Annotated in this window: 54 protein-coding genes (1 of these 54 running past the window's edge); 26 read left to right on the forward strand and 28 right to left on the reverse strand. The window is 70.0% G+C overall.

From position 1 onward, the window contains the following. A partial coding sequence (locus ASF60_RS13110; protein ID WP_274533556.1) for a DNA translocase FtsK occupies nt 1-2,145 on the reverse strand: 2,145 nt, incomplete at its 3' end. A gap of 350 nt (nt 2,146-2,495) precedes the next feature. On the opposite strand from ASF60_RS13110, the gene ASF60_RS13115 reads away from it, so the two are divergent. From ASF60_RS13115 to ASF60_RS13125, 3 genes are all read left to right on the forward strand, one after another. Continuing rightward, nucleotides 2,496-4,577 carry an NAD(+) synthase gene (locus tag ASF60_RS13115; RefSeq protein WP_056185357.1) on the forward strand — a complete coding sequence of 694 codons (2,082 nt, stop codon included), beginning with the start codon at nt 2,496-2,498 and terminating at the stop codon, nt 4,575-4,577. Between the two features lie 66 nt (nt 4,578-4,643). Beyond that, a complete protein-coding gene (locus tag ASF60_RS13120; RefSeq protein ID WP_056185360.1) occupies nt 4,644-4,871 on the forward strand; it encodes a hypothetical protein in 228 nt (75 codons plus the stop codon). Nucleotides 4,872-5,212: 341 nt separating this feature from the next. Beyond that, nucleotides 5,213-5,647 (forward strand): PilZ domain-containing protein, encoded by a 435-nt coding sequence (locus tag ASF60_RS13125; protein ID WP_056185363.1) that lies wholly within the window; start codon nt 5,213-5,215, stop codon nt 5,645-5,647. Between the two features lie 42 nt (nt 5,648-5,689). On the opposite strand, the gene ASF60_RS13130 is transcribed toward ASF60_RS13125, so the two are convergent. Continuing rightward, nucleotides 5,690-6,133 (reverse strand): HIT family protein, encoded by a 444-nt coding sequence (locus ASF60_RS13130; RefSeq protein WP_056185367.1) that lies wholly within the window; start codon nt 6,131-6,133, stop codon nt 5,690-5,692. 388 nt (nt 6,134-6,521) lie between these two features. Between ASF60_RS13130 and ASF60_RS13135 the strand changes: the two genes are divergently transcribed. Together ASF60_RS13135 and ASF60_RS13140 are read left to right on the forward strand one after the other, a co-directional pair. Then, on the forward strand, nt 6,522-7,268 hold the full coding sequence (locus ASF60_RS13135) for a glutaredoxin family protein (RefSeq protein WP_056185370.1): 747 nt from the start codon (nt 6,522-6,524) through the stop codon (nt 7,266-7,268). Between the two features lie 253 nt (nt 7,269-7,521). Further along, on the forward strand, nt 7,522-8,499 hold the full coding sequence (locus tag ASF60_RS13140; protein WP_056185374.1) for a cation diffusion facilitator family transporter: 978 nt from the start codon (nt 7,522-7,524) through the stop codon (nt 8,497-8,499). 3 nt (nt 8,500-8,502) lie between these two features. On the opposite strand, the gene ASF60_RS13145 is transcribed toward ASF60_RS13140, so the two are convergent. The 5 genes from ASF60_RS13145 to ASF60_RS13165 form a co-directional block, all read right to left on the reverse strand. Next, the gene (locus tag ASF60_RS13145) at nt 8,503-8,997 is read right to left on the reverse strand and encodes a glutathione peroxidase (RefSeq protein WP_056185376.1); all 495 of its coding nucleotides are present in this window, start codon (nt 8,995-8,997) and stop codon (nt 8,503-8,505) included. A gap of 37 nt (nt 8,998-9,034) precedes the next feature. After that, nucleotides 9,035-10,195: a M20 aminoacylase family protein gene (locus tag ASF60_RS13150; protein ID WP_056185378.1), complete on the reverse strand. Its 1,161-nt coding sequence runs from the start codon at nt 10,193-10,195 to the stop codon at nt 9,035-9,037. Then, nucleotides 10,192-11,514 (reverse strand): GNAT family N-acetyltransferase, encoded by a 1,323-nt coding sequence (locus ASF60_RS13155; RefSeq protein ID WP_056185381.1) that lies wholly within the window; start codon nt 11,512-11,514, stop codon nt 10,192-10,194. Before ASF60_RS13155 ends, ASF60_RS13150 begins: the two co-directional genes overlap by 4 nt. Nucleotides 11,515-12,143: 629 nt before the next feature. Next, complete coding sequence (locus ASF60_RS13160; RefSeq protein WP_056185386.1) at nt 12,144-12,908, reverse strand: glycerophosphodiester phosphodiesterase family protein; 765 nt, start codon at nt 12,906-12,908, stop codon at nt 12,144-12,146. Beyond that, nucleotides 12,905-13,378: a RidA family protein gene (locus ASF60_RS13165; RefSeq protein WP_056185389.1), complete on the reverse strand. Its 474-nt coding sequence runs from the start codon at nt 13,376-13,378 to the stop codon at nt 12,905-12,907. The genes ASF60_RS13160 and ASF60_RS13165 overlap by 4 nt, the downstream gene beginning before the upstream one ends. Before the next feature lie 295 nt (nt 13,379-13,673). On the opposite strand from ASF60_RS13165, the gene ASF60_RS13170 reads away from it, so the two are divergent. From ASF60_RS13170 to ASF60_RS13185, 4 genes are all read left to right on the forward strand, one after another. Next, on the forward strand, nt 13,674-14,867 hold the full coding sequence (locus tag ASF60_RS13170) for an aspartate aminotransferase family protein (protein WP_056185392.1): 1,194 nt from the start codon (nt 13,674-13,676) through the stop codon (nt 14,865-14,867). Nucleotides 14,868-15,019: 152 nt separating this feature from the next. Next, a complete protein-coding gene (gene argF / locus ASF60_RS13175; RefSeq protein WP_056185521.1) occupies nt 15,020-15,973 on the forward strand; it encodes an ornithine carbamoyltransferase in 954 nt (317 codons plus the stop codon). 221 nt (nt 15,974-16,194) lie between these two features. Further along, nucleotides 16,195-17,247, forward strand: coding sequence for an Hsp33 family molecular chaperone (locus ASF60_RS13180; protein ID WP_082507943.1), 1,053 nt, complete (start codon nt 16,195-16,197; stop codon nt 17,245-17,247). A gap of 173 nt (nt 17,248-17,420) precedes the next feature. Further along, nucleotides 17,421-18,599, forward strand: a complete 1,179-nt coding sequence (locus ASF60_RS13185; protein WP_056185394.1) for a hypothetical protein — start codon at nt 17,421-17,423, stop codon at nt 18,597-18,599. 224 nt (nt 18,600-18,823) lie between these two features. Here the strand turns inward: ASF60_RS13185 and speG are convergent, their stop codons facing one another. From speG to apaG, 3 genes are read right to left on the reverse strand one after another with little or no spacing between them, the layout of a single operon-like run. Then, nucleotides 18,824-19,408: a spermidine N1-acetyltransferase gene (gene speG, locus ASF60_RS13190; RefSeq protein ID WP_056185397.1), complete on the reverse strand. Its 585-nt coding sequence runs from the start codon at nt 19,406-19,408 to the stop codon at nt 18,824-18,826. A 13-nt stretch (nt 19,409-19,421) separates the two neighbouring features. Next, the gene (argE, locus tag ASF60_RS13195; RefSeq protein ID WP_056185400.1) at nt 19,422-20,594 is read right to left on the reverse strand and encodes an acetylornithine deacetylase; all 1,173 of its coding nucleotides are present in this window, start codon (nt 20,592-20,594) and stop codon (nt 19,422-19,424) included. A gap of 4 nt (nt 20,595-20,598) precedes the next feature. Next, entirely contained in the window at nt 20,599-20,991 is a 393-nt protein-coding gene (gene apaG / locus ASF60_RS13200; RefSeq protein WP_056185404.1) for a Co2+/Mg2+ efflux protein ApaG, read from the reverse strand. Between the two features lie 192 nt (nt 20,992-21,183). Between apaG and ASF60_RS13205 the strand changes: the two genes are divergently transcribed. From ASF60_RS13205 to ASF60_RS24485, 6 genes are all read left to right on the forward strand, one after another. Further along, complete coding sequence (locus tag ASF60_RS13205; RefSeq protein WP_056185408.1) at nt 21,184-21,606, forward strand: hypothetical protein; 423 nt, start codon at nt 21,184-21,186, stop codon at nt 21,604-21,606. 97 nt (nt 21,607-21,703) lie between these two features. Then, a complete protein-coding gene (locus tag ASF60_RS13210; protein ID WP_056185411.1) occupies nt 21,704-22,810 on the forward strand; it encodes a 2'-deoxycytidine 5'-triphosphate deaminase in 1,107 nt (368 codons plus the stop codon). Between the two features lie 45 nt (nt 22,811-22,855). Then, entirely contained in the window at nt 22,856-23,608 is a 753-nt protein-coding gene (gene map, locus ASF60_RS13215) for a type I methionyl aminopeptidase (protein ID WP_056185414.1), read from the forward strand. 493 nt (nt 23,609-24,101) lie between these two features. Continuing rightward, on the forward strand, nt 24,102-25,400 hold the full coding sequence (gene oxlT / locus ASF60_RS13220; RefSeq protein WP_056185417.1) for an oxalate/formate MFS antiporter: 1,299 nt from the start codon (nt 24,102-24,104) through the stop codon (nt 25,398-25,400). Nucleotides 25,401-25,538: 138 nt separating this feature from the next. Continuing rightward, nucleotides 25,539-25,736 (forward strand): hypothetical protein, encoded by a 198-nt coding sequence (locus ASF60_RS13225; RefSeq protein WP_056185421.1) that lies wholly within the window; start codon nt 25,539-25,541, stop codon nt 25,734-25,736. A 157-nt stretch (nt 25,737-25,893) separates the two neighbouring features. After that, nucleotides 25,894-26,061, forward strand: a complete 168-nt coding sequence (locus tag ASF60_RS24485; RefSeq protein ID WP_156376258.1) for a hypothetical protein — start codon at nt 25,894-25,896, stop codon at nt 26,059-26,061. 8 nt (nt 26,062-26,069) lie between these two features. Here ASF60_RS24485 and ASF60_RS13230 read toward each other — a convergent pair whose 3' ends face one another. From ASF60_RS13230 to ASF60_RS13245, 4 genes are all read right to left on the reverse strand, one after another. Then, nucleotides 26,070-26,597 (reverse strand): hypothetical protein, encoded by a 528-nt coding sequence (locus ASF60_RS13230; RefSeq protein WP_156634082.1) that lies wholly within the window; start codon nt 26,595-26,597, stop codon nt 26,070-26,072. A gap of 420 nt (nt 26,598-27,017) precedes the next feature. Next, nucleotides 27,018-27,746 (reverse strand): 6-phosphogluconolactonase, encoded by a 729-nt coding sequence (gene pgl, locus ASF60_RS13235; RefSeq protein ID WP_056185427.1) that lies wholly within the window; start codon nt 27,744-27,746, stop codon nt 27,018-27,020. A 91-nt stretch (nt 27,747-27,837) separates the two neighbouring features. Beyond that, nucleotides 27,838-28,812, reverse strand: a complete 975-nt coding sequence (gene gnd / locus ASF60_RS13240; protein WP_056185430.1) for a phosphogluconate dehydrogenase (NAD(+)-dependent, decarboxylating) — start codon at nt 28,810-28,812, stop codon at nt 27,838-27,840. Nucleotides 28,813-28,958: 146 nt separating this feature from the next. Next, entirely contained in the window at nt 28,959-31,292 is a 2,334-nt protein-coding gene (locus tag ASF60_RS13245) for an NADP-dependent malic enzyme (RefSeq protein WP_056185432.1), read from the reverse strand. Nucleotides 31,293-31,671: 379 nt separating this feature from the next. On the opposite strand from ASF60_RS13245, the gene ASF60_RS13250 reads away from it, so the two are divergent. Continuing rightward, nucleotides 31,672-31,926 (forward strand): DUF3297 family protein, encoded by a 255-nt coding sequence (locus ASF60_RS13250; RefSeq protein ID WP_056185435.1) that lies wholly within the window; start codon nt 31,672-31,674, stop codon nt 31,924-31,926. A 3-nt stretch (nt 31,927-31,929) separates the two neighbouring features. Here ASF60_RS13250 and ASF60_RS13255 read toward each other — a convergent pair whose 3' ends face one another. The 4 genes from ASF60_RS13255 to aspS all read right to left on the reverse strand — a co-directional run bounded on the left by ASF60_RS13255 (nt 31,930) and on the right by aspS (nt 35,923). Continuing rightward, entirely contained in the window at nt 31,930-32,622 is a 693-nt protein-coding gene (locus tag ASF60_RS13255) for a hypothetical protein (RefSeq protein WP_056185438.1), read from the reverse strand. Beyond that, on the reverse strand, nt 32,619-33,644 hold the full coding sequence (locus ASF60_RS13260; protein ID WP_156634084.1) for a hypothetical protein: 1,026 nt from the start codon (nt 33,642-33,644) through the stop codon (nt 32,619-32,621). Before ASF60_RS13260 ends, ASF60_RS13255 begins: the two co-directional genes overlap by 4 nt. Nucleotides 33,645-33,732: 88 nt before the next feature. Next, the gene (locus ASF60_RS13265) at nt 33,733-34,068 is read right to left on the reverse strand and encodes a hypothetical protein (RefSeq protein WP_056185444.1); all 336 of its coding nucleotides are present in this window, start codon (nt 34,066-34,068) and stop codon (nt 33,733-33,735) included. A gap of 40 nt (nt 34,069-34,108) precedes the next feature. After that, a complete protein-coding gene (aspS, locus tag ASF60_RS13270) occupies nt 34,109-35,923 on the reverse strand; it encodes an aspartate--tRNA ligase (protein ID WP_056185448.1) in 1,815 nt (604 codons plus the stop codon). 217 nt (nt 35,924-36,140) lie between these two features. Between aspS and ASF60_RS13275 the strand changes: the two genes are divergently transcribed. Further along, the gene (locus ASF60_RS13275; protein WP_200935908.1) at nt 36,141-36,587 is read left to right on the forward strand and encodes a hypothetical protein; all 447 of its coding nucleotides are present in this window, start codon (nt 36,141-36,143) and stop codon (nt 36,585-36,587) included. Nucleotides 36,588-36,728: 141 nt separating this feature from the next. After that, the gene (gene rnd, locus ASF60_RS13280; protein WP_056185451.1) at nt 36,729-37,880 is read left to right on the forward strand and encodes a ribonuclease D; all 1,152 of its coding nucleotides are present in this window, start codon (nt 36,729-36,731) and stop codon (nt 37,878-37,880) included. A gap of 49 nt (nt 37,881-37,929) precedes the next feature. Here rnd and ASF60_RS13285 read toward each other — a convergent pair whose 3' ends face one another. Then, a complete protein-coding gene (locus tag ASF60_RS13285; protein ID WP_056185453.1) occupies nt 37,930-39,771 on the reverse strand; it encodes a hypothetical protein in 1,842 nt (613 codons plus the stop codon). 150 nt (nt 39,772-39,921) lie between these two features. Then, nucleotides 39,922-40,248 (reverse strand): iron-sulfur cluster insertion protein ErpA, encoded by a 327-nt coding sequence (erpA, locus tag ASF60_RS13290; protein ID WP_056185457.1) that lies wholly within the window; start codon nt 40,246-40,248, stop codon nt 39,922-39,924. Nucleotides 40,249-40,411: 163 nt separating this feature from the next. Here erpA and ASF60_RS13295 point away from each other — a divergent pair, with 163 nt between their 5' ends. Beyond that, complete coding sequence (locus ASF60_RS13295) at nt 40,412-41,713, forward strand: deoxyguanosinetriphosphate triphosphohydrolase (protein WP_056185459.1); 1,302 nt, start codon at nt 40,412-40,414, stop codon at nt 41,711-41,713. Nucleotides 41,714-41,750: 37 nt separating this feature from the next. On the opposite strand, the gene ASF60_RS13300 is transcribed toward ASF60_RS13295, so the two are convergent. Continuing rightward, nucleotides 41,751-42,377, reverse strand: coding sequence for a PilZ domain-containing protein (locus ASF60_RS13300; RefSeq protein ID WP_056185462.1), 627 nt, complete (start codon nt 42,375-42,377; stop codon nt 41,751-41,753). Between the two features lie 106 nt (nt 42,378-42,483). Further along, a complete protein-coding gene (locus ASF60_RS13305; protein WP_056185530.1) occupies nt 42,484-43,092 on the reverse strand; it encodes a PAS domain-containing protein in 609 nt (202 codons plus the stop codon). A gap of 492 nt (nt 43,093-43,584) precedes the next feature. Between ASF60_RS13305 and ASF60_RS13310 the strand changes: the two genes are divergently transcribed. Further along, nucleotides 43,585-44,400 (forward strand): rhomboid family intramembrane serine protease, encoded by an 816-nt coding sequence (locus ASF60_RS13310; RefSeq protein WP_056185465.1) that lies wholly within the window; start codon nt 43,585-43,587, stop codon nt 44,398-44,400. A gap of 200 nt (nt 44,401-44,600) precedes the next feature. After that, nucleotides 44,601-45,032, forward strand: coding sequence for a CBS domain-containing protein (locus tag ASF60_RS13315; RefSeq protein WP_056185470.1), 432 nt, complete (start codon nt 44,601-44,603; stop codon nt 45,030-45,032). 58 nt (nt 45,033-45,090) lie between these two features. Here ASF60_RS13315 and ASF60_RS13320 read toward each other — a convergent pair whose 3' ends face one another. The 3 genes from ASF60_RS13320 to folE form a co-directional block, all read right to left on the reverse strand. After that, a complete protein-coding gene (locus ASF60_RS13320; RefSeq protein ID WP_082507944.1) occupies nt 45,091-46,176 on the reverse strand; it encodes a patatin-like phospholipase family protein in 1,086 nt (361 codons plus the stop codon). A gap of 180 nt (nt 46,177-46,356) precedes the next feature. Next, the gene (gene hisI / locus ASF60_RS13325; RefSeq protein WP_056185473.1) at nt 46,357-46,791 is read right to left on the reverse strand and encodes a phosphoribosyl-AMP cyclohydrolase; all 435 of its coding nucleotides are present in this window, start codon (nt 46,789-46,791) and stop codon (nt 46,357-46,359) included. 10 nt (nt 46,792-46,801) lie between these two features. Continuing rightward, complete coding sequence (gene folE / locus ASF60_RS13330) at nt 46,802-47,632, reverse strand: GTP cyclohydrolase I FolE (RefSeq protein WP_056185477.1); 831 nt, start codon at nt 47,630-47,632, stop codon at nt 46,802-46,804. A gap of 245 nt (nt 47,633-47,877) precedes the next feature. Between folE and ASF60_RS13335 the strand changes: the two genes are divergently transcribed. Both ASF60_RS13335 and yidD read left to right on the forward strand, forming a co-directional pair. Then, nucleotides 47,878-48,321 carry an iron-sulfur cluster assembly scaffold protein gene (locus ASF60_RS13335; RefSeq protein ID WP_056185479.1) on the forward strand — a complete coding sequence of 148 codons (444 nt, stop codon included), beginning with the start codon at nt 47,878-47,880 and terminating at the stop codon, nt 48,319-48,321. A gap of 1 nt (nt 48,322) precedes the next feature. Then, nucleotides 48,323-48,667 carry a membrane protein insertion efficiency factor YidD gene (gene yidD, locus ASF60_RS13340; protein WP_056185482.1) on the forward strand — a complete coding sequence of 115 codons (345 nt, stop codon included), beginning with the start codon at nt 48,323-48,325 and terminating at the stop codon, nt 48,665-48,667. On the opposite strand, the gene ASF60_RS13345 is transcribed toward yidD, so the two are convergent. Continuing rightward, on the reverse strand, nt 48,651-50,039 hold the full coding sequence (locus ASF60_RS13345; RefSeq protein ID WP_082507945.1) for a 2-hydroxycarboxylate transporter family protein: 1,389 nt from the start codon (nt 50,037-50,039) through the stop codon (nt 48,651-48,653). The genes yidD and ASF60_RS13345 overlap by 17 nt on opposite strands. A gap of 484 nt (nt 50,040-50,523) precedes the next feature. Between ASF60_RS13345 and thrS the strand changes: the two genes are divergently transcribed. Further along, nucleotides 50,524-52,551, forward strand: coding sequence for a threonine--tRNA ligase (thrS, locus tag ASF60_RS13350; RefSeq protein WP_056185484.1), 2,028 nt, complete (start codon nt 50,524-50,526; stop codon nt 52,549-52,551). Nucleotides 52,552-52,655: 104 nt separating this feature from the next. On the opposite strand, the gene ASF60_RS13355 is transcribed toward thrS, so the two are convergent. Then, on the reverse strand, nt 52,656-53,039 hold the full coding sequence (locus tag ASF60_RS13355; RefSeq protein ID WP_056185487.1) for a hypothetical protein: 384 nt from the start codon (nt 53,037-53,039) through the stop codon (nt 52,656-52,658). Between the two features lie 29 nt (nt 53,040-53,068). Beyond that, nucleotides 53,069-53,992 (reverse strand): hypothetical protein, encoded by a 924-nt coding sequence (locus ASF60_RS13360; protein ID WP_056185490.1) that lies wholly within the window; start codon nt 53,990-53,992, stop codon nt 53,069-53,071. A gap of 226 nt (nt 53,993-54,218) precedes the next feature. On the opposite strand from ASF60_RS13360, the gene ASF60_RS13365 reads away from it, so the two are divergent. Continuing rightward, nucleotides 54,219-54,782 (forward strand): nitroreductase family protein, encoded by a 564-nt coding sequence (locus ASF60_RS13365; protein ID WP_056185493.1) that lies wholly within the window; start codon nt 54,219-54,221, stop codon nt 54,780-54,782. A gap of 10 nt (nt 54,783-54,792) precedes the next feature. Then, on the forward strand, nt 54,793-55,304 hold the 5' portion of the coding sequence (locus tag ASF60_RS13370; protein ID WP_056185496.1) for a flavin reductase family protein. 100 nt of this gene lie beyond the right edge of the window; only the first 512 of its 612 coding nucleotides appear in the window; its start codon is at nt 54,793-54,795; its stop codon lies beyond the right edge, outside the window.

Raw genomic sequence — 55,304 nt, forward strand, 5'->3', positions numbered from 1 at the left:
GCCCGAGCCCGTGGTGCCCGCCACCAGCAGGTGAGGCATCTTGGCGAGATCGGCGATGATCGGCTCGCCGCCGATGTTCTTGCCCAGGCACAGGGCGAGCTTGTGCTTGCTCATCCCGAAATCGGCCGAGGCGAGAAGTTCGCGCAGGTACACCGTCTCGCGGGTCTCGTTGGGCAATTCGATGCCGATGACGTTGCGACCGGGGACCACGGCGACGCGGGCCGAGACCGCCGACATCGAGCGGGCGATGTCGTCCGAGAGCGAGATCACGCGGCTCGACTTGGTGCCGGGGGCCGGCTCCAGCTCGTAGAGGGTGACGACAGGACCGGGACGCACCGCGAGAATGTCGCCGCGCACGCCGAAATCCTGCACCGTCTGCTGGAGGTTGAGCGCGTTCTGCTCCAGCACGTCGGCATCGACCTCCTCGGTTTCGTTCAGGGGCGGCTCGGCCAGGAGTTCGAGGGCGGGGTGCTCGTAATCCGCGTTCTCCACGAAGGACATCGGCACGTGCCGCCCGGCCGGGATGAGCAGCGGGCGCTCGGGCAGGATGGCGCGCGACAGGGTGACGACGGGCACGGACGCCGCGACGGGCGCCTCGGGCTCCACGGCCGGGACAGCGGACTCGGCGACGGACATTTCGGCGACGGGAATCTCTGAGACGAGAGTCTCGGAAGCGGAAATCTCGGGCGTGGGGATTTCGGGCGCGGAGATCTCGGGCGCGGAGATCTCCGACACAGGGGTGCCCTTGGGGTTGCGCAGCAGCACCGGCCGGGCCGGGATCGGGGTCGGCACGAAGACCGGTTCGGCGGCACGCGGAACCGGGACGAAAGGCGCCACCGGCACGAAGCCGAGCGCGTCCGAGACGGCAGGGGAGGGGGCCTGAGCAGGCGCCGCGACAGCGGCCACGGGCAGGATTGCCGCCGCCGGAGCGGCCGGGCGGCCGGCGCGGATCGCCGCCCGCGCCGCCATGGCGTGAAGCGGCGCCGGGCGGGCCGGCATCGCGGTCCCGACCGGGAGCGCGTTGTCCTGGCCGTCGACGGGGCAGGGCGGGCCGAAGGTCTCGAACCGCACCAGATGCTCGAGGCGATAGGCCGGCGCACCGGTCCGGGCCGGCTCGGTCACCGAAGCGTCCTGCTCCGCCATGACCGCTTCCGAGGCGATCTCTTCCAAGACAATCTCTTCAGCGACGATCTCTTCCGAGCTTGCGATCTCGACGCCCGGCAGTGATGCGGACTCCGCCTGGATCGCCGACCAGGCATCGAGGGCGGCGCCGTCGCGTCCGTCGAACCAGGCGTGGACCTCGGACCAGTCCGGCACATCCGACCAGTCGCGATCGTCGAGGACCTCCGGGCTTTCGGCCGTGCCGGTCTCGACCTCGATCTCGACCTCCGCCGAGGCCGGCACGGCGGCGAGTTCGTTCGCGGGCGCTTCGGGGACAGGCATGTCCGCCAGGGGAACAACGTCCGCCGCAGGAGGGGTCTGGCGGCGATCGGGGCTGCGGAAGAAGCGCACGCCGGGCGGCGCGACGAAGGGCTGGCGCCACAGGGGCTCGGGCACCTGCGCGGCCAGCGCTTCGGCCTGGGCCTGGGCGTCCAGGACGGCGCGCTCCTGGGCCTCGGCGGCGAGGCGCAGGGAATCCTGCTCGGCCTGCAGGCGCAGCGCTTCGGCTTCCGCCGCGGCATGGGCCTGGGCGCGGGCGTTGCGCTCGGCATCGAGGGCGCGCTGGCGCCGCTCGTGCAGCACCGGATCGGGGGTGCGGGTGTAGCGCACGGCCGGACCCGGCTCGGGCATCGGCGCGGAAGCCGGAGCCTCGGAGGCCTCGGGCATGATCGCGGCCGGGCGGCGCGGCGTCCGGATCAGCACGCGGGGGGCGAGGGCGTCGGGGTCCATCAGGCCGTCGTCGAGACGGCTTGTGGGCACCACCCGGGCCGGGATCATGTCGAGGGTGGCGCGGTCGTCGAAGACCTGGGCCGGCCAGGCCTGGATCGCGGGGGCGGGGCGGAAGGCGAGGCCGACCTCGTTGCGGCCGACCAGGGCCTGCGGGCTCGTCATCCAGCTCGGCGTCGGCCGGGTGGCCGCCACCGTGTAGTCCGGCCGCTGCGGCGGACCGGCGAGGCGACGCGAGAGGGTCGCGCGCAGGTTCATCAACCGGTGTGCCAGGGCGCCGATCGACAGGCCGAGGCGATCGCCACCGCGAACGGGGCGCGAAGGATCACGATGGGAGTAGGGAAGCCGTCCCGATGCGCGCATGATTGGCCGGATGTACTCAAAACGGGTCCGCCGCCGGGAGCGGCGCGGTTCACGGATGAGTTAGCGGCATCGTCGTTAACAGACGCTTGACCCGATCCCGCGCGGAGCACGCCATTTCCGTCGGGTGCCCCCTTCCCCGCCCTTGCGCCTTGATCCTTGCCCCTCGGACCTTTCGCCTTAACCCTTGCGCTGGAGACGGATGGCGCCGCGGGGTAAGGTGCCGGCATTCAGCCCGGAGCCCGCCCTTGCCCACCCCCTCGGCGACCCCGCCCGCCCCGGCCGATCCCGGCTTCCGCTCCCTCTACCGGCACGGCTTCGCCCGGGTCGCCGCCTGCACCACCCGCAGCCATCCGGCCGACCCCGCCCGCAACGTCGAGGCGATCCTCGCACTCGCCCGGTCCTGCGATGCGGCCGGCGCCGCCGTGGCGGTGTTCCCGGAACTCTGCGTCTCGGCCTACGCCATCGAGGACCTGCTCCTCCAGGTGACGGTGCTCGATGCGGTGGAGGCGGCGGTGGCGCGCCTCGTGGCGGAGTCGGGCGCGCTCCGGCCGGTCCTGGTGGTCGGCGCGCCCCTGCGCTGGGGCCACCGGCTCTACAATTGCGCCCTGGCCATCCACCGCGGCCGCCTCCTCGGCGTGATCCCGAAGAGCTTCCTGCCGACCTACCGGGAATTCTACGAGAAGCGCCACTTCGCCGCCGGCGCCGGGATCGTGGGCGAGACCATCCGGGTCGCCGGCCTCGAGGCGCCGTTCGGCACAGACCTGATCTTCCCCGCCGAGGACGTGCCGAATCTGGTGCTCGGCATCGAGGTCTGCGAGGACCTGTGGGTCCCCGCCTCCCCCGGCATCGATGCGGCGCTCGCCGGCGCCACCGTCCTCGCCAACCTGTCGGGCAGCCCGATCACCGTGGGGCGGGCGGATTCCCGCGCGATGCTGACGCGGGCGGCCTCGATGCGCTGCCTGTGCGCCTATGTCTACGCCGCCGCCGGCACCGGCGAATCCACCACGGACCTGTCCTGGGACGGGCAGACCAGCATCGACGAGAACGGCGTGCGCCTCGCCGAGGGGCCGCGCTTCTCGCCCGAGCCCGTGATGACCCTGGCCGATGTCGATCTCGGGCTGCTGGCCCAGGAACGGCTCCAGATGGGCAGCTTCGACGATTCGGGCCGGGCCGGGCCGCGCGGGTCAGGCTATCGCCGGGTGCCCTTCCGCCTCGATCCGCCGGCGGGCGATCTCGGGCTGCGACGCACGATCGAGCGCTTTCCCTTCGTGCCCGCCGATCCGGCCCGCCTCGCCCAGGATTGCTACGAGGCCTACAACATCCAGGTGGCGGGCCTGGCCCAGCGCCTGGAGGCGACGGGAACCAGGAAGGTCGTCATCGGCGTCTCGGGCGGGCTCGATTCCACCCATGCGCTGATCGTGGCGGCCCGGGCGCTCGACCGTCTCGGCCTGCCGCGCACGAACATCCTGGCCTACACCCTGCCGGGCTTCGCCACCTCGGAGGGCACCAAGGCCAACGCCCACGCGCTGATGGCGGCGCTCGGCACCAGTGCCCGCGAAATCGACATCCGCGAGGCCGCCAGGGTGATGCTCAACGGGATGGACCACCCGTTCGGGCGCGGCGAGCCGGTCTACGACGTCACCTTCGAGAACGTGCAGGCAGGCCTGCGCACCGATTACCTGTTCCGCCTCGCCAATCAGAACGGCGCCATCGTGATCGGCACCGGCGATCTGTCGGAGTTGGCGCTCGGCTGGTGCACCTACGGCGTCGGCGACCAGATGAGCCATTACGGCGTCAATGCCGGGGTGCCCAAGACCCTGATCCAGCACCTGATCCGCTGGGTCATCGCCTCAGGACAGTTCGCGCCGGAGGTCGGCGTCACCCTGCGGGCGATCCTCGACACCGAGATCTCGCCCGAACTGGTGCCGGTGGCGGCGGGGGAAACGCCCCAGAGCACGCAAGGGGTGATCGGCCCCTATGCGCTGCAGGATTTCACCCTGTTCTATACCCTGCGCTACGGCTTCCCGCCCGCGAAGATCGCCTTCCTGGCCCTGCATGCCTGGAGCGACGCGCAGGCAGGGGCTTGGCCACCGGATTTTCCGGAGGCCGAGCGCCGCGCCTACGACCTGCCCGAGATCCGGCGCTGGCTCGGTGTCTTCCTCAAGCGCTTCTTCGGCTTCAGCCAGTTCAAGCGCTCGGCCCTGCCCAACGGACCGAAGGTTTCGGCCGGCGGCTCCCTGTCTCCGCGCGGCGACTGGCGCGCGCCCTCCGATGGAAGCGCCGCACCCTGGCTCGAAGACCTCGCTCGCAACGTTCCGGAGACATGAACGACACAAAGCTGTCCGATTGGCTCCTTAGGGCGTAGCTTGGGTGGGCGAATCGGAGATTGACCGATGCAGAATTACAACGTTTTCTGCTTCCGGAGCATCGAGGGCCTGTGCTGCGCCGTTCCGGAGAGCCGCGCGGTGCCGCCCTTCCTCGGCAGCGGCCGATGGGCCTTCGGCGGGAAGCTCGGCGCCACCGGCGATGCGCCGCGGGATTTCGACGACCGCGCGGCCGAGACCGCCGTGCGCTTCAACGGCTTCTACCTGTTTCAGACCATGGACAGCCGTTTCCACTGAGGCCGGCCCCCGAGCCCCTGCATCAGGCCGCTGTCGGCACGATCCGAACGCCGCCCCGCATGGGACGAACCGGCCTTCGCGGGAAGCGGGCCGGGGAGACGGGCTGCCGAGATCCCGGCGACGAAATCCTGATCGGAAAAGCCTGACCGGGCAGGCTGGTCCGCGGACGGTTGCGAATTCTGACACCAAAATCCCGGTCGCGAAGTCCTCGCCATAGAAGTCCTCGCCACCGAAGTCCCCAGTTCGATGTCTCGCCCGATCCCAACAACGCGGCGATTATTCCTTAACAGGCCGCGTGTCAGGGTTCCGCTTCGTCTGAAACGGAGCCGGAGGCCGACCCCATGTCGGAGCAGCAGGGTACGGACAACCGCAAGGAGGCCCGACAGAGGACCTTCCTCAAGGGCCGGATCATCTTCAACAAGGGGGCCTCGACGATGGATTGCCTGGTGCGGGATCTGTCCGCGTCGGGCGCGCGCCTGGCCCTGACCGAAACCCCGACCCTGCCCGAGAGCTTCGACCTCTACATCCCGCAGAAGGCAAAGACCTATCGGGCCAGTCTGTGCTGGCGCCGCGCCGACGGCATCGGCGTCACTTTCGCGGACGAGGCCGCGCAGGCATCCGCGCCGCCGAGTTCCCAGACGTCCCCGTCATCGCCGGACGGGGCGGCCCCCGGGGCGGACGACGCCGCCTCGGTGCTGGCCCTGGTGCGCCGGATCGGCGAACTCGAAGCCGAGAACGCCGCCCTGCGCCGCCTCCTCACGACCCTGCCGGCCTGAGGCCGCGATCCCGCCCGGCGGAATCGTTTTCCCGGGGCCCGATCAGGCGGCCAGCGCCGTCCGGATGCGCGCGGCATGCTCTGCCAGGACGGCCTTGTCCGCCATGCCGCCGCTGTGGCGCTGGAGCGGCACGCCCTCGAAACGGGGCACGACGTGGACGTGGAGGTGGAACACCGTCTGTCCGCCCGCCGGCTCGTTGTACTGGAACACCGTGAGGCCGTCGGCCGCGAAGGCCGCCTTCACCGCGCGGGCGACCCGCTGCACCGTCCGGGCCAGGGCCGCGAGGACGTCCGGGTCGGCGTCGAGGAGACCGCGCGACGGGGCCTTCGGGATCACCAGGGTGTGGCCGTCGCCCTGCGGCATGACATCCATGAAGGCGAGGGTATCGGCATCCTCGTAGACCCGCTCGGCCGGGATCTCCCCCCTGAGGATCTTGGCGAAGACGTTGTCGGGATCGTAGGCTGACGCTGCGGGCGTGACGGTCATGCGGCCGGCTCCGGTTGTGGCTCGGGTGATGGGCGCGCACGATGCACAGGCCGACGCACCCCGTCCACCTCGTCCCCACCCTCCTCATCCCTGGCCTGGGCTGTCGCGTTGGGACTCTGCCGTTTCGACGATCCCGGTGCTTCGCCACTCAGTCTTGGGAAGCGAAAGCCGCGTCCGACGCATGCCGGAGAGCCAACCTCTGCAACCCAGGGTCTGTCACCCGACGATCCCACAACGAATCGTCTCCGACCCCTTGACCTTCCCACCGTGGGAAGCACCATCTGCGGGACGTCGCGCACCGGCAGCCGGTGCATCACGACGCAGGGCGAACCGGCGGGGTTTCGAACCGCCCCCGGGGCCGGCCCGCGTCACCCGTCGAGGAGCCCCCATGTCGAGTCCTGCCCGGACGGCCACCCTGTACCGCATGGTGATGCCGAAGCACACCTGTCCCTATGGCCTGAAGGCCAAGGACCTGCTCGAGCGCGAGGGCTTCGCGGTCGAGGACCGTTGGCTGACGACGCGGGACGAGACCGACCGCTTCAAGGCCGAACATGACGTGAAGACCACGCCGCAGACCTTCATCGCCGGCCAGCGCGTCGGCGGCTACGACGACCTGCGCCGACATCTCGGCCGGTCCGTCCCGGACCCCCAGGCCACGACCTACACGCCGGTGATCGCGGTCTTCGCCATGACGGCCCTGATGGCGCTCGCCGCCAGCCACGCCGCCTTCGGCTCCCCCTTCACCCTGCGGGCGGCCGAGTGGTTCATCGCCCTCAGCATGTGCGTGCTCGCGATCCTGAAGCTGCAGGACATCGAGCGTTTCTCGTCGATGTTCCTCGGCTACGACCTGCTGGCCCAGCGCTGGGTGCGCTACGCCTACGCCTATCCGTTCTGCGAGGCGCTGGCCGGGCTCCTGATGCTGTCCGGCGCCCTGTCCTGGATCTCGATCCCGGTGGCGCTGTTCATCGGCACGGTCGGGGCGGTCTCGGTGTTCAAGGCGGTCTATATCGACAAGCGCGAGCTGAAATGCGCCTGCGTCGGCGGATCGAGCAACGTGCCGCTCGGCTTCGTCTCGCTGACCGAAAACCTGATGATGGTCGGCATGGCCCTCTGGATGCTGGTCATGGTGGCCTGATCCGCCGGCCGCCCGATCGATCGGCGGCCGAACCCCGCGGGAGCCCGGCGCACGAAGCCGGGCCGACCTTCATCCGGGGCGGCGACCTTCGGACGCGCAGAACTGTCATGGACGGAGAACCTTTGGGGGCTGCCATGCGTTGCCTGCGCTTCGCCCCCAGCGGCAACGCTTGTCCGGACGCCGCGCCCCGCGGGCGGGCCGGTCGGGCGTCGCCGCAGCCCCGACCGCGTCCCGCAAAGAGCACCGCCCCCGCATGGCCCATGAGAGCACCAGCGCCATCTACACCGCGGCGGGCGCCAACCTGGCCATCGCCGTGGCGAAATTCGTGGGCGCCTTCCTCACCGGCAGTTCGGCCATGCTGGCCGAGGGCGTCCACTCGGTGGTCGACACCACCAACCAGATCCTGCTGCTGATCGGCATGAAGCGGTCGCAGCGCCCGGCGACGGAGAAGCATCCGTTCGGCTACGGACGCGAGCTGTACTTCTACGCCTTCATCGTGGCGCTGTTCATCTTTCTCGGCGGCGGCGCCTTCGCGGTCTACGAGGGCATCCACAAGCTCCAGCATCCGGAACCCTCGGCGGACGCGGTGATCTACGGCTACCACATCTCCGGATTCTGGGTGAACGTGGCGATCCTGGGCTTCTCGGTGATGGCCGAGGGCTATTCCTGCTTCGTGGCCATGAAGGCGTTCTGGGCCGAGAAGGGCCAGCGCCCGCCCCTCGCCGCCATCCGGCGCAGCAAGGACCCGGCCCTGTTCACGGTGCTGGCGGAGGACGTCGCCGCCCTGATGGGCCTCGTGGTGGCGCTCGCCGGCGTGATCCTGGCGCATGTCCTGGACATGCCGTCCCTGGACGGCTGGTCCTCGATCGGCATCGGCCTGATCCTGATCGGGATGGCGGCCTTCCTGATGGTGGAGACGCACGGCCTCCTCATCGGCGAGGCCGCAGACCCGGAACTCGTCGGAGCGATCCGCGCCGTGGTGCGCGACGAGCCCGGCGTGCACCACGTCAACACCGTGCTGACCCAGCACCTCGGTCCCTCCGACGTCCTGGTCAACATCAGCCTCGACATGGACGACACCCTCAGCGCCGGGCAGATCGAGGCCATGGTGGCCCGTGTCGAGGCCAAGCTGAAGGCCCGCAGTCCCGACGTGACCCGCGTCTTCATCGAGGTTCAAGCGCGGGCGAGCCTCGAAGCCATGCCTGAGACCCCGGCCCCTATGCCCGCCTGAAGCTCAGGGGGCAGGCTCGGCCAGGGCCGCCACGATGGCGGCGTCCAGGGCCTCGGGCTTGGTGGCGGGGGCGTAGCGGGCGATCACCCGCCCGTCGCGCCCGACCAGGAACTTGGTGAAGTTCCATTTGATCGCCCGACTGCCGAGGAGACCGGGCTTGGCCCGGGTGAGGTGGGCGTAGACCGGATCGGCGCCGGGCCCGTTGACCACGACCTTGGCCAGGAGCGGGAAGCTCACGTCATAGGTCAGGCTGCAGAAGCGGGCGATCTCGGCGGCGTCCCCCGGCTCCTGGGCGCCGAACTGGTTGCAGGGGAAGCCCAGCACCACGAGGCCCTGGGCGCGGTGCTTCCGCGCCAGGGACTCGAGGCCGGCATATTGCGGCGTGAACCCGCATTTCGAGGCGGTGTTGACGATGAGGAGCACCTGGCCCCGATGCCGGGCCAGGGGGTAGGGCGCTCCATCGGCCGCGCGCGGGGTCAGATCGTGAAGGCTGTCCATGGGCGGGCGACCGTGGGTTCGACGCGCGGGCGCGCGTTCAGGCGGCGGTGCGGCGCTCGACGAGGCGGGCCAGGAAGGCCGAGCCGAGCGGGATGATGCTGTCGTCGAAATCGAAGCTCGCATTGTGCAGGCCGGGACCGGGCGTCGAGCCGATCCACGCATAAGCGCCGGGCACGCGCGCGACCATGTCGGCGAAATCCTCGCTGCCCATCCGGGGCTTCGACTGGTCGTCGATGCCCTCGGGCCCGAACAGCTCGCGGGCGACATCGGCGGCCGCCGCCGCATGCTCGGGGCTGTTCATCAGGACCGAGAACACGTCGCGGATGTCGACCTCGATGGTCGCGCCGTAGGCCGCCGCGATGCCCTGGGCGATTTCGCGGATGCGGGTGGTGACGAGGCTGCGCAGGTCCGCGTCGAAGGTGCGCACCGTGCCGGTGATGTGGGCGCCCTCCGGGATGACGTTGTAGGCGGCCCCGGCGTGGAACTGCGTCACCGAGAGGACGGCGCTCTTCAGCGGGTCGGCGTTGCGCGAGACGATCGACTGCAGCGCCTGGACCAGGGTGGAGCCCACCACGATCGGGTCGATGCCCTGCTGCGGCTGGGCCGCATGGGCGCCGCGCCCGGTGATGCGGATGTCGAAGAAATCCGCCGCCGCCATGGCGGGGCCGGGGCGCAGCTTGATCTTGCCGTGCGGGCCGTTGGGCTGGTTGTGGATCGCGTAGATCTCGTCGCAGGGGAATTTCTCGAACAATCCGTCGGCGATCATCGCGCGGGCGCCACCCTGGCCCTCTTCCGCCGGCTGGAACACGAACACCGCGGTGCCGTCGAAGTCGCGGGTCTCGGCAAGGTAGCGCGCCGCACCCAGCAGCATCGTGGTGTGCCCGTCATGGCCGCAGGCGTGCATCTTGCCCGGCACGGTCGAGCGGTAGGGCAGGTTGGTCTCCTCCTCGATCGGCAGGGCGTCCATGTCGGCGCGCAGGCCGACCCGCCGGCCGGACCCGGTGCGGCCCTCGAGCACGCCCACCACCCCGGTGCCGCCGATGCCGCGATGGACGGTGACGCCGTAGCGGGCCAGCTCCGCGGCGACGATGCCGGAGGTGCGAACCTCCTCGAAGCCGAGCTCGGGATGGGCGTGGAAGTCGCGGCGGATGGCCACGAGGTCGTCGGCGAAGGTCTTGATGCGATCGATGGGACTCACGGGTCTTCCTTGGGCTCTCGCGTCTCGTCGGCGGAGGGTGTCGCCTCCGGCGCGGCCCCAGGCAAGTCGGATGCCGAAGCCGCATCGGTTTCGCGCCGGAACGGCGTCAGCGTGTCCAGGACTTCGGCCGCCTCCAGCACGTGTTCGCGCTCGCGCACCAAGTAATCGGCCACGGCCCGGCGCAGGGCCGGGTCGGCGATGTCGTGGGCCGAGTGCATGAGGACGGGGCGGTAGCCGCGCGCGAGCTTGTGCTCACCTTGTGCCCCCGCCTCGACGCGCTTCAGCCCCTGCGCGATGGCGAAGTCGATGGCCTGATAGTAACACACCTCGAAATGCAGGAACGGATGATCCTCGACGCAGCCCCAGTTGCGGCCGTAGAGGGCGACGTCGCCGATGAGGTTGATGGCCCCGGCGACGTAGCGTCCCTCACGCTTGGCCATCACCAGCAGCACCCGCTCGGGCATGCGCTCGCCGAGCAGCCCGAAGAACGTGCGGTTCAGGTAGGGCCGGCCCCACTTGCGGGCGCCGGTATCGGCGTAGAACGCGTAGAAGGCGTCCCAGTGGGCCGGGGTCAGATCGGCGCCGGTGACGTGCTCGATGGTGATGCCGTTGGCCAGGGCGTCGCGGCGCTCGCGCCGGATCGCCTTGCGCTTGCGGGAGGCGAGCGCGGCGAGGAAATCCTCGAAGGTCCGGTAACCGGCATTGTCCCAGTGGAACTGCTGGTCGACGCGCTGCAGGAAGCCCAGCGCCCCGGCCTGGTCCCACTCGCGCTCCTGCATGAAGGTGACGTGGATCGACGAGGCCTTGGTCTCGGCCCGCAGGGCGCGCAGGCCCGCCACGATGGCGGACGCCGCCTCGTTCACGTCCTGACCCGGCGCGATCAGGAACCGCGGGCCGGTGACGGGGGTGAAGGGCACGCTGACCTGCAGCTTGGGATAGTAGCTGCCGCCGGCCCGCTCGTAGGCGTCGGCCCAGCCATGGTCGAAGACGTACTCGCCCTGGCTGTGGGATTTCAGGTAGCAGGGCGCCACCCCGACGAGGCGGCCCTCGCGCTCCACCGCCACGTGGAGGGGAAGCCAGCCGGTCTTGCGCGAGACGCAGCCGGAATCCTCCAGGGACGACAGGAAGGCGTGCGACAGGAAGGGATTGTGGGTCTCGTCGCCCCCCGACAGGGTCTCGGCGGAGGTGGCGCAGGCATCCCATTCGGCCGCCGCGATCCCGGCCAGGCCCGGCACCGCGCGCACCTGCAGCTCCGTCACGGTCTCGGCCGGGGCGTCGGGGCCTTCGCCGGAACGCTGTGTTTCGCCGGGAATGTCCATCGCGAGGCAATCTAGTCCTCGGCGACCAGCGGGCCAAGGGCGGCGCGGGGCCGCGCGCCGTCGCACGGGAGGCTTGGCACCTGAGATCTTCCTGGCCGAGATGTAGCCGGCCGAGATCTTGCCGCCGGCCGGGTGTTTTCCAGAATCGGGCTTGTCTGGGCGAGACGACACGCCCACCTTGATCCGACGCGTGCTTCCCAGAGAAGCCAAGAGGGGACTGATGACCCTGCATGTCGGGCAGACGCATCCGGTGCGGACGCCGCCCGACGATTTCGCCGACGACGTCCTGATCGAGACGGCCGATCTCGACGAGCCAGGCACCAACGTTCCCGGCACGATCTTCGTCTCGACCATGCTGGGTGCCCATGACCCCCGGGTGAAACGGTACGCCGACCGAGCCGGACGGTCGCTGCCCTGCCTGATCGTCCCGATCGGCCCCGATCCGCAGCCACGCGACGATTGTCCGCCGCCCATCGTCTCGCGGGCGGCGCTTCCGCGGGTCACCGCATGGGTTCGCCTCAATCACGGGGCGCGACTCGGTCTCTGGACCGACGGCGCGACCCGGAACCGCCGCGAGGTCGCTGCCTTCCCGGACACTTCTCGAGCCGGTTACCTGATCAGCGCCTCGTTCAGGGGCAAAACCCCTCGAACACCATCTGGTCGGCGTGGATCTCCGCCTGGCGGCGCTGGTCCGGGTTGCGCACGGTCCAGGTCATCACCGGGCGCTGGCCGAGGAGCCGGCACAGCACGGTGGGGGCGCAGGGCAGGTCGTCGACTCGCCAGGACAGGAAGTCCGGCCGGGTCTCGTCGAAGTGTAGCAGGTCGGAGAGCGCGCGCCGCAGGCTTGGGGCCAGCGCCGCGTAGGCCGGATCGTCCTGGCGCGTCTCGGCGACGATGCCGCGCGGCAGGCCCGGCGCCAGCGCCCGCAGGGCGGCGACGAGGCGCGGGTCGAACGACTTCAGCGCCACGGGGCCGTCATACGCGGCCGCGAGGGCGGCGACGCGCTCCGTCAGCCGCAGATCGCCGGTGTAGCGCGACTTGACCTCGATCACGAGGGGCGTGCGCCCGCCGATCCGCTCGAGGAAGGCCGGCAGGGTCGGGATGCGCTCGGCGCTGCCCGCCACCGTCAGGGCGCCGAGAGCCGCGGCGGAGCGCGCCCCGACCGCCTCCTCGGCCGTGGTCAGGCGGCCCAGGGTCTCGTCGTGGAACACCATCGCCTCGCCATCGGCGCTGAGCTGAACGTCGCACTCGATGGCGTAGCCACCCCGAATCGCCGCCTCGGCGGCCGCGAGGGTGTTCTCCGGCACGCCGCCCGCCCGGTCGTGCAGGCCGCGATGGGCGATCGGCTGCGCGGTGAGCCAGGCGGGCGCGTTGGGACTCGCCTGCGGACTCATTTGACCTCGAACATCGCCTCGACCTCGACGGCCGCGTCGAGGGGCAGTTCGGCGACGCCGACGGTGGAACGGGCGTGGCGGCCGCGATCGCCCAGAATCTCGACCATGAGGTCGGAGGCGCCGTTCATGATGCCGGCCAGCCCCGCGAAGGTCGGAACCGCGTTGATGAAGCCGCCCAGACGGATGCACTGCACGACGCCGCGGTCGAGATCGCCCACCGCCGCCTGCACCTGGGCCAGCACGTTGAGGGCGCAGAGCTTCGCGGCGGCGATGCCGTCCTCCGCCGAAACCTCGGCCCCGAGCTTGCCCGTGTGGGCCTCGGCGATCTTGCCGTCGAGGCCGAAGCAGATCTGGCCGGAGATCACCACGAGGTTGCCGCTGCGCACGAAGGGCACGTAGTTCGCGACTGGGGCCGCCGCCTTGGGCAGGGTGAGGCCGAGGGCCTCCAGGCGTTCCGTGACGGTGCTCATGCTGTGTCGTTCCTGTGCTGGGCGGCGGCGGGTGGTCCGGCCGGGATGACGCGGCTCTGAGCACTTCCGTGCGATGCACGCAAGGCGGGCCGCGCGATGCGCGCAGGGCAGGCCGCACGATCCGCGCGCAACAGCCTAATTGGCAGGCATGTCAGGCCGATGAACCCCGTCCGTCGTTGACAGAATTGGACATTTCTCTAGTAATCGCGCGCGTGCCGCCCCATCCGAGGCGGCACTTTCATTTGGTGCGGTCGCGTCTCTCGCGTGCCCGCGAGACACACGGGAAGACGGGATCGTGACATCCGCCCTTCTGCCGACCTATGCCCGGGCCCCCATCGCCTTCGAGCGCGGCGAGGGCGCATGGCTGGAGGCACGCGGGGGCGCGCGATACCTCGATTTCGGCGCCGGCATCGCGGTGAACGCCCTCGGCCACGCCCATCCGCACCTCGTCACGGCCCTGACCGAGCAGGCGCAGAAGCTCTGGCACACCTCGAACCTGTTCGAGATCCCGGAAGGCGAGCGGCTGGGCCGGCGCCTCGTGGACGCGACCTTCGCGGACGTGGCGTTCTTCGCCAATTCGGGTGCGGAGGCCAACGAGGCCGCCATCAAGATGGCGCGCAAGTACCATGCGGCGGCCGGGCATCCCGAGCGCTTCCGCATCATCACCTTCGAGGGCGCCTTCCACGGCCGGACCCTGGCGACCATCGCGGCCGGTGGGCAAGCCAAGTACATCGAGGGCTTCGGCCCGAAGGTCGACGGCTTCGATCAGGTGCCCACCGGTGATTTCGCGGCCCTCGAGGCGGCCATCACCCCGGAGACGGCGGCCCTGATGATCGAGCCGATCCAGGGGGAGGGCGGCGTGCGGGTGATCCCGCACGAGGATCTGCGGCGCCTGCGCGCGCTCTGCGACGCGCACGGTCTCCTGCTGATCATGGACGAGGTCCAGACCGGGGTCGGGCGCACGGGTCGGCTGTTCGCCCACGAATGGTCGGGCATCACGCCCGACATCATGAGCGCCGCCAAGGGCATCGGCGGCGGATTCCCCCTGGGCGTCTGCCTCGCCACGGCGGAGGCCGCGCGCGGCATGGTCGCGGGCAGCCACGGCACCACCTTCGGCGGCAACCCGCTCGCCATGGCGGTGGGCAACGCCGTCCTCGACGTGGTGCTGGCCGATGGCTTCCTCGACCATGTCCAGCGCATGGGCCTCATCCTGAAGCAGCGGCTCGCCGCCCTGCAGGACCGGCATCCGGGCGTGATCGCGGACATCCGCGGCGAGGGGCTGATGCTCGGCCTCAAGCTCAACGTCCTCAACACCGCGTTCGCGGCCGCCGCGCGGGACGCGCACCTGCTGGTGGTTCCGGCCGGCGACAACGTGGTGCGCCTGCTGCCGCCGCTGATCATCACGGATTCCGACGTGGCGGAGGCGGTCACCCGCCTCGATGCCGCCGCCGGGCGGCTCGGGACGCACCTGCGCGGAGCGGCCGAGTGACCGGCCGCTCCGCCTCCGCGAAACCCGAGACCGCAGACGCCAACACTGCCGACACCAAGACCCCCGACACCAACACCCCCGACACCAACACCGTTGATTCCAGGACCGCCGCGAACGTCCGGAGCCGGACCCCGCACACGAAGAACGGACCGATGACCACGACACTGAACGGGACCGGAGACGGGACCCGCCACTTCCTCGACCTGAAGGACTTCTCGGCCGCGCAGCTGCGGGCGGTGCTGGACACCTCCGCCGCCATCAAGGCGCGCCGCCGCAAGGGTGAATTGGCCGAAGACCGCCCGCTGATCGGCAAGACCCTCGCAATGGTGTTCGACCGGCCCTCGACGCGCACCCGCGTGTCGTTCGACGTCGGCATGCGCGAACTCGGCGGCGAGACCCTGATGCTGACGGGGAGCGAGATGCAGCTCGGCCGGGGCGAGACCGTGGGCGACACCGCCCGGGTGCTCTCGCGCTACGTCGACGCGATCATGATCCGCATCCTCGACCACGACCTGATGCTGGAACTGGCCGAGTACGCCACCGTGCCGGTGATCAACGCCCTGACCAAGGTCTCGCACCCCTGCCAGATCATGGCCGACCTGCTGACCTTCGAGGAGCATCGCGGGCCGATCCAGGGCCGCACGATCGCCTGGTCGGGGGACGCCAACAACGTGCTCGCCTCCTGGGTCCACGCCGCCGCGCGTTTCGACTTCACCCTCAACATCGCGGCCCCCCCGGAACTGTCGACGCCCCAGCCGCTGCTCGACTGGGCGCGAGCCGAGGGCGCCACCGTCAACGTCACCACCGACGCCTACGAGGCGGTGAACGGGGCGGACGCGGTGGTCACCGATTGCTGGGTCTCCATGGGCGACGAGGACGACCAGCATCGGCACAACCTGCTCGTGCCCTACCGGGTCGATGCCCGCCTGATGGCGGCCGCCGCCAAGGACGCGATCTTCATGCATTGCCTGCCCGCTCATCGCGGCGAGGAGGTCACGGCCGAGGTCATCGACGGTCCGCAATCGGTGATCTTCGACGAGGCCGAGAACCGTCTGCACGCCCAGAAGGGCATCCTGGCCTGGTGCCTGCGGGCGCACGGCCTCTGAGGAGGCACAGCGCGACCCGGTCGCCGTGTCGGTCGCGCCGCAGCGTCGGGATGCCTATATAGGATCCGATCCTGAACCGAGGGTCGGGGCGGCCGTTGCGACGAGCGCGGGCGTTCCGACCGGTGCGCCGCCGCCATCCGTGCACTCCCCATACCCCGCCCTGCGGCGGCGGGAGGCCCGTGGCCCAGCCCTCGCGTTCGTCGAGCCCGATCGGAGACGCCATGACTCTTGGAACGACTTCTGGAACCACGTCTGGAACCACCCCCGGGGACGATCGACCCCTCGTCCCGGTCGTCATCGAGGGCGACGACGACGTGGTGCTGCCGTTTGCCGTCGAGGCCCTGGACGTGCGCGGCCGCGTGGTCCGGCTCGGGCCGTCCGTCGACACCATCCTGCGCCGCCACGGCTATCCCGATGCGGTGGCCCGCCTCCTCGGCGAGGCGGCCGCGCTCACCGTGCTCCTCGGCTCGTCCCTGAAGTTCGAGGGCCGGTTCCAGCTCCAGACCAAGACCGACGGTCCGGTCGAGATGGTGGTGGTCGATTTCGAAGCGCCCAACCGCCTGCGTGCCACCGCTCGCTTCGACACCGCGCGGGTGGAGGCCCTCGGCACCGGTCCGTTGCAGGACCAGGACCTGATCGGGCAGGGGCACCTGGCCATGACCATCGACCAGGGCCCGACCAGCAGCCGCTACCAGGGCGTCGTCGCCCTCGAAGGACAGAGCCTGGAGGAGGCGGCGCACCAGTATTTCCGCCAGTCCGAGCAGATCCCGACCCAGGTCCGCCTGGCGGTGGCCGAGCAATATGCCGGCGGCTCCCGGAGCTACCGGGCCGGCGGCCTGCTGGTGCAGTTCCTGCCCCAGTCGATCGATCGGGCGCGGCTCGCCGACCTGCCGCCGGGTGACATCCCGGAGGGGCATGTCCACCTCGACGCGCATGGCGTGCCCGAGGACGACGCCTGGGTCGAGGCCCGCAGCCTGGTGTCGACCATCGAGGACCACGAACTCGTCGATCCCGAGGTCTCGGCCGAGCGCCTGCTCTACCGCCTATTCCACGAGCGCGGCGTGCGGGTGTTCGAGGCGCAGGGCGTGCGCGAGCAGTGCCGCTGCTCGCCCGAGCGCGTGATGGGCATGATCACCTCGTTCTCGCCCCAGGAGCGGCGGGACATGATCGCCGACGACGGCCGCATCGGCATCACCTGCGAGTTCTGCTCGCGTCGCTACGACCTCGATCCGGCGGCGGTGGAAGCCGAAGTCGCGGCCCAATCGGGAAGTTGATGACGCGCTGCCACGACAGGTGTCGCGGCAGCGCCAACAAGCTTGACCAAACCGGAATACAAGACGTCGCAAGTGCTCGCCACTGCACGCGGGGTTTGTATTTGAACCGTTTCTAAGGTGTCGACGTTTGGGGTTTCTCAAGATTGCTCAACAAGAGCTCAGGAGGAACGTCGATGAAGACATTCGTGGTTGGTCTGACGGCACTGCTGATGACGACGTCGGCCTACGCCCAGAACGCAGGCCAGGCCGGCGCCGCCGGCGCCGGCGCCGGCGAGGCCGGTGGTCGCGGCGGTTCGGCCGCGCGCAGCCAGGGCGCCCCCGAGGGAAGCTCGGGCGGTCGTGTTTCCGGCACCGACGGCGCCCGCAGCGAGACGGGCGGACGCGCCGAGGCCGGCGGACGCCGAGAGGGTGGTCGCACGGAAACCGGCGGACGCGGCGACGCGGCGACACGGGATCTTCAGGGCGGAGATGCTCAGACGAAAGCTTCGCAGAACCGGGAATCGCAGTCTCGCGGCGCCGACCGGAGCGATCGCGACGGCGACCGGGCGACCCGCACCTCCTCCCGGGAGGACCGGGCCGGTGGCCGCGCGCAGCGCGACCGCGTCTCGGTCGATACTCGCAGCGAATCCCGCAGCGAGCGCGTCGAGGGCGGGCGCCGGTCTGGCCGCTTCGTCTTCATCGGCGGCCAGCGCGTGGTCTATGGCTCGCCCGAATACCGCCGCCTCGTTACGGTGGAGCGCCGCGGCGGCGACCGCGTGGTCGAGCGCGCGCGCCGGCGCTACGTCACCATCCGGGGCCAGCGCGTCCTGTACGGCTCGCCCCAGTATCGCCGCCTCGTTCGGGTCGAGGAGACGACGACCCGCCGTCCGGGCACCCGCTACGTCGTGGTGCGCGGCCAGCGCGTGGTCTATGGCTCGCCCGAGTATCGTCGCCTGACGGTGACCGAGCGCCGCGGCGGCACTGTCGGGGCCCGCTTCGAGGAGCGCGGGTTTCGCGGCAAGGCCGTCTCGTCCCGCACCGAGGAACGGCGCGACAGCCGGAACGTGCGGTCCACGCAGGGCGAGTCCCGCGAGGGCATCCGGAACGCCGACCCGCGCCAAGGCAACGACCGCAACCGCGCCGCCGCCGACCGTGACATGAACCGGAACCGGGGCGGTGAGGACGCCGGTATCCGCAACGCGGCCGAACGGTCGGGCGGCGCCGAGCGCGGCACCGAGCGCGGCACTATGAACACCGGCAGCCGGAGCGGGGGCGCCGAGCAGGGCGGGTCCGAGCGAGGGATGAGCGGTGGCTCGAATGGCGGCGGCCTCGGTGCCGGCTCTGGCGGCCGGAGCGGCGCGGGCCGCAACTGATCCGACGCAATGGGGTGCCGGGCCTTCCGCGAGGCCCGGCAATTCCGCGCTCTGACATCCGGCTGACCGGTTCGGACCGATGAATCGGATGGAGCGCGCGTCGCCTCTTCTCGAGGCCAGGGCGAGGGCAGAGTCCGGTCTGCGTTTCAGAAACCCACGCGTCCCACCTGGAAGGAGATGAGGCGCTTCGCGGGCCGGACCTGAAGCGATTAGCCCGGATCGGTTCAGGCCTTCAGCACGGATTCGGCGATGTCGCCGCCGCCCCGACGGGCGAGGTAGGCCGGCTGGAACAGACACATCCGCACGGCATCGCGGTACTTGCCGTTGACGAAGAACTCGTCCTTCAGGATGCCCTCCGGCTGGAACCCGCAGCGCTCGTAGATCCGCACCGCGCGGGCGTTGTCCTTGTCCACGTGAAGGTAGAGCTTGTGGATGTTGAGGACGCTGAAGGCGTAGTCCATGGCGATGCGCGTGGCCCGCGGGGCATAGCCCTGGCCCTGGAAGGCCGGGTGGATGGCGATCTGGAACTCGCAGCGGCGGTGCAGGTGGTTGATCTCGACGAGCTCGACGAGGCCGGCCGGCGCGCCCTCCGAATTGGCGATGATGAAGCGCCGTTCGGTCTGGTTGTGGATGTTGCGCTCGTAGAGCTGCGCCAGTTCGGCGAAGGACTCGTAGGCCTCCTCGAACCAGTAGCGCATGATGCTGTCGTTGTTGTTGAGCTGATGCACGAACATCAGGTCCTCGCGCTCCAGGGGGCGGAGCTTCACGGGGCCGTCCGCCGCGATGGTCCGGGCGCTGATGGCAGTCATGGGGTCGATCCGTTCAGGGCGTCGCGCATTCCGCGGCGAGCCGGTCCATGAAGGCCTCGCCGGCCCGGAGTGCCGCCAGGGTGATGTACTCGTCCGGCTGATGCGCCTGGTCGATGGAGCCGGGACCGCAGACCACGGTGGGGATGCCGGCGGCCTGGAAGCGCCCGGCTTCCGTGGCATAGGGCACCGAGATCGTGTGGTTGCGCCCCGCCACCCGGAGCGCCAGCCGCTCGGCCACCGAGCCGGGTTCCGGCGCGAGGCCCGGCACCGCGACCTCCTCCAGGGTCTCGATGCGCCCGTAATCGCCGTAGCGGTTGAGCCGGTCGCGCAGCACGGTGCGGACCTTGGCTTCGAACAGGGCCGGAATCTCGCCCATGTCGAGGTCGGGCAGGCCGCGGAACTCCCAGTGGAAGGTGCAGACCTTGGGCAGGATGTTGCGGGCGGTGCCGCCCGCGATGGTGCCCACATGCACGGTGGTGGCGGGCGGGTCGAAGCGGCCCGAAGCGTCGCCCCGGGCGATCATCGCGTCGGCGATCCGGTTCAGTTCGGAGACGAGATCGGCCGCCGCCATCACCGCATTGGCACCGAGCATCGGCTTGGCCGAGTGAGCCTCGTGCCCGTGCACGGTGGTGAGATAGGTGACGATGCTCTTGTGCGCATCCGCCACCTCGAGGTCGGTCGGTTCGCCGACGATGACCGCGCCGGGACGCGGCAGGTCGGCACCGAAGCGCGCGATGGTGTCGGTCACACCCAGGCAGGTGGTCTCCTCGTCGTAGGACAGGAGGATGTGGATCGGGCGCTTGAGGTCGGCGGCCTGGAAGCGCGGGATCGCCGCGAGCGCCAGGGCGCAGAAGCCCTTCATGTCGACGGCGCCGCGTCCGTAGGCGCGCCCGTCCGCCACCCGCAGGGTGAAGGGGTCGGCGCTCCAGGCCTGGCCCGTCACCGGCACCACGTCGGTATGGCCGGACAGCACGATGCCGCCATCGACCATCGGCCCGATGGTGGCGAACAGGGCCGCCTTGTCGCCGTCGGCGTTCGGGACGCGGACGAAGGGCACGCCGAGAGCGTCGAGGGCGGCCACCACGCTGTCGATCAGCGCGAGGTTCGATTTCGAACTCTCGGTGTCGAAGGCCACGAGCCGCGCCAGCCAGTCGAGGGTCTCCGGGCGCGGGCCGTCGCGCGACATGACCTTAATGGACGCTGCGGCGGACGTGGGGGGAATCCAGGGAGAAGGCCGGAATCTCCGCCTCGAAGCTCTCGCCCGCATCGGTCGCCATGGTGTAGCTGCCGGCCATGAGGCCGTCCGGCGTGGTGAGCGGGCAGCCGCTGGTGTAGCTGAACGACTCGCCCGGCTCGAGCACCGGCTGCTTGCCGACGACGCCGGCGCCGCGCACCTCCTGGGTCTCGCCGCGCCCGTCGATGATGCGCCAGTGACGCGAGCGCAGCTGCACCTGCTCCGAACCGTTGTTCACGATCTCGACCGTGTAGGCGAAGAAGTAGCGGCTCTCGGCCGGCGACGATTCCTCCTCGACGAAGCGAGGCATCACGGTCACGCTGATTCCGCGCGTCTGAGCCTTGTACATCCCCGTCATTGCCTCCCTGCCCGGACCTGAACCCCGATCGCCCTGCGGTCGCGACAAGCACTGGGGGTCGTGGTACGGCCCTCGCAAATGCCCGTCAATCGTGGTGAATGCGTGCGTGGCGCATGCGTGCCCACGCACCGTCCATGCGCGCCTGTTCCAGGCGTGCCGACGCAACGTCGAGGTCCGTCCCCCGTGCTCGAGCAGACCGTTCCGCGTCGCGCCGCCGCCGCGCCACCCGGCCGGGCGCTCCTCGCCAGCCTCGCCCTCGCGGGGCTGGCCGGTGCCTTCGCCTGGGCCGCGCCCGATCGCAACGGCTGGGCCGCCCTCGCCCTGGCGCTCGCCCTGGTCCTCGACGGGTCGGCGCAGGCCACGGGGGCCTGGCTCGCCCGTCGCGGGGACGGGTTGCCCCGGATCGTCGGCCTGCCCTCCCTGGTGCTCGCCTTCGGCCCTGGGTCCGGCCTCGGCGCCGTGCTGTTCGCAGCAGCCCTCCTGGTCTGGCCGGCGGGCTTCCCGGTGCTGGCCAGCGCGCTCGCCGGGCTCATCGCCATGGGGGCCATCGCGCGCCTCGTCCTGGCTTGGATCGTGCTGCGCATCCCGTCCGAGCCAGAGGCTTAACCGGGTCTTAGGCGATCCCGCGGCATGCGTGCAGAATGCGGCGTTCCCGCCCCGGCCGACGGGGTGGTGCCCGAACGAGAGCGGGTGGTGCGAGCGAATGCCGGACGCAGATCAGGACAAGACAGGCCCCGGCCCTCACGGGATCTTGGCGGCGCAGGGCATCCTGGCCCTGACGCGGTCCGGCGCGATCCGGCCCGACACGCCCTACGCGCCCGACCAGATCCAGCCCGCAAGCCTCGACCTGCGCCTCGGCGCCCGGGTGTTCCGCGTACGCACCAGCTTCCTGCCCGGCGCCCGCACGGTGGCGGCCTGCATCGAGGCCTTCGTGCTGCACGAGATGGATCTGACGCACGGCGCCGTGCTGGAGACGGGCTGCGTCTACATCGCCGAATTGCAGGAGCACCTCGCCCTGCCGGCCGATCTCGCGGCCAGCGCCAACCCGAAGAGTTCCACCGGCCGCATCGACGTGTTCACCCGCGTCATCACCGACCGGGGCGCCGCCTTCGACCAGGTCGAGGCCGGCTATCGCGGGCCGCTCTACGCCGAGATCTCGCCCCGGACCTTTCCGGTGAAGGTCCGCACCGGCTCGCGCCTGTCGCAGATCCGCTTCCGGCGCGGCGAGCCCCGCCTCTCCGATTCCGAACTCGCGGGCCTGCACGCGACATCGCCGCTGGTCGACGCCCCGAACCCGACCTTCCAGGGCGGCATCGGCGTCTCCATCGATCTCGCGGGCTTCTCCGGCCTCGTCGGCTATCGCGCCCGGCGCCATACGGGCCTCGTCGACGTCGATGCGCCGGGAGCCCACCGGGCCGCGGATTTCTGGGAGCCGCTGCAGGCCGACGCCTCGCGGGCCCTGATCCTCGATCCGGGCCAGTTCTACATCCTGGCCTCGAAGGAGGCGGTGCAGGTGCCCCCCGACTTCGCCGCCGAGATGGTGCCGTTCGATCCCCTGGTGGGCGAGTTCCGGGTCCATTATGCGGGTTTCTTCGATCCGGGCTTCGGCTTTGCCGCCGCCGGGGGCACCGGCGCCCGGGCCGTGCTCGAAGTGCGCTCGCGCGACGTGCCGTTCCTGCTGGAGGACGGGCAGATCGTCGGTCGCCTCGTCTACGAGCGCATGGCCGAACGCCCCGCCACCCTCTATGGCGCAGGCGCCGGCTCGAACTATCAGGCCCAGGGGCTGAAGCTCTCCAAACATTTCGCCTGAAGCGAGACCTTCGCCTCCGGCCGACCCCGGACCCGCGGAGATGCCATGACCGTGTCCAACGACGACGAATTGACGGCGCTGAAGCGGATCGGGCGCATCGTCGCCGATGCGCTCGACGCGATGGGCCGGGCCATCGAGCCCGGCATGACCACGCGCGACCTCGATCGGATCGGCCGGGCGTTCCTGGAAACGGCCGGCGCCCGGCCGGCGCCCGAGATGGTCTACGGCTTTCCCGGGGCGACCTGCATCAGCGTCAACGAGGAGATCGCGCACGGCATCCCGGGAGAGCGCCGGATCGGTCCGGGGGACCTCGTCAACATCGACGTCTCCGCCGTGCGGGACGGCTACTTCGCGGATACGGGCGCTTCGTTCGCCGTACCGCCGGTGACGCGGGCGGTGGAACGGCTGTGCCGCGACGGGCGCCGGGCGATGTGGGCCGGCCTGCGCCAGGTCGGTCCGGGCAAGCCGCTGGCCGAGATCGGGAACGCCGTGGGGGCCTTCGCGCGCAAGAACGGCTATACGCTGGTGCGCAACCTCGCCAGCCACGGGGTCGGACTGTCGCTGCACGAGGCGCCGACCGAAATCGCGACTTGGCCCGACCCGTCCGAGCGCCGGATCATCCAGGAAGGCCTGGTGTTCACCGTCGAGCCCTTCCTGTCCCTCGGCGCCGACTACGCGGAGGATGGCGACGACCCCTGGACCCTCTACAGCCGACCGCAGGCCCTGACGGTCCAGTACGAGCACACCGTCGTCGCTTCCCGCAGCGGACCGCTGATCCTGACGATGCCGGGCCAATAGGCGCCGTCGCGAACACAGGAAGACCGGACCTCAGGACACAATACCGGGCCGTCCCGGCCACGTCTTCCAGTCCCTTGTTCAGGCGAAATCTTGTTCAAGCGAAGTCTTCTGTTCAGGCGAAGTGTTCCGGCCGGTGCTTCGGCCGCTCTTCCGCGACCCGGATCGATCCCGGCGGCGCCGTGCGCGGACGCACGCAAACGCGCGGGCCCTGCACCGGCGTGACGCCTCGGGGCTGAGCCGGAATGGAGGAAACCGCCTCAGGCGGCGACCAGGGGCGTAAACGCACTTGGCCTATCCCTTAATCCCGAAAATTCAGCACCCAATGTAGAATTATTCTGCTTGCGCGGACTTCTGGTATACCAAATAATGCCGATATGCGAACCGCCAAGTGAAACGCGTGGCTGATCTCAGGCGGGCGGGGCGCAAACGAGCATTTCAATTCGGATCCTCAGCAAAACGCTCAACGTCCCAAGCAGAACGAGGAACTCAGCTCATGGCGATGTCCGCTGCCGCGCCCCCTATAGCGAAACCGTCCGCCAATCGGTGGTTGCAACTCATCTTCGGCGTCGCCTGCATGGTGGCCGCCGCCAATATCCAGTACGCGTGGACGCTGTTCGTCCCCGAGATCCAGAAGACCTTCGGCTGGGATCGCGCCGCGATCCAGGTCGCGTTCACGATCTTCGTCGTGGTGCAGACCTGGCTGACCCCCATCGAGGGCTACTTCATCGACAAGTACGGCCCGAGCCGCGTGGTGATGTTCGGCGGTCTGATGACCGGCCTCGCCTGGGTGATCAACTCCTACGCCACCACGCTCTCCGGCTTCTATCTCGGCTCCGTGGCGGGCGGCATCGGCGTCGGCTGCGTCTACGCCACCTGCATCAACAACGCCCTCAAGTGGTTCCCGGACAAGCGCGGCCTCGCGGTCGGCCTCACGGCGGGCGGCTACGGCGCCGGCTCGGCCCTGACGATCATCCCGATCGCCAACATGATCTCGCAGGGCAGCTACGCCCAGGCCTTCTTCGTGTTCGGGCTGATCCAGGGCGGCATCATCATGCTGGCGGCCATCGGTCTGCGGGCGCCGTCCAAGGGCGAGGTCACCTTCTCGACCAAGGTGCTGCAGACCCGGCGCGACTACACCCTGCGCGAGGCCCTGCGCACGCCGGTCTTCTGGGTGATGCTGCTGATGTTCACCTGCACGGTGACGGGCGGCCTGATGGCCGTGGCCCAGCTCGGCGTCATCGCGCAGGATCTCGGCGTGAAGGAATTCCAGGTCAACCTGTACTTCTTCGCCATGGCCGCGCTGCCCTTCGCGCTGATGCTCGACCGGATCATGAACGGCATCTCGCGGCCGCTCTTCGGCTACGTCTCCGACCGGATCGGCCGTGAGAAGACGATGTTCATCGCCTTCACCATGGAGGGCATCGGCATCGTGGCGCTGGGCTATTTCGGCACCAACCCGTGGGCCTTCGTGATCCTCTCCGGCATCGTGTTCCTGGCCTGGGGCGAAGTCTACTCGCTGTTCAGCGCCACGGCCGCCGACACCTTCGGCTCCAAGCACATCGGCAAGATCTACGGCGTGCTCTACTGCGCCAAGGGCTTCGCAGCCCTGTTCGTACCGGTGGGCAACCTGCTGATGCAGGCCACCGGCACCTGGGCGACGGTGCTCTACACCGTGGCGATCATGGACCTCGTGGCAGCCTTCCTGGCCATCGCGGTGCTGCGGCCGATGCTCAAGCGCCACCATGCGGCGCAAGGGCAGGTCCAGCCGGCCGGCGCCCTGGCGCATGCCTGACCCATCCCGCGCCCCGGTACCGGGCGCGGGACCTGCCTATCTCCTGCGAGCCGGATCCCCTCCGGCTCGCAGTCGTTCGAGGCCGAGGGCGATAACCGGGGCGCCCCGGTCGACCTCGCACCGGCAAAGGTTTCCGCGATGGTCGTCTCCATCCTCCTCGCCCTGGTGAGCATTCCCTTCGCGGCCATCGTCCTGCGAACGGCGGACTTCAACCGTGACGTCTTCGCCATCCTGTATGTCTCGTCGCTCGGTCTGGTCCTGTCGGCCATCCTGCTCGTCGGCGGGTACTACCTGCTGCCGCTACCCCCGATCGTCGCCGATCCCGTTCACCGGTAGATCACCCGGCCGGATGGCTTGGCGGCGGCGCCGCGCCAACAACGTCGCAGCCGAACGCGCCAGCCACGCTCCGGCTGCATGACCGCGTAGCGGTATACGATATACCAGACGCCGTTGTGCAGTGCGATAAACCCGGATCGCCATCGGGATCCGCACCATGATCGCTCTGTTCGTTCTCGGCCTGTGTGCCGTCGCCATCGGGCCGATGCTGGCCCTCCTCACCGACGATGCCGCTTCGGGCTCGGTCCTCCCGGACAAAGCCTCGGCCGGCATGTTCGTCGCGCTCAACGACAACACGCTCACGGCGGCCCGACGCGCCGCCTGATCGCCCGGTCAGGGAGCCTTCGCGGTCCGGGCCGACGGGGCAGGGCGACCGGACCGGGCCGGCCTTGCAGGGGAGACCGGCGCGTCCTCGGTCGTCAGCGCGCCGTTCGCATCGTCGAGGACCGGAATCTGGTCCAGGGTGAGGAGAGGTCGGGTGGAGCGGGCCCCGCCGCGCAGTGGCTCGGCACGGCCCGGGGCCGCTTCGGACACGGCGGCCATCACGGACGCAGAACCCCTGCGCGATGGCGTCGGGGCCACCGCGACGGATGCCGTCGGCATCGCGGCCTTGACCGGCGGGAGCGTGGGAGCGGCCGGCGTCGCTTCCGCCCGCTCCGTTTGAACCCGGTCTCCTGGCACAGGCGGCGCCCGCAGGGGCATCGCCGAGGCCGGGCGCGCGCCCGCGATCTCTGCCTCGTGCGACGCGGCCCAGACACGGGCCGGCGCCAGCGCCGCATCGTCGGCCGGGTGCGGTGCCTTCACGGTCAGAACCAGCAGGACCGGCAGGCTGAGGACGGCCACCAGGGTCAGGCCCGCCACGGCGCCGGAGCGGATTCCGCGGAGGACCGGATGGGGTCCCGATTCGTCGAGCGGGCGCAACGGTCCGATGCGTTGATGCGAGGACCGGCGCCACCGCTTCGCCGGAACGGGGCGCCGGGGCAGACCGATCCAGGGACCACCGACTACAGGACCACCGGCAAAAGGATCTTGGCCCATAACAGTTCTTGGCCCGTGGCGCGGCGTCGTGAAACCGGGCGATTCCGGCTATCGCCAAGTGTTCGCTCGCGGATTTCCAGAACGCAACACTTTTCATCACGGGTGTCGGCCCGCGCCGATCGGAGCGACACCCGATGAGCCAAGCTGTGCAACGCGCCGGGGATGCCGAAATCCTCCGGGCCGACGGATTCGACCGGCCCTCAGGGCTTCGGTGAACCGGAGCCGTTCCGGTCCCGTTGCCGGTCAGGCGCCTGCCGCCTCCCGGTCGACGAGCCAGGCGAGCCGCCCGACGCTGCGGACGTGCCGGACGGGCAGGTCTTCGCCGCGCGCGAGGCGGCGCAGGGGCTCCTGCTTTCCGGCACCGGTCACGAGAAACAGGGTCTCGCGGGCGGAGGCGAGGGCCGGGACGGTGAGGGTGATGCGGGGCACGAAGGGGGCGAGCCCCGCCTCCGGCACCGGTGCCGTCCACGCGTGGCGCTCGCTCAGGGCAGGCTTGCCCGGAAACAGCGAGGCGGTGTGGCCGTCCTCGCCGAGGCCGAGGAGGACGAGGTCGAACAGCGGTCTGGCCGGGTCGAGCACGTCCGCGCCGTAGAACGCCCGCAGGGTCTCGGCATAGGCGCGGGCGCCGGCCTCCGGCGTGCCCTGCGTGTCCATGGCGTGGAGATGGCCCCCCGGGATCGGAGCCTCGCCGAAGGCGTCGCGCGCCATGCGGACATTGCTTGCCGCATCGGTCCACGGCACCATCCGGTCGTCGCCGAAGAACCAGTGCAGGCGCTCCCAAGGCAGGTGCGCCCGGTAGGCCGGCCCGCTCAGCAACCCGTAGAGTCGCTTCGGCGTCGAGCCGCCGGAGAGGCAGACCGCGATGGCCGGGCGCGGCGCCGACTGGCACAGGGCCACGAGACGATCGGCGGCGGCCGCCGCCACCGCATCGGCGTCGGGCAAGATCTCGGCGCGCTCGGGCAGGGGGATCATCGGCGCAGGCCCTCGAGGCTGGCAGGGAATGAGGTCCGGGGTGCCCCTCGGACCAGCGGACAACCGACGCGGGCCTATTTCGGCTCCAGAACTACTTCGGTTCCTGATGCCCGCCAAAGCCCTTGCGCATCGCCGAGAGCAGCTTGTCGGCGTAGCTCGCCTCTTCGCGGGAGCGGAAGCGCGCGTAGAGGGCGGCCGAGAGCACGTTGGCCGGCACGGATTCCTCGATGGCGGCATTCAGGGTCCAGCGGCCCTCGCCGGAATCGGCGACGAAGCCGGAGAAATGTTCGAGCGTCTCGTCCTGCGCCAAGGCACCGGCGGTGAGATCGAGGAGCCAGGACGAGACCACGCTGCCGCGGCGCCAGACTTCGGCGATGTCGCCGATGTCGAGGTCGAAGCGCTGGGCCTCGGGCAGATCCTGGGAATTGGCGTGCCGGAGGATGTCGAAGCCCTCGGCATAGGCCTGCATCAGGCCGTACTCGATGCCGTTATGGACCATCTTGACGAAGTGGCCTGCACCGCTCGGCCCGGCATGGATGTAGCCCGCCTCCGCGCGCGGATCGCGCCCCTCGCGGCCGGGGGTCTTCGGGATGGTGCCGACGCCCGGCGCCAGCGTCTTGAAGATCGGATCGAGGCGCTCAAGGGCGGCGTTGTCGCCGCCGATCATCATGCAGTAGCCGCGCTCGAGACCCCAGACGCCGCCGGAGGTGCCGACATCGACGTAGTGGATGCCGGCGCTCTTCAGCTCGGCGGCGCGGCGGATGTCGTCCTTGTAGAAGGAATTGCCGCCGTCGATGACGACGTCGTCCGCCGCCATCAGCCCCCCGAGGGTCTTCACCGTGGCCTCGGTGATGGTCCCCGCCGGCAGCATCACCCAGGCGGCGCGGGGCGCGGAGAGCTTGGCGACGAAGTCCTCCAGACTGTCCGCGCCGACCGCGCCCTCCGCCACCAGGGCGGCGACCGCGTCGGGGTTCTGGTCGAAGACGACCGCGTCGTGCCCGTCGCGCAGCAGCCGGCGGACGATGTTGCCGCCCATCCGGCCGAGGCCGATCATGCCGAGTTGCATCCCGTGTCTCCCGTGTCCGCGATGACGCGCCGGACTCGAGCCCGGCCGTCGCACGCTCCCTCGCGAGCAGGGCTATCGCACTTGGCCCGCCAGGGCGAGGCGGCGGTTCGGCCGCCGCGCCCTGCGTCGCACGCAGGGGTTCCGCTTCAGGCCGAGGTCGGCCCGACGCCCGGCTCGGCCAGCGCCGCCCCGACGCCGATCTCGGCCGCCTGGGCCTCGACCACGGCGGCGGCCGTGACGTTGACGATGCCGCGGGCGGTGACCGAGGGCGACAGGATGTGGGCCGGCTTGGCCGGCCCGATCAGCAGCGGACCCACCGGGAGGGCGTCGGCCAGCACCTTGGCGAACTGGAACGCGATGTTGGCCGCATCGAGGTTCGGCAGGATCAGCACGTTGGCCGCGCCCTTCAGGCGCGAGGCCGGCATCACCCGGTCGCGGATGACCTCCGACAGGGCGGAATCGCCCTGCATCTCGCCGTCGACCTCCAGGTCGGACCGGCGCTCCCGAATCAGCCCGAGGGCGGTCCGCATCTTCACCGCCGAGCGCGAATCCGACTGGCCGAAATCCGAGTGGCTCAAGAGCGCGATCTTGGGGGTCAGGCCGAAGCGGCTGACGTGCTCGGCACAGGCCACGGCGACGTCGGCGATCTCCTCGGCGCTGGGGTCCGGCCGCACGTGGGTGTCGGCCAGGAAGTAGGCGCCCTCCTTGGTGACGATCAGGCTCATGGCGGCGAAGTCGAGCACGCCGGGGGCGAGGCCGATCACGTCGCGGATCACCCGCAGGCGGGTCTCGAAGCGGCCCTCGAGGCCGCAGATCAGCGCATCCGCCTCGCCGCGACGCACCGCGATGGCGCCGATCACGGTGTTGTTGGTGCGCACCAGGGTGCGGGCGGCGTCCGGCGTGATGCCGCGCCGTCCGGCCGCCTCCAGGTAGGTGGCGACGTAGTCGCGGTAGCGCGGATCGTCCTCGGGATCGATCAGGTCGAAATCGACGCCCTGCTTGAGCGAGAGGCCGAAGCGTTTGATCCGGGTCTCGATCACCCGGGGGCGCCCGACCAGGATCGGCCGCGCGACCTTGTCCTCACAGATGGCCTGGGCGGCGCGCAGCACGCGCTCGTCCTCGCCCTCGGTGTAGATGACGCGCTTGGGGTTCTCCTTCGCCTTGGAGAAGATCGGCTTCATGATGAAGCCCGAGCGGTGGACGAAGCGGTCGAGGCTGTCGGTATAGGCCTGGACGTTTTCCAGGGGCCGGCCGGCGACGCCGGAATCCATCGCCGCCTGGGCGACGGCGGGGGCGATGCGCAGGATCAGGCGCGGGTCGAACGGGCTCGGGATCAGCGAGCGCGGGCCGAAGGGCCGGGCCTCGCCGCCATAGGCGCGGGCGACCACGTCGGAGGGCGTCTCACGGGCCAGCGCCGCGATCGCCTTCACGGCGGCCTGCTTCATCTCCTCGTTGATCGAGGTGGCACCGACGTCGAGCGCACCCCGGAAGATGTAGGGGAAGCACAGGACGTTGTTGACCTGGTTGGGGAAGTCCGAGCGCCCGGTGCAGATCATCGCGTCGGGGCGCTTCTCCTGCGCCAGGTCGGGCATGATCTCGGGGTAGGGGTTGGCCAGCGCCATGATCAGCGGCTTCTCGGCCATCTTCTCCAGATATTCGGGCTTCAGCACGCCGCCGGCCGAGAGGCCGATGAACACGTCCGCGCCCGGAATCACCTCGGCCAGTGTGCGGGCCTCGGTCTCCTGGGCGTAGATGTCCTTCCAGCGGTCCATCAGCTCGGGCCGGCCCTTGTAGACCACGCCCTTGATATCGGTGACGGTGATGTTCTCGACCCGGGCGCCGAGCGACACCAGCAGGTTGAGGCAGGCCAGCGCCGCCGCGCCCGCACCCGAGGTGACGATGCGGACGTCGGGGAGGTTCTTGCCGGCGAGTTCGAGGGCGTTGAGGACGGCGGCCGCCACGATGATGGCGGTGCCGTGCTGGTCGTCGTGGAAGACCGGGATGTTCATCCGGGCCCGGCACTGCTCCTCGACCTCGAAGCACTCGGGCGCCTTGATGTCCTCGAGGTTGATGCCGCCGAAGGTCGGCTCCAGGGCACAGACCACGTCGACGAGCTTGGCGACGTCGTTCTGGGCGACCTCGATGTCGAACACGTCGATGCCGGCGAATTTCTTGAACAGGACGGCCTTGCCCTCCATCACCGGCTTCGAGGCCAGCGGCCCGATATTGCCGAGGCCGAGCACGGCGGTGCCGTTGGTGAGCACCGCGACGAGGTTCTGCCGGATGGTGAGGGTGGCGGCCTCCTGCGGGTCCTCGTGGATCGCCATGCAGGCGGCGGCGACGCCGGGCGAGTAGGCCAGCGCCAGATCACGCTGGTTGCCGAGCGGCTTGGTCGCCTGGATCTCGAGTTTTCCGGGACGCGGCAGGCGGTGGTAGACCAGTGCTCCCGACTTAAGATCGTCGGACATGTTGTCGCCCATGGTCGTCCTCCTTCGGATGTCGCGCTGCCCCCGGCGTCGGAGCGCGTCTCCCATCATCGGCGGGGTTTTTGACTGGGGCTCCTGTTGCACCGGCTGCCCAGTGGGCGCAACCCGAGCCGGAAACCCCGAATCGACCGCGCCCACCCGCCGTTCGGGCCGGTTTCCCCATCGGAGCAAATGCCCGTGGCCGGCCGGCATTGTCGCGTCGGACCCGAGGTCCGACGCTGACGATCGGGGCGTTTTGTTCCATCGCGGACCGGTTTGCGGGCCCGCCTGCGCCCCGAAAGCGGCTCGGCGTTGCGAGAGCGCCCCGAATCCCGTACCCGCTTGCGTTCGAAATCCTCACCCTGCGACGTGAAACGACCCAAGGTCCGCGACGATGTCCGATACGCCTCCCGACCGCCTCGCTGTGAATCCCAACAGCCCGTTCTACGACGAGAAGATCCTGGAGCGCGGCATCGGCATCCGCTTCAAGGGCGTCGAGAAGACCAATGTCGAGGAATACTGCGTCAGCGAGGGCTGGGTCCGCCTCTCGGCCGGCAAGACCCTGGACCGCGCCGGCAATCCGATGACGGTGAAGCTCAAGGGCCCCGTGGAGCCGTATTTTCGCGATGAGACTCCGGCCGAGGGCTGAGCCTCAGGCCGACGCGTCCTCCAGCGGGAACGGCGTCGGCTGCCAGTAGGGCTCGAGCTTGGTGCCGCGGATGTTGTCCGCCTCCCAGCCGTGCAGGACTTTCGCGAGGGCGGCCCGGTCGCCGGCCAGGAGCGGTTCGGCGACGCTCAGGACCATCCGGCGGCGTTTCTGGACCCAGGCGATATTGGGATACCGATCTTCGCGAAGCTCCGGCTCCAGGGTTTCGTAGAGCGCCCGCGCCGAATCCAGGTCGCCGAGAGCGATGTGGAAGATCAGGCGAGTTTCCGGCCATTGCGGCACCTTGCGATCGGTGCCGTCGGTGTAGACCGCCCAAAATGCCGGCAGCGAATCGATCGCGCGAAGCCGGGGTAGTGCTTCCGTCGCGATGACCGAGAGTAGATCGTCGATCATCGTCGGATCCGACCAGTCCCATTCCACCACGCGGGACGATGCGGGACGATGCAGGTAGCCGGAATAGCCGATGCTCGTCAGCAGATCGGGACCCGGCATGAAGGTCTGCAACATCGTCCATTGCGGCGTGCACAGATCCTTGTGCGAACTTCGGTCGATCAGGACACGCAGCGCCACGTGCCGAACCGGCAGAAGCCAGAGATAGTGGGACCCGATCTGTCTCAGATCGTCATACTGCGCTGCCAGGGGCCCGAAAATCTGTTTGATCTGCTTGGCGTTCGTCATCGGGAAGGCCTTATTTCATTCACGATAATGCGCCGCGTGCCAGGGAAATTGATGGCAACCATCCGTGCGATATGGGTGGCACGTAGAGCTGCGAGGCCGCTCTTGCCGGTCTTGAAATCGTGGACGCAGACCGTCAATGGGTCACTTTTTTCAAGGGCGTCGAGACGAATTGAGAACTGAGTTCCGTAGGGCACCGGGTCTGTTTTATCGGGAATAACCGGTTCCGTTGTACCAGGAACATATGAAACTTCTTGAACAAGATTCGGATCGTTAAGTGCACGAATTTTTGCGGCAGCGACGGCGTGAACTTTATTGCCGAAATCCTGCGCGTCCATGAAATTACCGGTCGTGCGCACCTGAGAGACGGAGTCATCGAGGATCCCCTGAACCTCGCCACGACGCGGACAGGCGGCGTCCAGTTCCGCTTGGTCGACCCGACCGACCCACATGGCCGGATTGTTCGCATCCGACCCGGGCTCATACGCGCTGGCCGGCGCCTCGAAGATCGCAGTGCCATCCCGGCTCTTCCGGAGAGAAAGGATTGAGAGCAAGGCCATCCCGGCCTCGACAGCTGCTGCGGTCCGTGACCGGGATGGTTGTGGGGCTCTCGCGCTTTGAACGAATGCTTCCGGCTCCACCCGGCCGTCGATCCGAGTGCCGCGCGACAGGATCTCTCCCGTCTCGCCATCGCTGATGGTCTGGGTTCGCCCCTCCATCTCGAAGAGCGTCTTGGTTCCATCCGGCGCGATGACGACGTGCCGCTCGTCCCAGGTCTCGGACGGCTGGCTGCGAACCCGCAGCGAGAGCACCCGCGAGCCGTCATCGGCGATGACGTCCTGCCCGTCGTCTCCAGAGGTCCATCGCCCGGCCCCGGTCTGGCCAGCCGGGGTGCGAGGCTGATCAGGATCGTACGCCCGGGAGAGGAGATGCTCGACGCGGAGCAGTCCGACTTCGACTCTCAGGGCTGCGAGGTCATAGGGGAGTTTCGCGCGTTCTCCGCTTTGGCGACCTGACGACGACATGGGCGGTGCTCCCGAGAGATCGAGCGACCGGCCCATCTGTCTCATAGACACGCCTAAATATCAATAAAAACCTATCATAGCTCTATATTCACGGATAGGTTCGGTCAATCGCCCTCACCCCGAGCCCCCGCTCCCGCTTCACCCGCTCGCCGCCGAAATTCCGCACCGCCACCGCGACCGTCTCCGCCAGCGCCGCCTCGGAGGTCGGGTCGCGCAGGACGAGGCTGGTGATGGCGTCGGGGTGGTTCTTGCGCTGCTTCGGAGTGCGGGGATGGTTCGAGACCCGCAGGGCGAAGGCGCAGGCCTCGGGCTTGAGGTAGACGCTGTCGCCCCGGGTGTTGCGGGCGACCACCGCGAAGCCCTGCGCCGCGAGGATCTCGACAGCGCGGACCAGGGCCTCGGCGGGCCTGAGGACGGATGTCACGGGTAACGATCCCGCCGGCGGTAAGAGGGGGCTCGGCCCCTCAGGCGCTCTTCTCGGGCAGGTTGAGGCGGATGTGGAGCTCGCGCAGCTGCTTCGGGGTGGCCTCGGCGGGGGCGCCCATCATCAGGTCCTCGGCGCGCTGGTTCATCGGGAACAGCACGACCTCGCGCAGGTTCTGCTCGCCGCAGAGCAGCATGACGATGCGGTCGATGCCCGGCGCGATGCCACCGTGCGGGGGGGCGCCGAGCTTCAGCGCGTTGAGCATGCCGCCGAACTTCTCCTCCAGCACCTCGACGCCGTAGCCGGCGATACCGAAGGCCTTCTCCATCACGTCGGGGCGATGGTTGCGGATCGCGCCGGAGGACAATTCGGTGCCGTTGCAGACGATGTCGTACTGGAACGCCTTGATGTTCAGGATCGTCCCGGCATCCGACGGATCGAGGGCCAGGAATGCCTCGCGGTCGAAGTTCGGCATCGAGAACGGGTTGTGCGAGAAGTCGATCCGCTTCTCGTCCTCGTTCCACTCGTACATCGGGAAGTCGGTGATCCAGCAGAAGGCGTACTGGTCCTTGTCGGACAGGTTCAGCTCGTCGCCGATGCGGATGCGGGCCTTGCCAGCGAGCGCCGCCGCCTTGCCCTCGGTGCCGGCGGAGAAGAACACCGCGTCGCCGGCCTTGGTCCCGGTCTTCTGCGCGATCAGGGCCTGGACCTCGGCCGGGATGAACTTGGCGATCGGGCCCTTGCCGGTGAGCGTGCCGTTGTCGTCCTCGAAGATGATGTAGCCGAGGCCGGGCGCGCCCTCGGCGCGGGCGAAGTCGTTGAGCTTGTCGAAGAACGAGCGCGGCTGGGTCGCCGCCCCCGTGGCGGGGATCGCCCGGACCACGCCGCCGGACGCGATCACGCCCTTGAAGGCCTTGAAGGCGACGTCCTCGCGGGCGAATTCGGCCGTCACGTCGGCGATGATCAGCGGGTTGCGCAGGTCCGGCTTGTCGACGCCGTATTTCAGCATCGCCTCGGCATAGGGGATGCGCGGGAAGGTGCCGGTGACGCGCTTGCCCTCGGCGAATTCCTCGAAGACCGAGCGCAGCACGGGCTCCACCGCCTGGAACACGTCCTCTTGCGTGACGAAGCTCATCTCGATGTCGAGCTGGTAGAACTCGCCCGGGCTCCGGTCGGCGCGGGCATCCTCATCGCGAAAACACGGCGCGATCTGGAAGTAGCGGTCGAAGCCCGCGATCATCGTCAGCTGCTTGAACTGCTGCGGGGCCTGCGGCAGCGCATAGAACTTGCCCGGGTGCACGCGGGACGGCACGAGATAGTCGCGCGCGCCCTCCGGCGAGGAGGCGGTGAGGATCGGGGTCTGGAACTCGAAGAAGCCGCCGTCGCGCATCCGGCGGCGCAGGCTGTCGATGATCGCCCCGCGCTTCATGATGTTGGCGTGCAGCTTCTCGCGGCGCAGATCCAGGAAGCGGTACTTCAGCCGGGTCTCTTCCGGGTAGTCGAGGTCGCCGAAGACCGGCATCGGCAATTCGCCGGCCGGGCCGAGCACTTCGAGGTCGTCGATATAGACCTCCAGCGCGCCGGTGGGCAGGTCCGGGTTCTCAGTGCCGGCGGGGCGGGTGCGGACCCGGCCGTCGATGCGGATGACCCACTCCGAGCGCGCCGCGTTGGCGGCCTGGAAGGCCTTCGAGTCCGAATCCACCACGCATTGCGTCAGGCCGTAATGGTCGCGCAGATCGATGAACAGCACGCCGCCATGGTCGCGGATGCGGTGGCACCAGCCGGAGAGGCGGACGCTCTCGCCGACGTCGGACGGGCGCAGCGCCCCGCAGGTATGGGTCCGATAACGGTGCATGGCAGGCTGTTGCATCAGGGGCTGACAGATCACGGGCGCTTGGGATGGAGCGGCGCACCATTCACGTGGGGGGTGCGAAGTCAAGGCGACGGGCAGGCACCGAGGACTCGGGAGCCGAAGCCGGAGGCGTCGAGAGCAGGGGCCGAAGGCGGGTTGCCCCTTACCGAAAAGCGCCGGATCCCTTCCGGAATCGCAGGCCCATCCCCATATCAGGCCTATGAATTCCAACGCTTTTTTCGACATTCTGAGACAGGCGGCGTCGGGGGCGCCCGGACCTGTGCAGGAGCCGGCCGGCGCCTCCGAACCGCGCGAGCGGCAGGAGGGCCAATGGCGTGTCCTGCCCCTCGAGGGCACCTTCGAGATCGTCTACGAGGATTCGCGCGGAGCCTGGAGCACTCGGCGCGTCGAGGCGCGCGAGCTGAGGCTCGGGCCGGGCCGGACGCTCCTCGGCGGCATCGACCGCGGCCGCGGCGGGTACCGGGGTTTCCGCGCCGACCGCATCCGCCGGCTCACCGATCCATCCAGCGCCACGCGCATCGAGACCGGCATCCTCGATTGGCTGCTGGCCCGCGCCGAGGCGCAGCGCCGCGAACGGACGGCGCAGCGCCGGGCCTGGGCGCAAGCGGCCCGCCGGGGCGGGCGAGCGGGATCGGTCGCGGCCTGAGCCCTGGCCGCCGATCCGTGCCACAGCGCCGGGACGGGCGGGGACAGGCGGACCGGTGCGCGTGCGAATTAGGGGGACGTGGCCAAGGACGTGAGCCGGCATCCCTCGCCTGAGGCGAGAACCTTCGGTATAGCCGGATTCATGGATCTGATCGCCACCACCGCGGCCCTGACCGAGGCCTGCACCCGCCTGTCCGCGCATCCCTTCGTGACCGTCGACACGGAGTTCATGCGCGAGACCACCTACTACCCGAAGCTCTGCCTCATTCAGATGGCGGCGCCGGACGGCTCGGGGGTGCTCGTCGACCCGCTCTCGCCCGACCTCGACCTCGCGCCCTTCTTCGCCCTGATGGCCGATGAGGGCGTGGTGAAGGTGTTCCATTCCGCCCGCCAGGACCTGGAGATCATCTGGCTCCTCGGGGGCCTGCTGCCGCAGCCGTTCTTCGACACGCAGGTCGCCGCGATGGTCTGCGGCTACGGCGACTCGGTCTCCTACGAGCAGCTCGTCAACGACGTGGCCAAGGCCAAGGTCGACAAGTCCTCGCGCTTCACCGACTGGTCGCGCCGGCCGCTCTCGGACGCCCAGCTCAGCTATGCCCTCTCCGACGTGACCCACCTCGTGAAGGTCTACGAGGTGCTGGCGGGCCAGCTCCTGTCCACCGATCGCGGCGAGTGGCTCGACGAGGAGATGAGCGTGCTCACCTCGCCGGAGACCTACAAGGCCGATCCGGCCTCCGCCTGGCGCCGGCTGGCGGGGCGGATGCGCAAGCCCCGCGAGATCGCCGTGCTGATGGAGGTCGCCGCTTGGCGCGAACGCGAGGCGCAGAGCCGCAACGTGCCGCGCGGACGCATCCTTAAGGACGAGGCGGTGATCGACGTCGCAACCTCGGCCCCCCGCAGCGTCGAGGCGCTCGGGCGCCTGCGCTCGATTCCCGCCGGCTTCGAGCGCTCGCGCACCGGGACCGACATCCTGGCGGCGGTGGAGCGGGGCTTCGCCCGCGACCTCACGGAGATCGCACTGCCCGAGCGCGCGCGCAGCCGGGGCGGCAACGGGGCTCTAGTCGAACTGCTCAAGGTGCTGCTGAAGGCGGTGTGCGAGACCGAAGGCGTCGCCCCGAAGATCATCGCCACCGTGGACGACCTGGAGGCCATCGCCGACGACGACGACGCCGACGTGGCCGTGCTCCACGGCTGGCGCCGCACGCTGTTCGGCGAGAAGGCCCTGGCCCTCAAGAGCGGCCGCCTCGCCCTTTCGGCCGAGCGCGGCCGGGTGGTGGTGCGCGACCTGGCATGAGGCCGGAGCGGCCGAGCACCGCTCCGATCCGCGCAACCACGGCCCTTTGTCAGTTCGCCTTGGCGTTGACCTCGAGCCGGTCGAACAGGGCCGCCGGGGTCGGGGCGGCGCTGAATTCCAGTATGCCGATGCCGGTGCCGTTCTTGGGCCGCAGGCTGAGCGAGAGGGTGCCGGGCTTCGTCACGAACTGACCCATCGCGGTGCCGATGGCCTTGGCGCCCGCCGAATTGCCGAGAATCGCGGGGACGCCGAACGTGCTGGCGGTGACGTATTCCTGCTTCAGCTCCTCGGGCTTCAGGCTCAGCACCCTCGACTGGGCGGCGATGAAGCGGTCGAACAGCCCGGTATTCTCGATGGTGAGGTCGAGGGCCTTGGCCGTGGCCGACAGCATGGCGAAGCTCGACACCGCCACGTCCGGATTGAAGACCTCCGGGCCGATGCCGCCGATCATGCCGTTGATGCGGACGCTGCCCATGTCCTTACCGGAGACCGAGACCTCGCCGAGCTTCAGCTCACGGGCGGATTCGTCCCAGGCAGTGTCGGCCACGAGGGCGAGATCGAGGTCGCGGTAGCCGTAGAGGCCCAGCGAGCCGAGGCCCGGCACCCCCGCGACCGCCGAGGCCGGCAGGGTCAGGCCCGACAGGCTGAGGCGCCCGGCGGTCGGCACCCCGTCGCGCGGGGCGGCGAAGTTCAGCGAGCCGTCGCGCAGGCCCACATGCATCGGCGCGGCGGCGGCCTTGTCGCCAGGGTCGCGCGCAGGGTCACGGACCGGGTCGCGTCCGTTCTGCGGCTCGGCCGGCAGATCGAGGCTGAGATCCTTCAGCGCCAGGGTGCCGAGGGCGGGCGTCAGCAGGCGCAGGTCCGCCTCCGCGGGCGGCGTGGTCAGGGCGGCGAGCTTGCGCAGGGCCGCGACGGTCGGAGCGAGCGAGAAGCCGTCGAGGGAGAGCCGGGCGAGGCGGGCCTTGGCGCCGTCGATCCCCGCGAAGGTGATGTCCTCCAGGTGGAGGCCCGCGCTCGTCATCTCCAGGCGGGCGACGCCGAGGCTGAAGGCATCGCGGGGCTTGGCTTCCTGGACGCTGAGGCCGGTGGCCTCCAGGGCGCCGACCGAGACCGCCTCGGCGAGATCGGCGCCGAGGCCCATCAGCCGCGCGCGTTCGGCAGGGGCGATCCGCTCGTAATCGAGCCCCGTGAAGGCCTGGAGCGCCCCGGTCCAGGTCGCCGGAATCTGTCGCCCGCTGAGGTCTCGGCCCTCGATCCGGGCGATCTTCACGGCCGTGCCCCGGGCGTCCACGTAGGCCACGTCGTCGACCGCGAAGGTGGCGTAGATCCGCTGCAGGGCACTCTTGCCGTCGCCCGGCTCGCCGTACAGGCGGGCGAGCACGGTCAGGTCGAGGTCGGTCGCCCGCATGCGACCGTAGGTGCCGGTCCCCTTCTGAGGACCGCCCGCCACCAGGATCGAGGCGCCCGCCGCGGTGAGTTCGGCAATGCGCCCGGCCCGGACGTCGCGGGCGACCACATCGCGATAGGTCACCACCGGCGTCGCGTCGGCCGCGGCCGTGCGCTCGACCCGCAATTCGGGAATGGCCAGGCTGGCGGCATCGAGCCGGACGAGGCGGGCGGGCCAGGATTCGCCGGCTCCCCCCTTCAGCAGCGCGGAGAGTTCGTCCTTGGAGAGTCGGGTCCCGCTGGCGGTGATGCGGGGCGCCTTCAGCACCGTCTCGCCGAAGGCGAGGGTCACGTCCTGCAGGGTCACGTCCTGCACCGCCGAGGCCGCCTCCTGGGCCTGAGCCGCACCGGACCCGGCGCCGATTCCCGCGCCGAGGAGGACGAGGACGCAGGCCGAGACACCGGTCGCCCACGCACGGAGGGGGCGGCCTTTCGAGCAGGTCATGGGCGTATCCGGATCGCTGGCGAAGAGGCGCTTCGAAGGATCGCGTTCCGGGAGAGGAGCCCGGAGGCGTCGGAGAGAGGGCCTCTCCCGTGCCGCAGTTTCACGCGGGAGGCAATCGCGGGGCGGCCCCACGCGGGGACCGCACCTCATTCACAGGGAGAACGAGGTTCCGCAGCCACAGGAGGCGGTGGCCTGGGGATTCTCGATCTTGAAGGATTGCCCGATCAGGTCGTTCACGAAATCGATGGTCGCGCCGCTCATGTATTCCAGCGACATCGGGTCGACGAGGACGGTGGCACCGTCGCGCTCGATGGCGATATCGTCGGCAGCCCGCGCCTTCTCAATGTCGAAGGCGTAGGAGAAGCCCGAGCAGCCGCCGCCGTTCACGCTGATCCGCAGGGAGGCGCCGGGCGGCTCGGCGCCCATGATCTCGTTGATGCGCTTGGCGGCGCGGGGCGTCAGGGTGATGTCGGCCATCGGAGTGGTCTCGCGGGGTGGTCTCGAGATCCGCCGGCCGCCCCGGCCGATCGTGGCCCGGACGACGTTGGAACAACTGCTATGCGATACAAGATATGCCGGGGACCCTGATGCTGCAACGCGGCGGGACGTCAGGACACCGGATGCGGAGCGACGGAGCGTGATGCAGGCGGATTCGACAGGGCAGGGCGAGGCGCCCCAACGGCGTGATGAGGCGCCGCAGCGGCGTGGCGAGCGCTGGCGCGCGCCCTATGCCACGGACCCGGCGGCCACGCGCGGGCGCCTGATCCCGGAGGCGATCTCCCCGACGCGCAGCGATTTCCAGCGCGACCGCGACCGGATCATCCATTCCTCGGCCTTCCGGCGCCTCAAGCACAAGACCCAGGTCTTCGTCCATCACGAGGGCGACCATTACCGGACGCGCCTGACCCACACCCTGGAGGTGAGCCAGATCGCTCGGGCTCTGGCCCGGGCGCTCGGCCTCGACGAGGATCTCGCCGAGGCGCTGGCCCTGAGTCACGACCTCGGCCACACCTGCTTCGGCCATACCGGGGAGGACAGCCTGGACGCCTGCATGGCGGACCATGGCGGCTTCGACCACAACGCCCAGGCCCTGCGCATCGTCACGCGGCTGGAGCGGCGCTACGCCGGCTTCGACGGGCTCAACCTCGCCTGGGAGACCCTGGAGGGCCTGGTCAAGCACAACGGCCCCCTGCTGGAGCCGGATGGCCGGCCGACCCGGCGCTGGATCGGCCGCGGCATCCCGGCGGCGATCCTCGAGTACAACGCCCTCAACGACCTCGAACTGGCGCGCTTCGCCGGCCCCGAGGCGCAGGCGGCGGCGCTCGCCGACGACATCGCCTACGACAGCCACGACCTCGACGACGGCCTGCGCGCCGGCCTGTTCGATCTCGCGGACCTCGCCGAGGTGCCGTTCCTAAGCGACCTGCTGACCGAGATCGACCGCCTCCATCCAAACCTCGAGTCCTCGCGAAAGATTCACGAGCTGGCGCGGCGGGTCATCACCCGCTTCGTCGAGGACGTGATCGCCGAGAGCACCCGGCGCATCGACGCCCTCAATCCGTCCTCGGTGGGCGACATCCGGGCGGCGCAGGCGCCGGTCATCGCCTTCTCGGAGGCGATCGCGGAGGCGGACGCGGCGATCAAGACCTTCCTGTTCGCGCGGATGTACCGCCACCCCGGCGTGCTCGCAGTGCGGGCCAAGGCCAACATCATCGTGGCCGACCTGTTCGGGCGCTTCACGGCCGAGCCCGGCGCGATGCCGGAGGAATGGTCGGCCGGGTTGGCGGAGGCGGAGCCGGGTCGCATCGCCCGCCGGGTCGCCGACTACATCGCCGGCATGACCGATACCTATGCGGCCCTCGCCCACAAGCGCCTCTTCGCGACGACGCCGGACCTGTCCTGGAGCCCGAACAGCCGCAGCCTGCCCCTCACCGAGGCGTAGGCAGCAGGACGGGACAGCACGGGGCGGCGCCCGGATCTCAGAGCGTCAGGCCCTCGTGGAACAGGTCGGGCGAGATCGGCAGCATGAACTGCACGCCGATACCGCCCTCGAAATGGCGCACCACCCGCCCGGGCGTACGCCCGACCATCAGGCTCACGCCGATCGCCGGGGTGCTGGCGGTGGTGAGCGCGACGCCTGACATCGAGATGTCGATGATCCGGGCCGCGACCTCGCGCCCGCTCTCCAGGCGCAGGACGACGCCCGTGACCAGGGGCGTGAGGCGCTCGTGGGTGCGGCCCTCGGGCAGACCGAGGTTCTCGCGGTTGGCGAGCCAGGTGAGTTGCGAGGCGATCTTGTCGCGCTTGCGCGGGGTGGCGTTGAGCCGGACGGCGAAGCCCCCGGGAATCAGGCGTGCGATCGTCCCCTCGATCCGGCCGACATGCTCGAGGTAGAGCACCACGCGCTCACCGAGCGCGCCCATGACCGCACAGGTCAGGCTGACCCCGCCCGGCGACATGTCGACGGTCTGGCAGGGATATTCCCGACGGTCGGCCAGCATGTAGCGCCCGAGTATCGAGACCTTGACGCGATGGTGCCGACGCAGGTCCGGACTGCGTCGATCCCGGGCCGACAGCCCGGCGGAACGTTCGACGTCCTCGATCATGATGGCGGGGCGACTCGCTTCGAGGATTCAAGCGGCTTCACGCTACCTGCCGATGGTTACCAAAGTTTTGTCGGATTATCCTTCCGCCGCTGGCCGGCCGCCTCGATCAGGCGCGTCCGCCCGGATGGACCAGGAGATGGCCGCGCCGCAACGGGGCGGAATCGTTGGCCGGCTCGGGCAGGTCGTCGAGGGTGGCCCTGGCATCCTGATAGGCCGGCACGGTCTCGTGGCCGAGGATGCGCAGGGAGGTCGTGCGCATCCGGGTCAGGGGCCGTATCCCGAGCCAATGCGGCACGCAGGTCGGGCTGAGCGCCCCGAGGATGCGGGTCTGGGTCTCGCCATGGTGCCGCAGGGGCAGCAGCAGCAGTTCGAGATCGATGGTCTCGTCACGCTCCGTCAGACCCTGCAGGCCGGCCACCACCCCAACCGTGTCGAGGGCCACGGCCTCCACCAGCAGCCAGGGATCGGCGTCGGGCATGCCCCAGAGCCCGGCGAAATCCCGGCCCTTGAGTTCCCGTCCGAACAGGGCGCAGACATGGGTCCCGGCCAGCCGGACCGAGGCCGCGCCGCGGGCCATGTCGACCTCGAGGATCAGGCTGTCCGCCAGCAGGTTCCGGATCTCGCCGGGCTCGATCTCGCTGCGCTCCGGCGCGGCGCGCGCGTGACGCAGACGATCCCAGTAGGCGTGGAGCATGCGGCTGGTCGGATGCTTCATGAGATCCCACAATGGCACGGTCCGGCAAAGGACCTTCTCGAATTGGGCGGCTTCGGGAGCAATCTGGGATCGCCCGCGGAGTCTGTGCCGGGTCGGCGCAGAGTCTATGCCGATCAAGATCGACGCGCGCCCTTAACCTCTGATCAAGGTTAATGCGCAGGCCCGGTTGTCCACCGGCAAATTCAGGCCCGGTGTCCGGGTCGCGGCACGGCGGACCTTCGTGTTCCTCACAATGGCCTTCGAGCACAGGGGGGCTGGTTTCGGGCATCGCAGGACGGTTTCGGGCATTGCAGGGTGATTTCGGGCAGGGCAGGGTGATTTCGGGCAGGGCAGGGTGATTTCGGGCAGGGCAGGGTGATTTCGGGCAGGGCAGGGTGATTTCGGGCAGGGCAGGGTGATTTCGGGCAGGGCAGGGTGATTTCGGGCAGGGCAGGGTGATTTCGGGCAGGGCAGGACTTGCCGCGCCGCACCCGACCCCGACATGGTGGCCGCATGGATGCCACCCCCGACCTGCCGCCGCAGAACCGCGTTCCGATCTTCAACATGCCGGGCGTGGTCAGCGCGTCGATCGGCGTGCTCGTGGGCATCCATGCCCTGCGGGAGTTCGTATTGCCGGACACCTGGGACATCGCGGCGCTGATCGACCTCGCGCTGATCCCGGGCCGCTGGAGCGTGGCCCTCGATCCGGCCCGGGCCGAGGATCTCCTCCGGGCGGCCTCGACCCTGGCGGGAGACCCCGACGTGGTCGAGGCGCGGCAGGCCTTCGCCCGTTACGTGGTGGCGGACCCCGCCGCCATGCCGTGGACCTTCGCCACCTACGCGCTGCTGCACGGCTCGTGGATGCACGTCATCTTCAACACCGTCTGGCTCGCCGCTTTCGGGGCGCCGGTGGCCCGCCGCTACGGGGCCTGGCGCTACGGCCTGGTCGGCCTGGTCGGCGCGGTGGCGGGCGGCATCCTCCACGTCCTCCTCGATCCCCTGAGCACCGCCCCCCTGATCGGGGCTTCGGCAGGCGTCTCCGCCCTGATGGCGGCAGCCGCGCGCTTCGTGTTCCAGCCGCCTCCCGTCTATGCCGGTGGCCCACCCTGGCAGCGGCCGGCCTTCGCCCCGCTCCAGACCATTCCGGAACTGATGCGCAACCGCACCGCGGTGGTGTTCCTGGTGATCTGGCTCGTCACCAACTTCCTGTTCGGAATCATCGCCCTGCCGCTTGGGGCCGAGGCGACGTCGGTCGCCTGGGACGCGCATCTCGGCGGCTTCCTCGCGGGCTTCTTCCTGCTGCCGCTGATCGACCGCGCCCGGCGCTGAGGGCAGCCCCTCCCGACCGTCCCGGCGCCTTGAACTATCGTGCTCTTTCCCTCCTTGATCCTGCGGGATCTTGCCAAGTGCGCACGCGGGCCACACTATCGCCATAGACCGAGCCGGGCAGCCTGCCGCACAGGCCAAGCCCGGCATCCCTGCCCATCCGGCCCCCCGATCATGGGGATATTCCGGGAAAGGACATGTCTATGACCGTTGCACGCATCCTCGCCGAGAAAGGCCGCTCCGTCGTGACGGTGGAGCCGCAGCGCAGTCTCGACGAGGCCATCCATCTCCTGGCCGAGAAGCGCATCGGCGCCGTCGTCGTCAGCGATGCGGATGGGGCCGTACGCGGCATCCTCTCCGAGCGCGACATCATGCGGGCGCTCGCCGCCAAGGGCGCCAACGCCCTGGACGCCCTGGTCTCCGAGCACATGACCGCCGACGTCACCACCTGCACCCGCGCCTGCAGCATCGAGGAGGTCATGCATCTCATGACCGAGGGCCGCTTCCGCCACGTGCCCGTGGTCGAGGAGGGGCGCCTGGCCGGGCTCATCTCCATCGGCGACGTGGTCAAGCGCCGGATCGAGGCCGTCGAGGCCGAACACCAGGCGATGCGCGACTACATCACCATGGCCTGATTTGCGGGCCTGATTTCCGGGGGTAATTTCCAGGCCTGCCCCGGAGCCCCGAGGCCGGTCAGGTCCGGGCGGCCGCCGCCGCCACGAGGCTGCGGATCTGCGGCAGGGCGGCGCGCGCCGCCTCGCGGCCGAGGGCGATTCCCTCGGCCGCGCGATGAAACTCGAACAGGCCCATCTCCGCCAGACGCGGCACGATGGCGATGTCGGGCGGATCGCCGGCGAGGCGCGCCCGCGAGATCCGGTCCTGCGTGATGTTGAAGGCATCGAGCATCACCCGCGCCATGCCGGGCGTGGCGAGGCCGTGCGCCGACCCGGGGGCCTCGGCTCCGGCGATCTGGACTCCGGCGATCTGGGCTCCGGCGGTCTGGGCGCGCGGTCCCGGACGGCGCAGGCCCCAGCGCCGCGGCCGGCGCGGGGCGGGCGCGACGACAGGCTCGGCCGCGATCCGGGCTGGGACCGCATCCCGCGGGTCGCCGGAGCGCGGGTCGCCGTTGAGGTTGACGCAGATCACCAGATCGGCCCCGAGCGCCCGCGCGATGCTCACCGGAACCGGATTGACCAGCGTCCCGTCGAGGAGGAGCCGGCCGCCGCAGCGCACCGGCGGGAAGATGCCCGGCAGGGCATAGGAGGCCCGCAGGGCCTCCACCAGACAGCCCCGGGTGAGCCAGACCTCCTCGCCGCTGTCGAGGTCGGTGGCCACGCTGGCGAAACGGATCGGAAGCCCCTCGATGCGACGGTCGGCGAGGTCGTGCTGGAGGCGCCGTCTCAGGCGGTCGCCCGCGATGAGGCCGGAGCGGAGCCGGAGATCGAGCAGCCCCATGACGCTGCGCCGGGTCAGCGACAGGGCGAAGCTCTTGAGAAGGCCGAGCTGGCCCGCCGCGTAGCAGCCGCCCACCACGGCGCCGATGGAGCAGCCCGCCACCACGACCGGGTGGATGCCGGCCTCCTCCAGCACCTCGATCACCCCGATCTGCGACCAGCCCCGGGCCGATCCGCCGCCGAGCGCGAGGCCGATGCGCGGCCCCGGAGCCTGCGGCGGGGTCACGGGCTCGACGGCACCGGGGGGAAAGCGCGGGCGCGCCGGCGCGATCCGCTGGACCTCGACCTGGGCCGAGCGCCCCGGGGAGAGGCCATCCCACATCATCGACACAGGATTCGGCAGGATGTGCGCAGGCGAGCCAGGACGTTTCGAGGCGGGATCATGCCGGGCAGGAACCTCGTCGAACAAACCGCGTCCAAGAAACCGCGTCCAAGAAACCGGGTCGAAGAAACCGGGTCGAAGAAACCGGGTCGAAGAAACCGGGTCGAAGAAACCGCCTCGGGCTCAGGTGTCGGCGGGGCTCAGGACACCCTGTCCGGTCGCCGGATCGTGATCGACGCGGCGATAGAAACAGGCGCGCCGGCCGGTGTGGCAGCAGCCGCCATCCCCCCCGACATCGACGCGAATCAGCACGGCATCCTGGTCGCAATCGACCCGCATCTCGACGATGCGCTGGACCTGCCCGCTGGTGGCGCCCTTGTGCCAGAGTTCGCCGCGCGAACGCGACCAGTACCAGGCCTCGCCGGTCTCCAGGGTCCTGGCCAGCGATTCGGCGTTCATGTGGGCGAGCATCAGCACCTGCCCGTCGGTGGCATCGACGGCGATGCAGGAGACGAGGCCGTGGGCGTCGAACCGGGGGGTGAAGACGGCCCCCTCCTCGACCTCGGCCCGGGCGCCCGGGTTCGGGAAGGCGCTCGTTTTGGGGACGGCAGAGGTCATGAGGATCGGCTCAGGACTTGTTGCGCACGAGGGTGAGGAAGCGCACCTGCTCGTTGGCATCGTTGCGGAAGGCGCCCCGGAATTGGGTGGTGATGGTGGAGACGCCGGCCTTCTGGACGCCGCGCATCGCCATGCAGAGATGCTCGGCCTCGACCATCACGGCGATGCCGCGGGGTTTGAGGATGCTCTCGATCACGTCGGCGATCTGCGCCGTCATGGTCTCCTGGGTCTGCAGGCGGCGGGCGAAGGTGTCGACCACGCGGGCGAGCTTCGACAGGCCGACCACGCCCTTAGTCGGGTAATAGGCGATGTGCGCCAGCCCCATGAAGGGCACCATGTGGTGCTCGCAATGGGAATAGAACGGGATGTCGCGCACCAGAACGATGTCCGAATAGCCCTCAACCTCCTCGAAGACCCGCTCGAGGAGCGCGTCGGCATCCTGGGCGTAGCCGCCGAAGATCTGGCCATAGGCCTTCGCCACCCGGGCCGGGGTGTCGCGCAGGCCCTCGCGGTTCGGGTCGTCGCCGGCCCAGCGCAGCAGCGTGCGCACGGCGGCCTCGGCCTCTTCGCGGCTGGGACGGCCGGTGGCGATGGCGTCGGGCACCCGCTGGGCGGAGGCGGGCAGAGGCGCGATCTCGGGAGCGGGTTCGGGCGCAGGGGCTTGGCCGCGCGCGTTGTCGTTGCGCATGGCGTTGAGGGCGCCGTTCTGGCGGGTCGGTTCCATCCCGGATTCCTCCGTCTCGGTCAGGCGGTAGGAAAGGGACTTGAGCGCGGCATCCATGGCATCTTCCGCCCGGGCGATCCGGGTCGTCATCGGGTGGCTGTCAGGCTTTGCGTACATCGTCGAACCATGGGCCGTCGGGTAAGATGGACCGATGCCCGGACGGTGCCGCCTGTCGTGGCGCGACCCTGGCCGTGGGCGCGCCCCGGGTCGACGAGCCGCCTCCTCGCGAAACGGTGCGTGGGGGCCTATATCGTCGTTATCGCGCCGTCGCGCAATGCAGGCCGCGCGGATCAGATCTCCGGGATTGGAAGCCGGCTTCGCGCCCGGTCGTCCCGGCGGAACGGCCAGAGGATCGAAAGTCCATGCTCGACGACATCTACAACCGTCGCATTCTCGAACTGGCCGCCGATATCCCGCGTCTCGGCCGCCTGGACGCTCCGGATGCCAGCGCCACCGCGCATTCGAAGCTCTGCGGCTCCACCGTCACGGTGGACCTCGCGGTGCGGGACGGCACGGTCACCGACTTCGCGCACGAGGTGAAGGCCTGCGCTCTCGGCCAGGCCTCGTCCTCGCTGATGGCCCGCCACGTGGTCGGGGCGCGGGCGGAGGAGCTACGCGAGGTCCGCGCCGCGATGCGGCGGATGCTCAAGGAGGGCGGCCCCGCGCCCGGCGGCCCCTGGGCCGACTTCGCCGTGCTGGAGCCGGTGCGCGACTTCAAGGCTCGCCACGCCTCGACGCTGCTGACCTTCGACGCGGTGGTCGAGGCCCTCGACCGGATCGAGGCCGGCGCGGTGGCGGCCGAATAGCATGCGGCTCCGCCGCGTCGCCCACGGGGCGATCCGCGCCTATCAGCTCACCCTGTCGAGCCTGATCGGCCGCCAGTGCCGGCACTGGCCCTCGTGCTCGACCTACACCGACGAGGCGATCCAGCGGCACGGGCTCTGGGCAGGCGGCTGGATCGGGTTCGCCCGTATCTGCCGCTGCGGTCCCCTCGGCACCCACGGCATCGACTTGGTGCCGGAGTCCCTGCCGGCGCGCGCCACCGGATTGACCCCGTGGCGCTACGGCCGCTGGCGCGGCGTGAACGCGCCGCCCTCGCCGTTCGCCTGCGAGGCGATCGGGGAGGAGGCCGTGCCTACCCGACCTTCGTGATCCACTTCAGCAATACCAGCGTCCCCGTCACCGTGAGGGCGCCGCCGATGCGGGTGGCGATCTGGGCGAAGGGCATCAGCGCCATGCGGTTGGCGGCGGTGAGGATCGCCACGTCGCCGGTGCCGCCCTGGCCGCTGTGGCAGGCGTTCACGATCGCGGTCTCGATCGGATACATGCCGAGGCGGCGACCGACGAGGTAGCCCGTTCCCATCAGGGTGACGACGGTGGCCACGATGGTGATGAGGTTCGGAATCGTGAAGGCCGCCACCAGCTTGTCCCAGGGCGTCAGCGAGACGCCGATGGCGAAGAGCAGCGGGTAGGTCATGCCGACCTGCACGAATTTGTAGACGATGAAGCCACCGGCCTGGAGCCGGGGCGAGACCGCGCTGGCGAGCTTGGCCAGCACGGCCAGGAACAGCATCGCCACGGGGGCGGGCAGGCCGGTGAGGTGGTGGCACATCACGCCGAGCAGGTAGAGCGTCACCGCCGTGAGGCCGGCCGCCGCCACCGTGGCGGCGTCGATGGGGCCGGTCTCCACGGGCGCCCGCGCCTGCATGTCGTTCTCGGTGTCGGGTTGCAGGCGGCCCTCGCCGGTGAGATGCGGCTTGCGCTTGCCCACCCAGTTGAGGGTGCCGGCCAGGATGATCGCCGTGAGGCTGCCCAGCATCACGACCGGCAGCACCTGCGCGAAGACGTCGCCCTCGGGCAGGCCGAGGATGTTGCCGTAGCCGATGGAGAGCGGGATCGCGCCCTCGCCGACGCCGCCGGCCATGATGGGCACCACGATGAAGAAGAAGGTGTGGTGCGCCCCGAGCCCCAGCAGGGTGCCCACGAGCGTGCCGACGCAGCCCGCCGCCAGGGACCCGAGCCCGAGGGGGACGAAGATCTTGAGGAAGCCCTTGACCAGCACCGTCCGGTCCATGCCCAGGATGCTGCCGACGATGATCGCCGCGATATAGAGGTAGAGAAAGTTGGTGAACTTGGTGAAGTCGGTGATCGCCTTGACGATCGAGCCCGGGATCAGTTGGTAATAGACCAGCGCCGACGGGATGAAGGTGGCGAAGATCGCCCCCGCCCCGATCTGGCGCAGGACCGGCAGGCGCTTGCCGATCTCCGCGCAGGTGAAGCCGCCGAGGACCAGAACGGCGATCATCGTCGGCGCGTCGGCCTTGATCTCGCCCTCCGAGGTCAGCACCCAGAGCAGCGCCACCAGGATGAGGTAGACCGGCAGCGGGATGATGCCGATCTGCAGGTCGACGAGACGCCACCAGCCCTGCGGCCAGAATCGTGTCCCGGTCTGGACCCCCGGCAGGTGGGCCGTCGTGGTGATCGCGACGCCCTCGGGGTGCGCCGTCGGTACGGGGCTCGGCATGAACGTATCTCCCGGCGAAAGCCCTTTTTGCCCCGAGGGGCCGGCTCTTGTCTGATTTTCTGGATTTCGTTGCTGGTCTCGACCGCGCTTAACGGAAGGCCATCCGTCAGCAGAAGTCGGCGCAAGCGGCCTTTGTCAATTGATCGGCCGGCACGACACCGCACGGGTGATTGAGGATCGCTGGCGATTGTCAGCGACCGGGACGGGAGCCGTGCGGGCCGGCGCCGGCCCGGCTTGGCGGTCCTGTCGGGGTCTCCTGCTCCCGGACGCGCGAATTCGCGTTCCTTCACGCCCGGAATAGGTCTAAACGGCCCGACGCGGCGCACCTTACGGGGCCCGCCCAGAACCTGCTTCCCCGATCCCGCTTGCCCGATCCCGCTGCCATCCCCCCATCAGCCATCTCTCCACCAGCCATCTCCCCACCAGCCATGCCCCGCTTACCTGCCGCGTACGCAGGAGTGAGCCTTCCAAGGAGCCTTCGGCCATGCCGACCCTGACCTTCCCCGACGGCAACACCCGCAGCTACGAGGCCGCGATCACCGGCCGCGCCGTCGTCGAGGGCATCGCCAAATCCCTGGCCAAGCGCACCGTCGCCATGGCGCTCGACGGCACCGTGCGCGACCTCGACGACCTCATCGCGCAGGACGCCCGCATCGAGTTCCTCGACCGCACCGACGCGCGCAGCCTCGAGCTGATCCGGCACGATTGCGCCCACGTGCTGGCGGAGGCGGTGCAGGCCCTGTGGCCGGGCACGCAGGTCACCATCGGGCCGGTGATCGAGAACGGGTTCTACTACGACTTCGCCCGGGACGAGCCGTTCACGCCCGAGGATTTTCCGAAGATCGAGGCGAAGATGCGCGAGCTCATCGCGCGCGACGCCCCCTTCACCAAGGAGGTCTGGAAGCGCGACGACATCCGCGCGCTCTTCGCCGAGAAGGGCGAGGCCTACAAGGTCGAACTCGTGGACGCGATCCCGCCCGGCGAGGACCTCAAGGTCTACCGCCAGGGCGATTGGTTCGACCTCTGCCGCGGCCCGCACATGACCTCGACCGGCAAGGTCGGCACCGCCTTCAAGCTGATGAAGGTGGCGGGCGCCTACTGGCGGGGCGATTCCAACAACCCGATGCTGACCCGCATCTACGGCACCGCCTGGGCCTCGAAGGAAGACCTCGACGCCTACCTGCACCGCCTGGAGGAGGCCGAGCGCCGCGACCACCGGCGCCTGGGGCGGGAGATGGACCTGTTCCACTTCCAGGAGGAGGGGCCGGGCGTCGTGTTCTGGCACGCCAAGGGCTGGACCGTGTTCCAGGAGCTGATCGCCTACATGCGCCGGCGCCTGCGCGGCGACTACCAGGAGGTCAACGCTCCCCAGATCCTCGACAAGGCCCTGTGGGAGACCTCCGGCCACTGGGGCTGGTATCGTGAAAACATGTTCGCGGCCCAGAGCGCCGGCGACGAGGCCGAGGACAAGCGCTGGTTCGCGCTCAAGCCCATGAACTGCCCCGGCCACGTGATGATCTTCAAGCACGGCCTGAAATCCTACCGCGACCTTCCCTTACGCATGGCCGAGTTCGGCGTGGTCCACCGCTACGAGCCCTCGGGCGCCATGCACGGCCTGATGCGGGTGCGCGGCTTCACCCAGGACGACGCCCACATCTTCTGCACCGAGGACCAGCTCGCCGACGAGTGCCTGAAGATCAACGACCTGATCCTCTCCACCTATGCCGATTTCGGCTTCGGCGAGATCGTGGTGAAGCTCTCGACCCGGCCGGAGAAGCGGGTCGGCTCGGACGCGCTCTGGGACCATGCCGAGGAGGTGATGACGCGCGTCCTCTCTCAGATCGAGGAGCAGTCCGGCGGCCGGATCAGGACCGCGATCAACCCGGGGGAGGGCGCCTTCTACGGGCCGAAATTCGAATATGTGCTGCGCGACGCCATCGGGCGCGACTGGCAATGTGGCACGACGCAGGTCGACTTCAACCTGCCGGAGCGCTTCGGCGCCTTCTACGTCGATGCCGAGAGCGGCAAGAAGCCCCCGGTCATGGTCCACCGCGCCATCTGCGGCTCCCTGGAGCGCTTCACCGGAATTCTGATCGAGCATTTCGCCGGGCATTTCCCGCTCTGGCTGGCGCCCGTGCAGGTGGTGGTCGCCACCATCACGGGGGACGCCGACCCCTACGCCCGCGAGGTGGTCGCCGCCGCGACCCGTCTGGGCCTGCGGGTGGAGGCGGACCTGCGCAACGAGAAGATCAACTACAAGGTCCGCGAGCATTCGCTGGCCAAGGTGCCGGTGATGCTCGTCGTCGGCCGCAAGGAGGGCGAGGAGCGCACGGTCTCGGTGCGGCGCCTGGGCAGCCAGCACACCCGCACCGGCGGCCTCGACGAGACCCTGGCGGCCCTGGTGGCGGAGGCGACCGCGCCGGACCGCATCCGGGCGGATGCGGTGGCCGAGACCGTGCCGAGCGCGAACGTCGCCCTCGACGCCCAGCACGGCGAGGCGCCGACGCCGTAGCGTTTGTCAGGGATCAGGGGCAACCGGCTATCCCGACACGACAAACGAAAGCCTCGGAAGTCTGTCCGGCTCCCTCCGGCCCATGTTGTCCGGAGAGGCCCGGATCAGGTGGCGCAATTGGCCGCGTAGAGGGCCAGGATGCGCTGCATGGCCGCGTAATCCTGCGGCGTCGCCGGCTTGCGCAGTTCCGGCCCGTCCGGAACGATACCGGCGATGCCCGCCGCGAGGTCGGCGACGAAGCGGCGGGGTCCGACCGGGTTGCCCATGCGGTTGGGGGTGTCGACCGCGCCGCAGACAGCCCCCGCGCGACCGGCGCGAAGCCCGCTGTAGCGGGCGGCGGCGGGATGCTTCAGCCCCTGGCCGAGCAGCGCGATCACCCGGCCGGTGATGTCCGGACCGATCTCCCGGTCGGAGCCGTCCGTGACCTCGGCGCGGGCCGGACTCATTGCCAGGAGCAGGGTGAGGGCGCCGATCGCCAGTCGCGTCATCCGTGCGATGTCCCTCCGGACGTTTCGCCTCAGCCGGCTTTGGCGAGGACCTCGACGTCGCGGTTCAGGCCGCTCTCGACCTTGAACTCGCGGGTGTAGACCTGCCCGTCGTGGCGGGCGATCAGAACGTAGTCGCCCTCCGCCAGGGTCACCTGCGGGAAGGCGCCGATGGCCTCGCGGATGGTGTCGCCGCCCGGCGTCAGCACACTGAAGGCGGTGCCGGCGAAGGCCTCGGCGCCCTCGGCCGCCACCAGCTTCAGGGTCAGGGTGGCGGCCCGGTGGTTGAGGGTGGCGTCCGTGACCTTGCCGTTCTCCACCTTGAGGTCGGCGCGCTGGATCGCGTTCGAGCCGCCATAGGTCGAGACCACGTGGTAGGTGCCCTCGGGCAGGCGCAGGAGTTCCCCGGCCTTGACGCCGCTGCGCACGAGGCGCCCCTCGGAATTCGTCCCGATCGGCACGAAGACCGAGAAGGCGAGCTGGTCGGCGCTGAGCTTCACGTCACCGATGGCGCCGGACAGCCTCAGTGCCCCGGCGCTGACCTTGAGCTGTTCGGCGACGGGCTGGCCCGCCATCGCGATGCGGCGCGAGGCGCTGGCATAGCCGTAGGTGACGGTGGCGACGTAACTGCCGGGCGGCAGGGTGAAACTCGGCTCGGCCGCCTCGGAGCGGGCGACGATGCCGGGCTTGGCCCCGTCCGGCCGGTCCTCGTAGATGCGCCAGGCCAGCCCCGAGCGCAGCGGCTTGTCGCCACCGGCGAACACCGCCGTCAGGTTCAGGGCCGCGCTCGCCATCTCGGGCAGCGGTGGCACGGACGGGTCCGACATCGAGGGGGAGGGGAGGTTGGGCCCGATGCGGTTGTGAAAGGCGTTGCCGTCCTGGGCGCCGGCGGGCAGCGCGGCGACGATCAGGAGGGCGCCGCTCAGAAGACCCCACCGGTTTCCAGCCCGTACCATCCGTCACTCCTCCGCGCCCGGCGCGGCGTTGCCAATCCGGCGCCGAGGCGCCATGTCTCGAATCTCGCGCCGAGCGGCGCCATCTCTCGATCCGTCATGAGGCGTCGCGCCCGGAGCCGGACCATGGCGGGGCCAAGATGGCGGCGGCAAGGCCAGAATCGCGTGTGCGCGGCGGCCCCGCCCCGTGGCCCCCGTTTCGTCCGGCGGATTTCACCACAAGGGTCCCATGAACGCCACCCTCGATCTCCTGCGCACCCGTCGCTCGGTTCCGCCGCTCCGCCTGGAGGAGCCCGGCCCGAATCCGGCCGAACTGGACACGATCCTCACCCTCGCGTCGCGGGTGCCGGACCATGGCAAGCTGGCGCCCTGGCGCTTCCTGGTGATCGCGGGCGAGGCCCGCACCCGCATCGGCGCCACCATCGCCGAGGCCTACGCCGCCGACCATCCGGAGGCCGACGCCGTCCGCCTCGACCTCGAGCGCAACCGCCTCGCGCTCGCCCCCCTGGTGGTGGCGGTGGTGTCGCGGGCCGGTCCGCACATCAAGATTCCCGAATGGGAGCAGGTGCTGTCGGCGGGTGCGGTCTCGATGAACCTCGTGGTCGCCGCCAACGCCGCGGGCTTCGCCACGGCCTGGCTGACCGAGTGGTTCGCCTACGACCGCCGCATCCTCGACGTTCTCGGCCTGGAGCCCCGCGAGCGGCTCGCCGGCTTCATCCATATCGGCCGCCCGCAGGAGGTGCCGCCCGACCGGCCCCGGCCGGCGCTCGCCGACATCGTCACCCGGCTCTGAGGGCGCAGCCATGCATTACGACGCCGAGACCAAGGGCCTGCCCCACAACCCGCTGAAGGCCCTGGTGGCCCCGCGCCCCATCGGCTGGATCAGCGCGATGAACCGCGACGGCGCGGTGAACCTCGCGCCCTACTCGTACTTCAACGCGGTGGCGGCCGGCCCCGACATGGTCATGTTCTCCTCGTCCGGGCGCAAGGACGCCATGACCTTCGCGGAGGAGGGCGGCGAGTTCGTCTGCAACCTCGCGACCTACGACCTGCGCGAAGCGGTGAACGCCACCTCGGCGCCCCTGCCCCGCGGGGAGAGCGAATTCGCCTTCGCGGGCCTGACCCCGGCGCCATCGCGAAAGGTGCGTCCGCCCCGGGTCGCCGAATCGCCGGCCGCCCTGGAGTGCAAGTGGCTGCAGACCGTGCCGCTCACGCCGCTCGACGGCAGCGACGCCTCCCACTTCCTGGTGATCGGGCAGGTGGTCTCGATCTACATCGACGACCGCTTCATCCGCGACGGCCTCGTCGACACCGG

The sequence above is a fragment of the Methylobacterium sp. Leaf113 genome, assembly GCF_001423325.1.
In the GTDB taxonomy this organism is placed as follows: domain Bacteria; phylum Pseudomonadota; class Alphaproteobacteria; order Rhizobiales; family Beijerinckiaceae; genus Methylobacterium.

Coding starts and splice junctions, on each gene's coding strand:
- ASF60_RS13320 (WP_082507944.1), bottom strand. CDS start 46,176: ATGATGTGGGATGGCCTCTCCCCGGGGCGCTCGGCCCAGGTCGAGGTC.
- ASF60_RS13135 (WP_056185370.1), top strand. CDS start 6,522: ATGTCGAGTCCTGCCCGGACGGCCACCCTGTACCGCATGGTGATGCCG.
- pgl (WP_056185427.1), bottom strand. CDS start 27,746: ATGATCCCCCTGCCCGAGCGCGCCGAGATCTTGCCCGACGCCGATGCG.
- ASF60_RS13180 (WP_082507943.1), top strand. CDS start 16,195: ATGACTCTTGGAACGACTTCTGGAACCACGTCTGGAACCACCCCCGGG.
- ASF60_RS13335 (WP_056185479.1), top strand. CDS start 47,878: ATGCTCGACGACATCTACAACCGTCGCATTCTCGAACTGGCCGCCGAT.
- gnd (WP_056185430.1), bottom strand. CDS start 28,812: ATGCAACTCGGCATGATCGGCCTCGGCCGGATGGGCGGCAACATCGTC.
- ASF60_RS13250 (WP_056185435.1), top strand. CDS start 31,672: ATGTCCGATACGCCTCCCGACCGCCTCGCTGTGAATCCCAACAGCCCG.
- ASF60_RS13300 (WP_056185462.1), bottom strand. CDS start 42,377: ATGATCGAGGACGTCGAACGTTCCGCCGGGCTGTCGGCCCGGGATCGA.
- ASF60_RS13285 (WP_056185453.1), bottom strand. CDS start 39,771: ATGACCTGCTCGAAAGGCCGCCCCCTCCGTGCGTGGGCGACCGGTGTC.
- ASF60_RS24485 (WP_156376258.1), top strand. CDS start 25,894: ATGATCGCTCTGTTCGTTCTCGGCCTGTGTGCCGTCGCCATCGGGCCG.
- ASF60_RS13185 (WP_056185394.1), top strand. CDS start 17,421: ATGAAGACATTCGTGGTTGGTCTGACGGCACTGCTGATGACGACGTCG.
- apaG (WP_056185404.1), bottom strand. CDS start 20,991: ATGTACAAGGCTCAGACGCGCGGAATCAGCGTGACCGTGATGCCTCGC.
- ASF60_RS13160 (WP_056185386.1), bottom strand. CDS start 12,908: ATGAGTCCGCAGGCGAGTCCCAACGCGCCCGCCTGGCTCACCGCGCAG.
- argF (WP_056185521.1), top strand. CDS start 15,020: ATGACCACGACACTGAACGGGACCGGAGACGGGACCCGCCACTTCCTC.
- ASF60_RS13310 (WP_056185465.1), top strand. CDS start 43,585: ATGGATGCCACCCCCGACCTGCCGCCGCAGAACCGCGTTCCGATCTTC.
- aspS (WP_056185448.1), bottom strand. CDS start 35,923: ATGCACCGTTATCGGACCCATACCTGCGGGGCGCTGCGCCCGTCCGAC.
- ASF60_RS13315 (WP_056185470.1), top strand. CDS start 44,601: ATGACCGTTGCACGCATCCTCGCCGAGAAAGGCCGCTCCGTCGTGACG.
- erpA (WP_056185457.1), bottom strand. CDS start 40,248: ATGGCCGACATCACCCTGACGCCCCGCGCCGCCAAGCGCATCAACGAG.
- rnd (WP_056185451.1), top strand. CDS start 36,729: ATGGATCTGATCGCCACCACCGCGGCCCTGACCGAGGCCTGCACCCGC.
- thrS (WP_056185484.1), top strand. CDS start 50,524: ATGCCGACCCTGACCTTCCCCGACGGCAACACCCGCAGCTACGAGGCC.
- hisI (WP_056185473.1), bottom strand. CDS start 46,791: ATGACCTCTGCCGTCCCCAAAACGAGCGCCTTCCCGAACCCGGGCGCC.
- ASF60_RS13295 (WP_056185459.1), top strand. CDS start 40,412: ATGCAGGCGGATTCGACAGGGCAGGGCGAGGCGCCCCAACGGCGTGAT.
- ASF60_RS13225 (WP_056185421.1), top strand. CDS start 25,539: ATGGTCGTCTCCATCCTCCTCGCCCTGGTGAGCATTCCCTTCGCGGCC.
- speG (WP_056185397.1), bottom strand. CDS start 19,408: ATGACTGCCATCAGCGCCCGGACCATCGCGGCGGACGGCCCCGTGAAG.
- yidD (WP_056185482.1), top strand. CDS start 48,323: ATGCGGCTCCGCCGCGTCGCCCACGGGGCGATCCGCGCCTATCAGCTC.
- ASF60_RS13210 (WP_056185411.1), top strand. CDS start 21,704: ATGCCGGACGCAGATCAGGACAAGACAGGCCCCGGCCCTCACGGGATC.
- ASF60_RS13130 (WP_056185367.1), bottom strand. CDS start 6,133: ATGACCGTCACGCCCGCAGCGTCAGCCTACGATCCCGACAACGTCTTC.
- ASF60_RS13245 (WP_056185432.1), bottom strand. CDS start 31,292: ATGGGCGACAACATGTCCGACGATCTTAAGTCGGGAGCACTGGTCTAC.
- ASF60_RS13345 (WP_082507945.1), bottom strand. CDS start 50,039: ATGCCGAGCCCCGTACCGACGGCGCACCCCGAGGGCGTCGCGATCACC.
- ASF60_RS13125 (WP_056185363.1), top strand. CDS start 5,213: ATGTCGGAGCAGCAGGGTACGGACAACCGCAAGGAGGCCCGACAGAGG.
- ASF60_RS13355 (WP_056185487.1), bottom strand. CDS start 53,039: ATGACGCGACTGGCGATCGGCGCCCTCACCCTGCTCCTGGCAATGAGT.
- ASF60_RS13165 (WP_056185389.1), bottom strand. CDS start 13,378: ATGAGCACCGTCACGGAACGCCTGGAGGCCCTCGGCCTCACCCTGCCC.
- ASF60_RS13275 (WP_200935908.1), top strand. CDS start 36,141: ATGAATTCCAACGCTTTTTTCGACATTCTGAGACAGGCGGCGTCGGGG.
- ASF60_RS13155 (WP_056185381.1), bottom strand. CDS start 11,514: ATGGACATTCCCGGCGAAACACAGCGTTCCGGCGAAGGCCCCGACGCC.
- ASF60_RS13365 (WP_056185493.1), top strand. CDS start 54,219: ATGAACGCCACCCTCGATCTCCTGCGCACCCGTCGCTCGGTTCCGCCG.
- folE (WP_056185477.1), bottom strand. CDS start 47,632: ATGTACGCAAAGCCTGACAGCCACCCGATGACGACCCGGATCGCCCGG.
- ASF60_RS13260 (WP_156634084.1), bottom strand. CDS start 33,644: ATGTCGTCGTCAGGTCGCCAAAGCGGAGAACGCGCGAAACTCCCCTAT.
- ASF60_RS13120 (WP_056185360.1), top strand. CDS start 4,644: ATGCAGAATTACAACGTTTTCTGCTTCCGGAGCATCGAGGGCCTGTGC.
- ASF60_RS13255 (WP_056185438.1), bottom strand. CDS start 32,622: ATGACGAACGCCAAGCAGATCAAACAGATTTTCGGGCCCCTGGCAGCG.
- oxlT (WP_056185417.1), top strand. CDS start 24,102: ATGGCGATGTCCGCTGCCGCGCCCCCTATAGCGAAACCGTCCGCCAAT.
- ASF60_RS13140 (WP_056185374.1), top strand. CDS start 7,522: ATGGCCCATGAGAGCACCAGCGCCATCTACACCGCGGCGGGCGCCAAC.
- ASF60_RS13145 (WP_056185376.1), bottom strand. CDS start 8,997: ATGGACAGCCTTCACGATCTGACCCCGCGCGCGGCCGATGGAGCGCCC.
- ASF60_RS13360 (WP_056185490.1), bottom strand. CDS start 53,992: ATGGTACGGGCTGGAAACCGGTGGGGTCTTCTGAGCGGCGCCCTCCTG.
- ASF60_RS13305 (WP_056185530.1), bottom strand. CDS start 43,092: ATGAAGCATCCGACCAGCCGCATGCTCCACGCCTACTGGGATCGTCTG.
- argE (WP_056185400.1), bottom strand. CDS start 20,594: ATGTCGCGCGACGGCCCGCGCCCGGAGACCCTCGACTGGCTGGCGCGG.
- map (WP_056185414.1), top strand. CDS start 22,856: ATGACCGTGTCCAACGACGACGAATTGACGGCGCTGAAGCGGATCGGG.